At 31.6% G+C, this 57,671-nt stretch carries 63 protein-coding genes and 1 pseudogene (1 of these 64 only partly in view); 56 read left to right on the top strand and 8 right to left on the bottom strand.

Annotated elements, in window-relative coordinates; translation table 11 throughout:
- Positions 1 to 64: 64 nt before the first annotated feature.
- The 7 genes from rsmD to BQ4446_RS06740 all read left to right on the top strand — a co-directional run bounded on the left by rsmD (position 65) and on the right by BQ4446_RS06740 (position 4,234).
- The gene (gene rsmD / locus BQ4446_RS06775; RefSeq protein ID WP_071027793.1) at positions 65 to 610 is read left to right on the top strand and encodes a 16S rRNA (guanine(966)-N(2))-methyltransferase RsmD; all 546 of its coding nucleotides are present in this window, start codon (positions 65 to 67) and stop codon (positions 608 to 610) included.
- The gene (gene coaD, locus BQ4446_RS06770; RefSeq protein ID WP_071027790.1) at positions 607 to 1,086 is read left to right on the top strand and encodes a pantetheine-phosphate adenylyltransferase; all 480 of its coding nucleotides are present in this window, start codon (positions 607 to 609) and stop codon (positions 1,084 to 1,086) included. The genes rsmD and coaD overlap by 4 nt, the downstream gene beginning before the upstream one ends.
- A 4-nt stretch (positions 1,087 to 1,090) precedes the next feature.
- On the top strand, positions 1,091 to 1,531 hold the full coding sequence (locus BQ4446_RS06765) for an ATP synthase subunit B family protein (protein WP_071027788.1): 441 nt from the start codon (positions 1,091 to 1,093) through the stop codon (positions 1,529 to 1,531).
- 123 nt (positions 1,532 to 1,654) lie between these two features.
- Positions 1,655 to 1,975 (top strand): ArsR/SmtB family transcription factor, encoded by a 321-nt coding sequence (locus tag BQ4446_RS06760; RefSeq protein ID WP_083329054.1) that lies wholly within the window; start codon positions 1,655 to 1,657, stop codon positions 1,973 to 1,975.
- A 246-nt stretch (positions 1,976 to 2,221) separates the two neighbouring features.
- Positions 2,222 to 2,458: an NAD(P)/FAD-dependent oxidoreductase gene (locus BQ4446_RS08760; protein ID WP_083329053.1), complete on the top strand. Its 237-nt coding sequence runs from the start codon at positions 2,222 to 2,224 to the stop codon at positions 2,456 to 2,458.
- A gap of 7 nt (positions 2,459 to 2,465) precedes the next feature.
- The gene (locus BQ4446_RS06745; protein WP_071027784.1) at positions 2,466 to 3,566 is read left to right on the top strand and encodes a rhodanese-like domain-containing protein; all 1,101 of its coding nucleotides are present in this window, start codon (positions 2,466 to 2,468) and stop codon (positions 3,564 to 3,566) included.
- Complete coding sequence (locus BQ4446_RS06740; RefSeq protein ID WP_071027782.1) at positions 3,563 to 4,234, top strand: DsrE/DsrF/DrsH-like family protein; 672 nt, start codon at positions 3,563 to 3,565, stop codon at positions 4,232 to 4,234. The genes BQ4446_RS06745 and BQ4446_RS06740 overlap by 4 nt, the downstream gene beginning before the upstream one ends.
- A gap of 98 nt (positions 4,235 to 4,332) precedes the next feature.
- On the opposite strand, the gene BQ4446_RS06735 is transcribed toward BQ4446_RS06740, so the two are convergent.
- A complete protein-coding gene (locus BQ4446_RS06735) occupies positions 4,333 to 5,472 on the bottom strand; it encodes a tRNA(Met) cytidine acetate ligase (RefSeq protein WP_071027780.1) in 1,140 nt (379 codons plus the stop codon).
- 97 nt (positions 5,473 to 5,569) lie between these two features.
- Here BQ4446_RS06735 and BQ4446_RS06730 point away from each other — a divergent pair, with 97 nt between their 5' ends.
- The 5 genes from BQ4446_RS06730 (at position 5,570) to BQ4446_RS06710 (ending at position 12,489) form a co-directional block, all read left to right on the top strand.
- Positions 5,570 to 6,763 (top strand): acetate/propionate family kinase, encoded by a 1,194-nt coding sequence (locus tag BQ4446_RS06730; RefSeq protein WP_071027778.1) that lies wholly within the window; start codon positions 5,570 to 5,572, stop codon positions 6,761 to 6,763.
- A gap of 81 nt (positions 6,764 to 6,844) precedes the next feature.
- The gene (locus BQ4446_RS06725; RefSeq protein WP_071027774.1) at positions 6,845 to 7,369 is read left to right on the top strand and encodes a YceD family protein; all 525 of its coding nucleotides are present in this window, start codon (positions 6,845 to 6,847) and stop codon (positions 7,367 to 7,369) included.
- Positions 7,370 to 7,381: 12 nt separating this feature from the next.
- A complete protein-coding gene (rpmF, locus tag BQ4446_RS06720) occupies positions 7,382 to 7,564 on the top strand; it encodes a 50S ribosomal protein L32 (protein WP_071027772.1) in 183 nt (60 codons plus the stop codon).
- Positions 7,565 to 7,804: 240 nt separating this feature from the next.
- A complete protein-coding gene (locus BQ4446_RS06715) occupies positions 7,805 to 7,975 on the top strand; it encodes a DUF362 domain-containing protein (protein ID WP_071027769.1) in 171 nt (56 codons plus the stop codon).
- Positions 7,976 to 8,208: 233 nt separating this feature from the next.
- On the top strand, positions 8,209 to 12,489 hold the full coding sequence (locus tag BQ4446_RS06710) for a 2-hydroxyacyl-CoA dehydratase (RefSeq protein ID WP_071027768.1): 4,281 nt from the start codon (positions 8,209 to 8,211) through the stop codon (positions 12,487 to 12,489).
- Positions 12,490 to 12,690: 201 nt separating this feature from the next.
- On the opposite strand, the gene BQ4446_RS06705 is transcribed toward BQ4446_RS06710, so the two are convergent.
- The 6 genes and pseudogenes from BQ4446_RS06705 to BQ4446_RS06685 form a co-directional block, all read right to left on the bottom strand.
- Positions 12,691 to 13,191, bottom strand: a complete 501-nt coding sequence (locus tag BQ4446_RS06705; protein WP_335341265.1) for an ABC transporter permease — start codon at positions 13,189 to 13,191, stop codon at positions 12,691 to 12,693.
- Positions 13,188 to 13,481, bottom strand: coding sequence for a glycine betaine ABC transporter substrate-binding protein (locus tag BQ4446_RS08755; protein WP_071027767.1), 294 nt, complete (start codon positions 13,479 to 13,481; stop codon positions 13,188 to 13,190). The genes BQ4446_RS06705 and BQ4446_RS08755 overlap by 4 nt, the downstream gene beginning before the upstream one ends.
- Before the next feature lie 113 nt (positions 13,482 to 13,594).
- Positions 13,595 to 13,732, bottom strand: a complete 138-nt coding sequence (locus tag BQ4446_RS08750) for a glycine betaine ABC transporter substrate-binding protein (RefSeq protein ID WP_280630414.1) — start codon at positions 13,730 to 13,732, stop codon at positions 13,595 to 13,597.
- A 45-nt stretch (positions 13,733 to 13,777) separates the two neighbouring features.
- A pseudogene (locus BQ4446_RS08745) lies at positions 13,778 to 14,106 on the bottom strand (ATP-binding cassette domain-containing protein); the annotation flags it as partial.
- 259 nt (positions 14,107 to 14,365) lie between these two features.
- Positions 14,366 to 15,283 carry a copper amine oxidase N-terminal domain-containing protein gene (locus tag BQ4446_RS06690; RefSeq protein ID WP_071027766.1) on the bottom strand — a complete coding sequence of 306 codons (918 nt, stop codon included), beginning with the start codon at positions 15,281 to 15,283 and terminating at the stop codon, positions 14,366 to 14,368.
- Positions 15,284 to 15,291: 8 nt separating this feature from the next.
- Positions 15,292 to 15,774 carry a ferlin gene (locus BQ4446_RS06685; RefSeq protein ID WP_071027764.1) on the bottom strand — a complete coding sequence of 161 codons (483 nt, stop codon included), beginning with the start codon at positions 15,772 to 15,774 and terminating at the stop codon, positions 15,292 to 15,294.
- A 163-nt stretch (positions 15,775 to 15,937) separates the two neighbouring features.
- On the opposite strand from BQ4446_RS06685, the gene BQ4446_RS06680 reads away from it, so the two are divergent.
- Genes BQ4446_RS06680 through BQ4446_RS06660 form a run of 5 tightly spaced genes read left to right on the top strand, consistent with a single transcriptional unit; the run spans position 15,938 to position 21,705 of the window.
- Complete coding sequence (locus tag BQ4446_RS06680; RefSeq protein WP_071027761.1) at positions 15,938 to 17,272, top strand: CCA tRNA nucleotidyltransferase; 1,335 nt, start codon at positions 15,938 to 15,940, stop codon at positions 17,270 to 17,272.
- A complete protein-coding gene (glmM, locus tag BQ4446_RS06675; protein ID WP_071027759.1) occupies positions 17,265 to 18,608 on the top strand; it encodes a phosphoglucosamine mutase in 1,344 nt (447 codons plus the stop codon). The genes BQ4446_RS06680 and glmM overlap by 8 nt, the downstream gene beginning before the upstream one ends.
- An 8-nt stretch (positions 18,609 to 18,616) precedes the next feature.
- Complete coding sequence (locus BQ4446_RS06670) at positions 18,617 to 19,453, top strand: DegV family protein (protein ID WP_071027757.1); 837 nt, start codon at positions 18,617 to 18,619, stop codon at positions 19,451 to 19,453.
- Between the two features lie 10 nt (positions 19,454 to 19,463).
- Positions 19,464 to 20,585, top strand: a complete 1,122-nt coding sequence (locus BQ4446_RS06665; protein ID WP_071028350.1) for a 5-bromo-4-chloroindolyl phosphate hydrolysis family protein — start codon at positions 19,464 to 19,466, stop codon at positions 20,583 to 20,585.
- Positions 20,578 to 21,705, top strand: coding sequence for a toxic anion resistance protein (locus BQ4446_RS06660; RefSeq protein WP_071027755.1), 1,128 nt, complete (start codon positions 20,578 to 20,580; stop codon positions 21,703 to 21,705). The genes BQ4446_RS06665 and BQ4446_RS06660 overlap by 8 nt, the downstream gene beginning before the upstream one ends.
- Before the next feature lie 175 nt (positions 21,706 to 21,880).
- Here BQ4446_RS06660 and BQ4446_RS06655 read toward each other — a convergent pair whose 3' ends face one another.
- A complete protein-coding gene (locus tag BQ4446_RS06655) occupies positions 21,881 to 22,897 on the bottom strand; it encodes a PTS sugar transporter subunit IIC (RefSeq protein WP_071027753.1) in 1,017 nt (338 codons plus the stop codon).
- A gap of 366 nt (positions 22,898 to 23,263) precedes the next feature.
- Between BQ4446_RS06655 and BQ4446_RS08165 the strand changes: the two genes are divergently transcribed.
- From BQ4446_RS08165 to guaB, 39 genes are all read left to right on the top strand, one after another.
- Positions 23,264 to 25,192, top strand: coding sequence for an acyl-CoA dehydrogenase family protein (locus tag BQ4446_RS08165; protein WP_083329052.1), 1,929 nt, complete (start codon positions 23,264 to 23,266; stop codon positions 25,190 to 25,192).
- Positions 25,193 to 25,201: 9 nt separating this feature from the next.
- A complete protein-coding gene (locus tag BQ4446_RS06645) occupies positions 25,202 to 26,566 on the top strand; it encodes an FprA family A-type flavoprotein (protein ID WP_245149687.1) in 1,365 nt (454 codons plus the stop codon).
- Between the two features lie 177 nt (positions 26,567 to 26,743).
- A complete protein-coding gene (locus BQ4446_RS06640) occupies positions 26,744 to 27,355 on the top strand; it encodes a class I SAM-dependent methyltransferase (RefSeq protein ID WP_071027752.1) in 612 nt (203 codons plus the stop codon).
- Positions 27,356 to 27,365: 10 nt separating this feature from the next.
- Positions 27,366 to 27,635: a hypothetical protein gene (locus tag BQ4446_RS06635; protein ID WP_245149686.1), complete on the top strand. Its 270-nt coding sequence runs from the start codon at positions 27,366 to 27,368 to the stop codon at positions 27,633 to 27,635.
- 60 nt (positions 27,636 to 27,695) lie between these two features.
- Entirely contained in the window at positions 27,696 to 28,808 is a 1,113-nt protein-coding gene (gene prfB / locus BQ4446_RS06630) for a peptide chain release factor 2 (RefSeq protein WP_071027751.1), read from the top strand.
- Position 28,809: 1 nt separating this feature from the next.
- Positions 28,810 to 29,511: an orotidine-5'-phosphate decarboxylase gene (gene pyrF / locus BQ4446_RS06625; protein ID WP_071027749.1), complete on the top strand. Its 702-nt coding sequence runs from the start codon at positions 28,810 to 28,812 to the stop codon at positions 29,509 to 29,511.
- 1 nt (position 29,512) lies between these two features.
- Positions 29,513 to 30,142, top strand: coding sequence for an orotate phosphoribosyltransferase (gene pyrE, locus BQ4446_RS06620; protein ID WP_071027747.1), 630 nt, complete (start codon positions 29,513 to 29,515; stop codon positions 30,140 to 30,142).
- On the top strand, positions 30,135 to 30,758 hold the full coding sequence (locus tag BQ4446_RS06615; RefSeq protein WP_245149685.1) for a DNA-3-methyladenine glycosylase: 624 nt from the start codon (positions 30,135 to 30,137) through the stop codon (positions 30,756 to 30,758). The genes pyrE and BQ4446_RS06615 overlap by 8 nt, the downstream gene beginning before the upstream one ends.
- 77 nt (positions 30,759 to 30,835) lie before the next feature.
- Positions 30,836 to 31,675: an energy-coupling factor transporter ATPase gene (locus BQ4446_RS06610; protein ID WP_071027746.1), complete on the top strand. Its 840-nt coding sequence runs from the start codon at positions 30,836 to 30,838 to the stop codon at positions 31,673 to 31,675.
- Complete coding sequence (locus BQ4446_RS06605; RefSeq protein WP_071027744.1) at positions 31,657 to 32,520, top strand: energy-coupling factor transporter ATPase; 864 nt, start codon at positions 31,657 to 31,659, stop codon at positions 32,518 to 32,520. Before BQ4446_RS06610 ends, BQ4446_RS06605 begins: the two co-directional genes overlap by 19 nt.
- Positions 32,513 to 33,310, top strand: coding sequence for an energy-coupling factor transporter transmembrane component T family protein (locus BQ4446_RS06600; protein ID WP_071027741.1), 798 nt, complete (start codon positions 32,513 to 32,515; stop codon positions 33,308 to 33,310). The genes BQ4446_RS06605 and BQ4446_RS06600 overlap by 8 nt, the downstream gene beginning before the upstream one ends.
- Positions 33,307 to 34,056, top strand: a complete 750-nt coding sequence (truA, locus tag BQ4446_RS06595; protein WP_071028346.1) for a tRNA pseudouridine(38-40) synthase TruA — start codon at positions 33,307 to 33,309, stop codon at positions 34,054 to 34,056. Before BQ4446_RS06600 ends, truA begins: the two co-directional genes overlap by 4 nt.
- A gap of 209 nt (positions 34,057 to 34,265) precedes the next feature.
- Positions 34,266 to 35,228 carry a 3-hydroxyacyl-CoA dehydrogenase NAD-binding domain-containing protein gene (locus tag BQ4446_RS06590; protein WP_071027738.1) on the top strand — a complete coding sequence of 321 codons (963 nt, stop codon included), beginning with the start codon at positions 34,266 to 34,268 and terminating at the stop codon, positions 35,226 to 35,228.
- Positions 35,229 to 35,553: 325 nt separating this feature from the next.
- A complete protein-coding gene (locus tag BQ4446_RS06585) occupies positions 35,554 to 36,948 on the top strand; it encodes an alanine/glycine:cation symporter family protein (protein WP_071027736.1) in 1,395 nt (464 codons plus the stop codon).
- 39 nt (positions 36,949 to 36,987) lie between these two features.
- Entirely contained in the window at positions 36,988 to 37,509 is a 522-nt protein-coding gene (locus BQ4446_RS06580; protein WP_209019097.1) for a YgjV family protein, read from the top strand.
- A gap of 151 nt (positions 37,510 to 37,660) precedes the next feature.
- Entirely contained in the window at positions 37,661 to 38,038 is a 378-nt protein-coding gene (locus BQ4446_RS06575) for a hypothetical protein (protein WP_071027732.1), read from the top strand.
- Positions 38,039 to 38,088: 50 nt separating this feature from the next.
- A complete protein-coding gene (locus BQ4446_RS06570; protein ID WP_071027728.1) occupies positions 38,089 to 38,517 on the top strand; it encodes a hypothetical protein in 429 nt (142 codons plus the stop codon).
- 136 nt (positions 38,518 to 38,653) lie between these two features.
- Entirely contained in the window at positions 38,654 to 39,037 is a 384-nt protein-coding gene (locus BQ4446_RS06565; protein ID WP_071027726.1) for an Asp23/Gls24 family envelope stress response protein, read from the top strand.
- Position 39,038: 1 nt separating this feature from the next.
- Positions 39,039 to 39,452, top strand: coding sequence for a transcription antitermination factor NusB (gene nusB / locus BQ4446_RS06560; protein ID WP_071027723.1), 414 nt, complete (start codon positions 39,039 to 39,041; stop codon positions 39,450 to 39,452).
- Entirely contained in the window at positions 39,439 to 41,034 is a 1,596-nt protein-coding gene (xseA, locus tag BQ4446_RS06555) for an exodeoxyribonuclease VII large subunit (protein WP_071027721.1), read from the top strand. Before nusB ends, xseA begins: the two co-directional genes overlap by 14 nt.
- A complete protein-coding gene (xseB, locus tag BQ4446_RS06550; RefSeq protein ID WP_071027719.1) occupies positions 41,027 to 41,236 on the top strand; it encodes an exodeoxyribonuclease VII small subunit in 210 nt (69 codons plus the stop codon). The genes xseA and xseB overlap by 8 nt, the downstream gene beginning before the upstream one ends.
- Positions 41,233 to 42,093: a polyprenyl synthetase family protein gene (locus BQ4446_RS06545; protein WP_071027718.1), complete on the top strand. Its 861-nt coding sequence runs from the start codon at positions 41,233 to 41,235 to the stop codon at positions 42,091 to 42,093. The genes xseB and BQ4446_RS06545 overlap by 4 nt, the downstream gene beginning before the upstream one ends.
- Positions 42,093 to 42,893 carry a TlyA family RNA methyltransferase gene (locus BQ4446_RS06540; protein ID WP_071027716.1) on the top strand — a complete coding sequence of 267 codons (801 nt, stop codon included), beginning with the start codon at positions 42,093 to 42,095 and terminating at the stop codon, positions 42,891 to 42,893. Before BQ4446_RS06545 ends, BQ4446_RS06540 begins: the two co-directional genes overlap by 1 nt.
- An 8-nt stretch (positions 42,894 to 42,901) precedes the next feature.
- A complete protein-coding gene (recN, locus tag BQ4446_RS06535) occupies positions 42,902 to 44,581 on the top strand; it encodes a DNA repair protein RecN (RefSeq protein ID WP_071027714.1) in 1,680 nt (559 codons plus the stop codon).
- Entirely contained in the window at positions 44,568 to 45,113 is a 546-nt protein-coding gene (locus tag BQ4446_RS06530; protein WP_071027713.1) for an NUDIX hydrolase, read from the top strand. Before recN ends, BQ4446_RS06530 begins: the two co-directional genes overlap by 14 nt.
- A complete protein-coding gene (locus BQ4446_RS06525; RefSeq protein WP_374042612.1) occupies positions 45,097 to 45,915 on the top strand; it encodes a purine-nucleoside phosphorylase in 819 nt (272 codons plus the stop codon). Before BQ4446_RS06530 ends, BQ4446_RS06525 begins: the two co-directional genes overlap by 17 nt.
- Entirely contained in the window at positions 45,915 to 46,541 is a 627-nt protein-coding gene (locus BQ4446_RS06520; RefSeq protein ID WP_071027710.1) for a site-2 protease family protein, read from the top strand. The genes BQ4446_RS06525 and BQ4446_RS06520 overlap by 1 nt, the downstream gene beginning before the upstream one ends.
- A complete protein-coding gene (locus BQ4446_RS06515) occupies positions 46,526 to 47,251 on the top strand; it encodes a segregation and condensation protein A (RefSeq protein WP_071027708.1) in 726 nt (241 codons plus the stop codon). The genes BQ4446_RS06520 and BQ4446_RS06515 overlap by 16 nt, the downstream gene beginning before the upstream one ends.
- Positions 47,244 to 47,777, top strand: coding sequence for an SMC-Scp complex subunit ScpB (gene scpB, locus BQ4446_RS06510; protein ID WP_071027706.1), 534 nt, complete (start codon positions 47,244 to 47,246; stop codon positions 47,775 to 47,777). The genes BQ4446_RS06515 and scpB overlap by 8 nt, the downstream gene beginning before the upstream one ends.
- Positions 47,778 to 47,790: 13 nt before the next feature.
- Positions 47,791 to 48,498: a pseudouridine synthase gene (locus tag BQ4446_RS06505; protein ID WP_071027704.1), complete on the top strand. Its 708-nt coding sequence runs from the start codon at positions 47,791 to 47,793 to the stop codon at positions 48,496 to 48,498.
- Positions 48,495 to 49,043: a tRNA 5-(aminomethyl)-2-thiouridylate-methyltransferase MnmM gene (gene mnmM / locus BQ4446_RS06500; protein WP_071027702.1), complete on the top strand. Its 549-nt coding sequence runs from the start codon at positions 48,495 to 48,497 to the stop codon at positions 49,041 to 49,043. Before BQ4446_RS06505 ends, mnmM begins: the two co-directional genes overlap by 4 nt.
- Positions 49,040 to 50,227: a BaiN/RdsA family NAD(P)/FAD-dependent oxidoreductase gene (locus BQ4446_RS06495; RefSeq protein ID WP_071027700.1), complete on the top strand. Its 1,188-nt coding sequence runs from the start codon at positions 49,040 to 49,042 to the stop codon at positions 50,225 to 50,227. The genes mnmM and BQ4446_RS06495 overlap by 4 nt, the downstream gene beginning before the upstream one ends.
- Positions 50,228 to 50,306: 79 nt before the next feature.
- Positions 50,307 to 50,945, top strand: coding sequence for a (d)CMP kinase (cmk, locus tag BQ4446_RS06490; protein ID WP_209019096.1), 639 nt, complete (start codon positions 50,307 to 50,309; stop codon positions 50,943 to 50,945).
- Positions 50,938 to 51,525 carry a lysophospholipid acyltransferase family protein gene (locus BQ4446_RS06485; RefSeq protein WP_071027698.1) on the top strand — a complete coding sequence of 196 codons (588 nt, stop codon included), beginning with the start codon at positions 50,938 to 50,940 and terminating at the stop codon, positions 51,523 to 51,525. Before cmk ends, BQ4446_RS06485 begins: the two co-directional genes overlap by 8 nt.
- Positions 51,491 to 53,695, top strand: a complete 2,205-nt coding sequence (locus BQ4446_RS06480) for a bifunctional 4-hydroxy-3-methylbut-2-enyl diphosphate reductase/30S ribosomal protein S1 (protein ID WP_167632542.1) — start codon at positions 51,491 to 51,493, stop codon at positions 53,693 to 53,695. The genes BQ4446_RS06485 and BQ4446_RS06480 overlap by 35 nt, the downstream gene beginning before the upstream one ends.
- A 129-nt stretch (positions 53,696 to 53,824) precedes the next feature.
- Positions 53,825 to 54,373, top strand: coding sequence for a DUF5317 domain-containing protein (locus BQ4446_RS06475; RefSeq protein WP_071027696.1), 549 nt, complete (start codon positions 53,825 to 53,827; stop codon positions 54,371 to 54,373).
- Position 54,374: 1 nt separating this feature from the next.
- Entirely contained in the window at positions 54,375 to 55,208 is an 834-nt protein-coding gene (cdaA, locus tag BQ4446_RS06470; protein WP_071027694.1) for a diadenylate cyclase CdaA, read from the top strand.
- Complete coding sequence (locus tag BQ4446_RS06465; RefSeq protein ID WP_071027692.1) at positions 55,198 to 56,400, top strand: CdaR family protein; 1,203 nt, start codon at positions 55,198 to 55,200, stop codon at positions 56,398 to 56,400. The genes cdaA and BQ4446_RS06465 overlap by 11 nt, the downstream gene beginning before the upstream one ends.
- A 14-nt stretch (positions 56,401 to 56,414) precedes the next feature.
- A protein-coding gene (gene guaB, locus BQ4446_RS06460) for an IMP dehydrogenase (protein ID WP_071027690.1) crosses the window boundary here: on the top strand, positions 56,415 to 57,671 show its 5' portion. Its footprint extends 195 nt past the window's final position; 1,257 of the gene's 1,452 nt are visible here — the first part of the coding sequence; its start codon is at positions 56,415 to 56,417; its stop codon lies beyond the right edge, outside the window.

Here is a 57,671-nt window from a genome sequence, read left to right as displayed (position 1 = left end):
ATAAATCCTTAAACCCTTTCTAAAAGTAAAGTATTATGTTAAAATAATATTAAATGGGGGAAGTATGAGAATTATTGCAGGAGAATTTTCATCCAGAAAACTTTTTGCTCCTAAGGGTCTGCAAACAAGGCCCAGCCTTGATAGGGTTAGGGAAAGTGTCTTTAATACTTTGGGCCAGTATTTTAATGGTGGAGATGTTTTAGATTTATTTTGCGGCAGCGGAATTAACGGCTTTGAATTTTTATCAAGAGGGGCCGATTTTATATATTTTGTTGATAGGGCAAGGGATTCTAAGGAAGCTGTTTTAAGAAATTCTGAGATTTTAAAAGCTCACGACAAGATTAAATTTATTAAAAGTGATTACAAAAAAGCTTTAAATTCTTTTGCTTCCAATAGCTTTCAATATATTTATATGGATCCTCCATTTGCAAATGAGGACTACTATCTTAAAAGCTTTAAAATAATTTCAGAAAGGAAACTTTTAAAAAGTAATGGAAAATTAATTATTGAACATGATTCTGATATGAAAATTTTTAGGGAAGGATTATTTTCTGAAATGCAGAGTAAAAAGTATGGAAAGGTTACTATTTCCATATGGGAGGACAAATGAAGGTAATATATGCAGGGAGTTTTGATCCTGTTACTAATGGTCATCTGGATATAATTAAAAGGGCAAAGGAAATTTTTGGACAGGTTATTGTTGCTGTTCTTGATAATGTTTCAAAAAAATCCCTTTTTACAACAGAAGAAAGACTTGAATTTTTAAGAGCTTTACTTATAGATGATGAAAATATTGAAATTGATTCCTTTAAGGGTCTACTTGTGGACTATGCTAAGAAAAAGGACTGCAAGGTAATTGTTAGGGGCTTAAGATCTGCTAGCGATTATTTTAGTGAATATACTCTAGCAATGGCAAATATGCACTATAAGGATGGGATTGAAACAGTATTTTTATTAGGTTCAAATGAAAAATTATTTGTAAGTTCATCTCTTGCCAAAGAAGTTGCACAATTTGACGGAGATTTAACACTTTTTGTTCCAGAACTTGTGGGAAAAGCAATGAAGGAAAAATTACTTAGGAGGTAAAAAAATGAGTTTAACAGATTTAGTTAATGAAATGGAAGATTTACTTGAAACAGCAAGTCAAATTCCGCTTACAGGTAAAGTTATGATTGATAGAGAAGAATTTATGGATGTTATCAAGGAAATAAAAGCACAAATGCCAGGAGAAATTTCTGATGCAAAGAAGATTTCTGAAGATAAGGAAAATATTATTGCTGGAGCTCATGATGAAGCAGATAAGATTTTATCTCAAGCTAAGGCTCATGCTGAAAAAGTGATTGATGAAAATGAACTTGTTATTGAAGCAAAAAATAGGGCAGATGAAATTTTGAAGAGGGCTCACGAAGAATCTACACAAGTTAGAGAAGGGGCTAGAGATTATGCAGACAATCTTTTAGAAAACACACAAGTTAACCTTTCAGAGATTATCAAAATGCTTAATGAAAATAGACAAGAATTAAGGGGATAGTTTATCCCAAAAGTTAATAAAAAACCTTTTAAAGCTCTTAATTTATATTAGAGCTTTTTTTATTTAGGGTTAATTAGTATATTAGAATATGATAATATGCTAATATAACTTTGCGGAGGTTTTATGGAAAAAGATTATATTATTGATGACAAGCATATTGAGTCTATAAAGAATAAGGCTAAAATTTTAAAGGTCTTATCTCATCCTATAAGACTTTGCGTTTTAGATCAGCTTATAAAAAACGGAGAAAAAAATGTTAGCGAAATTATTTTTTGTATGGGAATTGGGCAATCAAATTTATCTCAACATCTTTCAAAATTAAAGGATTTAGGAATTATTGAAGGAATTAAGGAGGGCAATCAAATTTATTATGGGGCAGCATTGCAAATAGAGAATTGCTATTTGTTTCAAGTGAAGAGGACATTGAAAAGAAATATAATGTAGATATAAGAAGTGAAAATGAAGTTCTTGAAATTGACATAGAAAATAAAAAGTTAAGGTTTTAAATCATAAGAATAATGTAGTTTATGAAGAATCCTATGATAAACTTCTTTTGTCAACTGGTTCAAGTCCCTTTGAGCCTCCAGTTAAAGGTATTGATGAAAAAAATGTCTTTACCCTATGGACTATCGATGATGTATATAAAACTGACGCTTTTATAAAAAAAAAGAAAATCCAAAGAGGGCAGTTATTGTTGGTGGTTGCTTTATTGGTCTTGAAATGGCAGAAAATTTAGTGGAAAGAGGCCTAGATGTTAGTCTTGTTGAAATGGCAAGCCAAGTTATGCCGCCCCTTGATAAGGATATGGCAAAAATTGTTGAAAATCATTTAATACAAAAGGGAGTAAAATTATTTTTAAATGAGGGTTTTGATGGAACTGAAAACAATGGCAAAACTCTTAATTTAAAGCCAGGCAAAAAAAATTGAAACTGATATGACCCTTTTATCTATTGGGGTAAGGCCTAATAATAAGATTGCAAAAGATGAGGGCTTTTCTTTAAATAAAAGAGGAGGAATTGTTGCTGATGATTTATGTCAAACAGATGATAAGGATATTTACGCTGTTGGGGATGTAATTGGTGTAAAAGATTTTATTAATGGAAATGAAACAATGATTCCCTTAGCAGGACCAGCAAATAAGCAAGGAAGAGCAGTAGCTGCAAATATGCTAGGAAAGAAAGAAGAAAAATATAGGAGCACTATAGGAACAAGCGTTGCAAGAATTTTTGACCTAACTGTTTCAGCTGTTGGTTCAAATGAAAAGATTTTGAAAAGAGAAGGCTATGTTTATAAAAAAGATTATTATGTAGTTATTCTTCATCCAATGAGCCATGCAGGATATTTCCCAGGTGCATTACCAATGACAATAAAACTTATTTTTACAAGTGATGGGGAAATTTTAGGGGGACAAATTGTTGGCTATGATGGCGTAGATAAGAGAATAGATACTTTAGTCGCAATCATATATTTTAAGGGAAGTGTTTATGATTTAAGTAAACTTGAACTAGCTTATGCACCTCCATATTCAAGTGCAAAAGATACAATGAATTTTGTAGGTTATCTTGCAACTAATGTTTTGGAAAATCTTACGGATCCAGTTTTAGTTAGTGAATATTTAGAAAATAAGGAAAAATATCAGCTTTTAGATATGAGGGAAAAAGAAGAACCTATTGCAGGTTCAATTCCTTCTTCAATCAATATTCTTTTAACTAAACTTAGAAATAGATTAGGAGAACTTTCTAAGGAAAAACACTATTTAGTTTACTGTGCAGTAGGCCTAAGGGGATACATTTCTGAAAGAATTTTAAAACAAAAGGGATTTAAGGTTTCTAATTTAATTGGTGGATATAGAACTTACATGGATTTAACAGAGGATTCCTTTGCAGATTCCATAAATACATCTCAAGATAAATTTGAAGGGGGAAAAGAAGCTGTAGAAAATTCACAAGCCTACAATATAATTGAGTTATTAAATGTTTGTGGTTTAAGCTGTCATGGATCCATTGTTGGGGTTTCAAAAAAATACAAGAGATGAAAGATGGTGATATCCTTGAAGTTACAGCTACTGATTCTGAATTTATAAGGGATATTGAAAGCTGGTATAAAAATACAGGAAATTCACTACTGGAAAAAGAAGGGGCAGGAGAAAAATATAAGGCAAAAATATTAAAGGGCAACAAAATAATTGCTGAAGAGATTACCTTGCCTAAAAGAGATATTAAGCTTCCATCCAAAAAAGAAAAAACCATGATAATTTTTGACGGTGATTTAGATAAGGCTATTGCATCCTTTATAATTGCAACTGGAGCTCAAGCCATGGGCAATAAGGTTCATATGTTTTTTACCTTATGGGGTCTGAGTATTTTAAGAAAAGACAGGACGGAAAATATTAAAAAAGATTTTATGTCTAAGATGTTTTCAATGATGCTACCCAAGGGAAGTAAAAAGTTAAAATTATCAAAAATGAATTTTTTAGGCATGGGTCCTAAAATGATTAGAAACATTATGAAAAAGAAAGGTGTTAAAAGCCTTGAAGATTTAATTAAAAAAGCAATTGATATGGTAGTAGAAATTACAGACTGCCAAATGTCGATGGATATTATGGGACTAAAAATTGAAGAACTTATTGATGGAGTTAAGGTTGGCGGAGTTGCAACAATGATTGAAGATAATGACAATTCAAATATGAATCTTTTCATATAAGCTTGCCACTAGAAAACTTTAAAAATACTAAAAGCCGTTCAATGCGAAAATCGCAGAAAGCGGCTTTTTTATTGTAGAAAATAATCAGTCAGCATTTATCATTTTACATAGGGGCTTTTTATAAAGTCTTCATTTAAAATATTAAATTTTAGATTGTACAAATTACTTGCCCTTACTTCCATATCCAAGATATTTTTTAAAAATCCAGAAGATTTTTCGTAAGAATCTTTAAATTTAATAATCTTATCACCTTTAATTTCCTTTAGGATTTCTTTTCCTAAATTATCCATGGCAAGAACTCTAAAGTATGGATAGGAAAAAGAATTTTTAACATCTTCCTTTTTTATATCAAGGAGAATTTCATTTATAAGCCTAGAAATTCTTGAAGATGTATATCTTTTAGAATTAACTATATTAACAAATTCGTAAATATTTTTGGCATCTAAATTTTTTAAAAATCTTTTTTCGAGGCCTTCTTCATAGTCCATAAATTTAGAAAAATCTATTTTTTCTAAAAGAATTTTTGCCTTAAAGATTTCAAAATAATCATTGGGTCTATGAATTTTAAAATCCTTAAATTTGTAGGGTAGAAATTCACTTGTATCCATATTTTTGTAAATTAGCTTTCTGAGAGCAGTTGATGATAAAAAATCGCCTTTGCTATCAAGGGATAAGTGGGGATTTCCCCTTCTTAAAATACCTTCATAAGTCATATTTGAGGACAGTTTTTTTATAGAATTTATATATTCAATGGCTAAAATATTATTTGCCCTTGAAAGCATATTTTTTTCATCATTAGTTAAAAAATTCATTGAAAGATTTTTAGCTTCAATAAAAGAATAACCTTCTTTTAAATATTTTTTCAGGGAAATTCCCTCTTCCATATTTAAAATTTTCTCTGAAATAAGGTCAAGTTTAGGGTAATCATCTTCGCAACCAAAAAAAAGTCTATCCACAATTTTTAGGGAATTTAAAATAGAAACTCCACCAAAAGCAAAATTTGAAGCACTTGCAGAGGAAAAGATAACTGGTAGCTCCAAAACAAGACTAGCCCCCATTTCAACGGCAATTTTTGCCCTATCAAATTTTGATATAATTGAAGGAGTACCCCTTTGGGTGAAATTTGAGGACATTAGACAAATTACATAAGGTGAAAATTCTTTTTTTATTTTTTCAAGTTGATATAAGTGGCCCTTGTGAAAGGGATTATATTCGCAAATTACAGCCCCAATTTTCATAAATTACCTCCAATTATTGACTTAATTTTTCAAATGTTATAAACTATTTATGTTAAATTATACACTAAAAAAAGATGATTGGAAATTAGGAGGACGTATGAAGATTTTAGTTATAAATTGCGGTTCTTCATCTTTAAAATATCAATTAATAGATATGAATGATGAATCCCTTTTAGCAAAGGGCCTTGTTGAAAGAATCGGAATTGAAGGTGCTAGAATTAAGCACGAAACTATTGGTAAAGAAAAAAAGGTTATTGAAACAGGAATTGAAGACCATAAAAAAGCCTTAAGTTTAGTTATGGATTCTTTAACAAATAAGGAATATGGAACTATTGATTCCCTTGATGAAATATCAGCAATTGGTCATAGAGTTGTTCATGGCGGTGAATCTTTTGCTGAGTCAGTTATTATTGATGAAGAAGTTATGAAGGCAATTGAAGAAAATGTAGAAATAGCACCTCTACACAATCCACCAAATATTATGGGAATTAGAGCCTGCCAAAAACTTCTTCCTAATGTTAAACAAGTTGTGGTATTTGACACTGCTTTTCACCAATCAATGCCCCCAGTTTCATATATTTATGGATTGCCCTATGAATATTATGAAAAATATAAGGTTAGACGTTATGGCTTCCACGGAACAAGCCACCAATATGTAACAAATAGGGCAGCAGAAATTTTAAATATTGATCCAAATAAGGTAAATTTAGTTACTTGTCATTTGGGAAATGGATCTTCAATAACAGCTGTTGAAAATGGAAAATCAAAAGATACTTCTATGGGCTTTACCCCTCTTGAAGGCCTTGTAATGGGAACAAGATCAGGAGATTTAGACCCGGCAATTCTTTCATTTATAATGGGAAAAGAACATTTAAACCCAGAAGAAATGACAAATATTTTAAATAAAAATTCAGGAGTATTAGGAATTTCTGGTGTTTCTTCAGACTTTAGAGATATTGAAGGAGAGGCTGAAAAGGGAAATGGAAGAGCAAGCCTTGCCCTTGACATTTTTGCCCAAAGAGTTCAAAAATACATTGGAGCATATTTAACAGAACTTGACCACGTTGACGGTATTGTATTTACAGCAGGAGTTGGTGAAAATTCTCCTGAAATGAGAGAAAAAATTTGCCAAGGTCTTAAGATTTTCGGTGCGGAAATTGATAAGGAAGCAAATAAGGTTAGGGGAGAAGACAAAATTATCTCAACTGATAATTCAAAGATAAAACTTATTATTATTCCTACAAATGAAGAATTAATGATAGCAAGAGAAACATTAAAACTTGTTAAATAAATTCCATAGAAAGCAGTTAAAGTCTTGACATTTTAGGAATTATTTTATATAATAATTTGCATGTAATTTTGAGGTGAGAATATGTTATTAAATATAAGAGATTTTTTAAGTAGCGAGGATTCCTCCTTTGACTTTCAAGGATCCTTATATGAACTAAAAAGCCCCTATGAAATAGAGGACTTAAATTTAAACTTTCCCATAAATTACAAAGGAAAAATTATAAATTTAACAAACGGTTATGAGCTTGATTTAGATATTGATTATAGCTTTAAATGCAAGTGTTCAAGATGTTTAAAGGATATTAAACCAAGGGAAAATACTTCTCTTGTGGCCTATAATTATAAGGACAAAAGTTTTTATGATGAAGATTCCATTGATGAATACTTTAAAATTGAACATGAAAGCATTAAGCTTGATGATTTAATTATTTCCACAATTATTAGCACAAAACCATTAAAAAGTCTTTGCAAAGAAGATTGTAAGGGTCTTTGTCCTAAGTGCGGAAAAGATTTAAATCAAGGACCTTGTGACTGTGATAGTGAAAAAACTAATAGAGATAATATAGATCCTAGGTTATCTAAATTACTTGACGTATTTAAAGGATAAGGGGGTGTGAAAATGGCCGTACCAAAGAGAAAAACTTCAAAACAAAGAAAAAATAAAAGGAGAGCATCCTCTTATGTATTAAATAAAACTACTATAGTGGAATGCCCAAACTGCCACGAAATGAAAATGCCTCACAGAATTTGCCCTGAATGTGGTTTTTATGATGGCAAAGAAGTTATAAAAATTAATGAATGAGAAAAAGTATCTGCAATTTAGCAGATATTTTTTTGTTCCTTTTATTAAAAACTTTTAATAATTACAAGTTTTATAAATTTATTTAATTTTTTAGAATACACCTTTCTTCTTAATAATAATTTGTAATTGATAGTTATTTCTATTTTTGAAAAAATCACTATAATTATTTGAAAAAATATATATTCTATGTTATCATTTACTAGTAATATAAGACTGATATGAAATTTACGGAGGTGTAATATGGCTTATAAAATTACTGACGCATGCATCGCTTGTGGTGCTTGCCAAGCAGAATGTCCTGTAGGTTGTATAAGTGATGGAGATATTTATTCAATCGATGCAGACCAATGTATAGACTGTGGTTCATGTGCAGGAGTATGTCCTGTTGGGGCACCTGTACCTGAAGACTAAGATTTAAAAATGACGAGGAGGGGTACCTCGTTATTTTTTTGCTCAAAATTATTTTATCTTCAAATTTATTAATAAATTATAATAAATCTTTTTCCAAAAATCTTTTAAAAATATAAATCTTATATAAATATTTTTTTATTTTTTACAAAATCACTAAAGTTTTTTAAAATCGTGATATAATATAGCTAATATTAAATACTATATATTTGATATTTTACCGAAAGGAGCATAATATGAAGATTCACATGGGATTAGACGTTGGTTCTACAACAGTAAAACTAGTAATCTTAGATGCTGAATTAAATATTTTATATTCCACCTATAGAAGACACTTTTCTGATGTAAAACAAACTGTAAAAGATGTAATCATCGAAGTTTATCCTAAATTTAAATTTGATTCTGTTACTTGTTGCGTAACGGGAAGCGGAGGGCTTTCTGTCCACAAACTTTTGGATATTGAATTTATTCAAGAAGTTATTGCTGGTCAAGTAGCAATTTCTTCCTATATTCCCCAAACCGATGTTGCAATTGAACTTGGCGGGGAAGATTCAAAGATAACTTATTTGCGGGGCAGTGTTGAACAAAGAATGAATTCAATTTGTGCAGGCGGCACAGGTGCTTTTATTGATCAAATGGCAAGTCTTTTGCAAACAAATGCATCAGGCTTAAATGAAATGGCAAAATACTATAAAAAACTTTATCCCATTGCTTCACGCTGCGGAGTTTTTGCCAAGACTGATGTTCAGGCCCTAATAAATCAAGGAGCAGAAAAATCAGATATTGCAATTTCAGTCTTCCAATCTGTAGTCAATCAAACTATTTCAAATCTTGCCTGTGGAAGACCGATTAGGGGAAAAGTTGCCTTTTTAGGCGGTCCTCTTCATTTTCTGCCCATGCTCAAGGATAGATTTGTTAAAACTTTAAATCTTTCGGGGGATTCAATAATTAGCCCCGAAAACTCACAAATTTTTGTAGCCCTTGGTGCTGCAATTGCGTCCATACAAAAAAAACCAATTTCTTTTATCGAACTTTTCACGAGAGTTAATTCAAATGACAATTATATAGAAAAAGAAACAAGTCTTCTTGATCCACTATTTTCTAGTGATGAAGAAGTCTTAGAATTTAAAAAAGCCCACAATACTAAAGACATAAAAGAAGTGGATATAGAAACTTATGAAGGTCCGATTTATTTAGGTATTGACTCAGGTTCTACAACTTCAAAAGTCTTGGCTTTAACTGAAAATAACGAAATTATATATAAATATTATGGTTCAAATAAAGGTAACCCCTTAAATATTGTCATTGATAAATTAAAGGAAATTTATAGCTTAAAAAATAAAAATGCATATATTTCCTGTGCTGGCTGCACTGGATATGGGGAAGATTTCTTAAAGGCTGCTCTTGGTCTTGATCTTGGAGAAGTTGAAACTATTGCCCATTTTACAGCTGCAAAATTCTTTGATCCTGATGTTGATTTTATTTTAGATATTGGTGGTCAAGACATGAAGTCTATGAAAATTAAAGATGGAGTCATAGAATCTATTCTTTTAAATGAAGCCTGTTCATCTGGCTGCGGTTCATTTCTTGAAACTTTTGCCCACAGCGTAAATTTAACGGCTAAAGATTTTGCAAATCTTGCAACAGAATCTCGAAAACCCGTTGATTTAGGTTCAAGATGTACTGTTTTTATGAATTCAAATGTAAAACAGGCTCAAAAGGAAGGAGCAAGCGTTGAAGATATTGCAGCTGGTCTTGCTTATTCAGTAATTAAAAATGCAATTCAAAAGGTTATAAAAATTAGGGACCCCAAGGATTTGGGGAAACACATAGTTGTTCAGGGAGGTACGTTTCTTTCAGATGCAGTTTTAAAGGCCTTTGAAAATTTAACTGGAGTTTCAGTTACAAGGCCAAATATTGCTGGGCTTATGGGAGCTCTTGGCATGGCTTTAATTTGCAAGGAAAAGGCAAAGGGAAAATCACAAATTATATCTCAAGAGAAACTCCTGGAGTTCACCTATAAATCAATTTCTACAAATTGCCATCAATGCACGAATAGCTGCGCCCTTTCTGTTAATATTTTTCCAAACGGAAAGAGATATATTACTGGAAATAGATGTGAAAAGGGAGCTGGAATTGTTAAAAAAGATGAAGATGCTCTTCCAAATATGTATAAATATAAGTTAAATAGACTTTTTGACTACGATTCTCTTTCAGAAAAAGAAGCCAAAAGAGGCACAGTTGGCATACCTAGAGTTTTAAATATGTATGAAAACTACCCTTTCTGGCACACTTTCTTTACAAAACTTGGCTATAGGGTAGTTTTATCGAAAGAATCATCAAGAGAAGTTTATGAAAAGGGAATAGAAACCATAACTTCGGAAACTGCATGCTATCCTGCAAAACTTACCCATGGTCATATAATGGATTTAATTGAAAAGGGAATAGACTTTATATTTTATCCATCAGTCTTTTATGAAGAAAAGCAATTTGACCATGCAAATAATACCTTAAACTGTCCAGTCGTTGCTGGTTATTCAGAAGTTATTAAAAATAATGTAGATGAAATTGCAAGTGGAAAAATAAAATTTATGAATCCTTTCATTTCATTTGATGATAGAAATAAACTTGAAAATAGACTGGCAGATGTTTTTAAAAACATAGCAAAATCAGAAGTTAAAAGGGCTGTGAGAGCAGCTTATGAAGAAGAAGATAGATATAGGGATGATGTATTAAATGAAGGAACAAAAATCTTAGACTATTTAGATGAAAAACATTTAAAAGGTATTGTTTTATCAGGAAGACCCTATCACATTGACCCAGAAATAAATCACGGCATTCCAGAACTTATAAACTCTTTGGGACTTGCAGTTTTATCTGAAGATTCAATTGCAAGGGAAGTTGAAATTGATTCAAAACTAAGAGTTCTAGACCAATGGAACTACCATTCAAGACTTTATAGGGCGGCAAAATTTGTAGGAACCAAGGAAAATTTAGAACTAATACAATTAAATTCTTTTGGGTGCGGAATAGATGCCGTAACAACAGATCAAGTTCAAGAAATTATGACTGCCTATGACAAAATTTATACAGTTTTAAAAATTGATGAAATTTCAAATTTAGGGGCAGTAAAAATTAGAATAAGGTCATTAATTGAAGCCTGTGAAAAACGTGACTTTATAAAAAGAGAAGCAGATGAGTTAAGACAAATTAATGACGAGCCTATACTTTTTACAGAAGAAATGAGAAAATCTTACACAATCTTAATGCCTCAAATGGCTCCCCTACACTTTAGTATTTTTGAATCAATTCTGCAAAATGAAGGAATAAATATAAAAGTATTGAAGGATTCAGGGCATAAAGTTGTCAACGAAGGTTTGAAATATGTTAATAACGATGCCTGCTATCCATCAATGTTTGTTGTAGGACAGTTTATTGATGCAGTTAAATCTGGTGAATATGATGTAGATCATTTGGCCCTATTAATGAGCCAAACAGGAGGAGCATGTAGGGCATCTAACTATGTTGCCTTTATTAGGAAAGCCTTAAAAGACGCAGGATACGGAAAGGTCCCTGTAATTGGAATTTCCTTCCAAGAAATTGAATCTCATCCGGGTTTTAAATTTTCAAAAACACAGATGATAACATTAGGCAGGAAACTTGTTCAAGCCCTCTTATATGGAGATTTAATTTCAAGGCTGACACTTGCAACAAGGCCCTACGAAATAATTAGAGGTTCAACAAATATATTAAGGGATAGATGGATTGGGATTGTAACAGATAAAAATCTATCCTATTCCAAGGAAAGGTTTATTAAAAATATCCATAAAATGGTTGGAGAATTTGCAAGACTTGAAATTTCTAAAGATAAAAAGCCAAAAGTCGGCATAGTTGGAGAAATCCTTGTAAAATATGATCCTGCTGCCAATAATCATATAGCTGAACTTTTAGAAAAAGAAGGAACAGAAGTTGTAATTCCTGACTTAACAGATTTTATGATGTATTCCTTTAAAAATGCAAGAGCAAAGGCAGATTTATTATCAAAATCCTATTTAAATGCTTTTGTTTGTGATCTTGCTATAAAATATATCGAATATTATAGAAGAGAAGTAAGAATTGCCTTAAAGAATACAAGATATACAGCTCCAGAAAAGATTGAAGAAATTATAGACTATGCAAAAAAATATGTAAGTCTTGGAAATCAATATGGAGAAGGCTGGCTTTTAACAGGCGAAATGGTAGAATTAATTGAAAGCGGATGCGAAAATATAGTTTGTGTACAACCCTTTGGATGCTTGCCAAATCACATAACAGGAAAGGGAGTTATAAAAGCCTTAAGAAATACCTATGAAAAGGCAAATATTATTCCCATAGATTTTGATGCATCAGCTTCAGAAGTAAATCAATATAATAGAATAAAATTAATGCTTTCACAAGCACGCAAAAACATGGAAGAACCCAAGCAAAATTATAAGAGGGGACATCTTAGAACAAGGGCACTTAAAAAATTAAGTTAAAATATAGTTGAAGAACGGAGGTCAATTCAATTGACCTCCACTTTTTTTGTCTTAGAATTTAAATTTTTGTAAAGGTTCTTGGTGTAAGTTTATTTTAAAGAATGCCAAGTAGAAAATCTGCTATTATTGCCATAAAGGCTGTTGGTATTGCTCTCGCAATTATTATTGTACCACCATTTGCAACATTTATTCCTCTTGTTATTATATCTCCAAGGCCTCCTGCACCAATAAATGTGTCGACAGCTGTAACGCCAATGGCAACGACAAGAGCGTTTCTAATTTCCCCATAATTATTGAAAGGGAAAGAGGTAGTTCAATTTTTGCCATTATTTGGTATCTTGTCATTCCCATGCCCTTTGAAGCATCAATTAAATTTTTGGAAATTGAAATAATGCCGGCAACTGTATTTTTTAAAATGGGCAGTATGAAATAGAGAAAAACTACAAAGACAACTGTTGTAGGTCCTATTCCCATAACGAACATTAGAATTGCTAGCATGACGAGGGAAGGGACTGTTTGTAAAACATTGGCTATAGAAATTAAAAAATTTGAAAGTTTTTTATTTCTTGCTATTAAAAATCCTAGGGGTATTGATATTATACTTGCCAGTAGGGCTCCATATATTGAAATTAAAAAGTGTCTTACAAATTGTGAAAAAACATAGGAAAAATTTTGATTGTAATATAAAATTAAATTTTTCATAGGTCACCTTCTTCAAAATAATTATGGTCTTCTAAAAATTCTTTTGCCAAAGTTTGAGCTTCTATTAAGTCTTCATCACTTTTTCTATTTAATTCTTGCATTGTTTTAGAATCAATAACTCCTTCTAGTTTTAGCATAGCTTCATTTAGCTTTGGATATTTGTCAATTATTTCCTTTTGAGCAACTGGCGAGCAGTCATAGGGCGGAAATAATCTTTTGTCATCTTCTAGTAATTTTAAATTATATGAAGCAACTCTTCCGTCAGTTGAATATCCTAAAACGACATACATATTTTTTGAAGCTACTGAGAATATACTAAACCGATTTGCATAAGATAAATTATGTAAAAGGTAAAGCCATAAATACTTTTAAATCCTTCATAGCTATCTCCAGGTCTATTTATCTATCCTGTATCAACTCCAACGCTAACCTCATCTTTTAATTTTTCAAAGTCAGATATTTTTTCAAGTTTATGTTCATTTGCAAAATATTCTCTAACCATAAAGGCATAGGTATTTGAAAAACCAAAGGGATCATCCATGAGTATTATATTTTGGTGGGCTGCAAGTGCACGTATAACACTAATTCTTTGCTGCCGACCACTTGAAAGTTCAGAAGGATATTTATCAAAGTAAGATTTAGGAAGGTCCGCTTTTTCAATAAGATCCTCTGCAATTTTTCTCATTTTATCCTTGTCCCATTTTAAAAGTTTGGGAACTAAAACCACATTTTTATATATGGTTATATGGGGAAAAGTCCAATTTGCTGTATCACATATCCTATTTTTCTTCTTAAATTGACAGGATCCATTTTTGAAATGTCTTTACCGTCAATTAAAAACTCCTCCTGACTGGGCTGGTTCATTCTATTTATCATTCTCATACGAGTAGTTTTCACTGAGCCTGAAGTTCCAATAAAACAAATAAATTCTCCACTTTCAAATTTTAAATTTATATCCTCTACAGTAACATGACCACCAGGATAAATTTTTTTACATTTTCAAATTCAAACACTTTCCTATCACCATCCTGTATTGAATTATTTCTTACTTTTATTTCATAACCAAGAAATGGCTTAAATAGGACATTTTTTTAAAAATAAATAAAAAATCAAGTAAGAAATAAACTAAAAAAGATCCCAAAATATTGGGATCTTTAAAGAATTTTAAATTTTATTATTTGCCTATTTTATTCATCAAATTGTCAATAATTTTATTTTCTTTTTCATTAAAAGCTTTTATATCTTCTCTTGCCTTGTAGGATTCTCCCTTAAGATTTGCTTTATAGGCATCCTTAAGTTCAGTCATTTTTATTTGATATTCAGTAAAGGAATTTACAAGAACTTTTGCCTTGTCTTCATTTTTTTCTAGGATTGAATCTTTAAGCTGTGGTACAATTTTTAAGGCCTTTTCAGCTGCATCCTTAGCAATTTCATAAGTGTCCTTAAATTTATCGGGGGCCTTTAGATTTATAAGCCTATTTAAAATATTTGTTATATCAGCATTTGCCCTTGTATAGGCATTTTCTAATTCTTCTTGGGAAAGAGAATCAGCCTTTTCAAAATAAGATGATTTTAAAGTAGACATTGTATTTGAAAGGTCATTTTGAATTTCATCAAAATCCTTTAAAAAAATATTTTCATCAACTTCTAAATCTTTTCTTTCTTCCTTACGAGGATCAAGTTCTTTAGTAATTTTTACAATTTTATTTTTTGTATCCCAGTCAACCCTGCACTTAAAATTTTCTGCAATGAATCTTATGGGGACGAAAGTTCTATTTTCTTTAATTAATGGAGCTACATCCATTTCAAAATGTTTACTACCAGCATTGGCAGTAGTTTTTCCAATCCAAAGCTGAAGCATATTATTTTCGTTATCATTAATTAAAATAGTTTTTTCTTCCTTACTCCATCCAACTGTATAGCCAAGGGATTCGGAAATAAGTCTTAAAGGCACCAGGGTCCTATTATTTTGGATAAATGGGCTGACATCACTTTCCACATTTTTTCCATTAACTTCAATTTTTATTTCCTCTGCAAAAACGCTAAGGAAAAGCATTAAAAAAACTAAGCTTATAGGAAATAATTTTTTCATTTTTCCACCTAATTTGTTCCTTCCTTAATATATTTTTCTTCAAGATAAACTAAATTTCCGTCATTTTCATCTTGAATTTCAATAAAAGAATCGCCGCCACGAGTTGGTTCTATTTTTCCTTCTTCTCCATCCTTATAAAACACTATATATTCTTTATTGGGAGATAGGCTTTTGGGAAGCTCAACTTCAATATTTGAAAGGTCGCCAAGATAGTCAGTTAAAAAATTTGCTTCAACACCATTTGTTGATGAAGATTGAATTCTAACTTTTGAAATGTAAGTTGAATTTTCAATTAAATTATCTATATATTCCTTGTCAAAAGATGAAGTCATTGGCATATTTTCTTCAGAATTTTCTGAGCCTTCGTTTTTAATTACTACAGTATTTTTTGAATTTACATTTGCTTCGGCCTCTCCTGGATTTTTATTTTTTCCACAGGCCATTAAAAATATAGGTAAAATTAAAGTTATTATAAGTAATTTAGATTTCATACAAACCTCCTTAAGTTATTTTACCATATTTGTCTTTTTTATTAAATAATCATTTGCCTTATAACTTTTCTTTAATAAAGTTTTAGGAATATTTAATTTTTAAGCCTTGGGCCTTTGTTTAATTTATGAGATATTAATGATATAATTAATTTGGTGAAGTAAAATTAAAGACGTCTTTAAACTTTTAGAAAAATTAAATGAAAAGGGATTTGAAGCCTATATTGTTGGCGGTTGCGTTAGGGATTATATTTTGGGAATTATTCCAAAGGACTATGACATTACAACAAATGCTTTGCCAGATGAAATAGCTAATGTTTTTAAAGATTATGGAATTTTAAGACATGGTGAAAAATACGGGACAATTGGGGTAGGCTTTGAAAATAAATTTTACGAAATAACAACTTTTAGATCTGAAGGATCTTATAATGACAATAGGCATCCAGGACAAGTAAAATTTTTAAATAATCTTGATGATGATTTAAAAAGAAGGGATCTTACAATTAATGCCATGGCCATGGATAGGTTTTTAAAAATTTATGATCCCTTTGGTGGCAAAGATGACTTAAAAAATAAAATAATTAGGTCTTGTGGTAATGCAAATGAAAGAATAAAGGAAGATGCTCTAAGGATTTTAAGGGCAGTCCGTTTTGCGAATAGATTTAAATTTTATATAGATGAAGACCTTTTCGATGCCATATCCTTAAATAGAGATCTTTTAAGAAACATATCAAAGGAGAGGATTTTTTCTGAGTTTTCTTCTATGCTTTTAGATGAAAGGCCTTCCTATGCTTTAAGACTTATGGCTGAAAGTGGAGTATTAAAAGTTTTATTTCCAGATCTTCAAAAGACAGTAAATTATGATCAAAAAACTCCTTATCATGACAAAACTTTATTTGATCATTTAATTTGTGTTATGGATAATTGCCCACCAAAACTTCATGTAAGACTTGCAGGTTTATTTCACGATATTTCAAAACCTGACACTTTTTCCTTTGGAGAAGACGGGAGGGGACATTTTTTTGACCACGACCTTTTAGGAGCTAAAAGGGCCGGAGAAATATTAAGGGACTATAGGGCTTCAAATGAACTAATAAAAAAAGTAGAAATTCTTATAAGGGAGCATATGAAAGTCCATAGCGAAATGACAGATAAGGCCCTAAGAAGGCAAATAAAAAGGATTGGTAGAGAAAATATTTTAGATTTATATGATTTAATGTATGCCGACTGTGTGTGTACAAGAATTGATAGAGACGGGTCTTTTATTCTAAAGAGAAAAAATAGGATTCTTGTGCTTTTAGATGAAAGGGATATGCAAAAGGAAAAGTTTTTAGAAATTAATGGAAATGATTTACTTGCTCTCAATTTTAAGGGGAGAGAAATTGGCCAAATACTTTCAGATTTAGAGGCGGAAGTTTTAGATAATCCTTCATTAAATACTAGAGAAAAATTACTTGAAATAGTTAAAAATAAATATAAAAGTGGTGATGATATTGGGTAGACTTTTTGGGACTGACGGAGTTAGGGGAGTTGCAAATAAATTTTTAAGCCCCCATCTTTCCTATGAACTTGCAAGAGCAGCAGGTTATGTATTAAGCAAAAATTCTCGGGGAAAGGTAATTGTTGGACGTGATACAAGATATTCTGGAGATTTAATTGAAGCAAGTCTTGTTGCAGGATTTTTAAGCATAGGGCTTGATGTTGACATAGCAGGAGTTATTCCAACCCCTGGTATAGCTTATTTAACAAAAAATGGAGACTATTTAATGGGAGCAGTTATTTCAGCTTCTCATAATCCTTTTGAATATAATGGCATAAAATTCTTTTCCCATGATGGTTTTAAATTGCCTGATGAAGTTGAAGACAAAATTGAACAAATTATTTATGATGACCTAAAAATTTATAAAGATTTAACAGGTGATGCCATTGGAAGAGTTAATAGGAATAATGAATTTTTGGAAAAATATAAGATCTACTTAAAAACACTTGCAACAAAAGATTTTAAGGGAATGAAAATTGGACTTGACCTTGGAAATGGAGCTTTATCATCTATTGCTGGAGACCTTCTAAAATCACTTGGAGCAGATGTTATTGAAATAAATAGAAATCCTGACGGCAAAAATATAAATAATAAATGCGGATCAACAAATCCTGGCCTTATAAAAAAACTTGTATTAGAAAATTCCTGCGACATGGGAATGTCCTTTGATGGAGATGCAGATAGGATTATTGCCGTTGATGAGAAGGGAGAAATTGTTGACGGAGACCATATCCTTGCCATTTGTGCTTCTTATTTAAAAAAGAATGGAAAGTTAAAAAATAATACAGCCGTAGGCACAATAATGTCAAATATGGGTCTTGAAAAGTTTTTATCATCAATTGATGTTTCCTTTAAGGCGACAAAAGTTGGGGATAGATATATCATTGAAGAAATGCTTAAAAATGACTATATAATTGGAGCTGAGCAGTCAGGCCACGTTATATTTTTAAATCATAATACAACTGGGGACGGACTTGCAACGGGAATTAATCTTTTAAATATAATGAAAGATGAAGGGAAAAAACTTTCAGACCTAAATGGTCTAATGATTTCCTATCCCCAAGTTCTTCAAAATGCAAAAGTCCCTGAAGAAATAAAAAGAAATATTGTAGATATGCCTCAAATCCAAGAAAAAATAAAAAAACTTGATGAAAAATATTCTGGAAGGGGTAGAGTTATTATAAGACCTTCTGGGACTGAACCCCTCGTTAGAGTAATGATTGAGGGTGAAGACCTAAATTTAATTGAAGAAGATGCAGTAAATTTAAAAAATTATATAGAAAAAGAATTTAATTAGGAGAAAATATGTATAAGATAATAAGTGATTCAAGCTGTGACCTCAAAAAAGATGAAATTGTGGACTTAAATGTGTCCTATGTACCCTTTAAAATTACTATAGACGGTAAGGAATATGTGGATGATAATGACTTTGAAATTGGAGACTTTTTAAAAAATATGCAGGCTTCACTAAATCCAATAAAAACATCATGTCCTGCTCCCTACGAATTTATGGAAGAAATTGAAAAAAATAAGGACAGGGACATTTATATAGTAACTATAACTTCAAAACTTTCTGGCTCCTATAATGCTGCCCAAGTTGCAGTTGAAGATGCAAGGCAGAAATTTCCAGGCATTAAAATCGGCCTAATTGATTCAAAAACTGCATCAGGTGGTCAAACTGGCGTTGTATTAAAGCTTCTTGACCTTTTAAAGGAAACAGAAGATTTTGATACAGTAATGAAGGGAATTACAGATTTTGTTAATGAGCAGACAACACTTTTTGTATTGGAATCAATGCAAAATTTAATAAAAAATGGAAGAATTAAAAAAAGTGCTGGCCTAATTGCAAATGTACTAAATATTAGGCCAATAATGGGGACAAAAGACGGAGAAATTGAGCTTTATGAAATGAATAGGGGAATGAAAAAATCTTTGGAAAAACTTGCCCTTGCCCTAGAGAAAATTACTAATAAAAAATCCTTTGACAGAATTTGCATTTCACATGTAAATGCCAAGGAAAGAGCAGAAAAACTTGCTAAAAGATTTAAAGATTTGTATGAGGTTAATGAAATTGTAATTCGCCATACAAATGGACTTTCAGCCGGCTATGCCGATATTGGAGGAATTGTTATTGGATTTTAAGGAGAGATTTATGGAAAAAAATGGAAAAAAATCTGAAGAGGATTTCAATAAAATTGTTGATCACGCTATAAAAGATGAAAATTTTAAGGACCTTAATAAATTTATTAATGAATCTATTGATGCGGCCCTTAATTTTACCAAATCTTCCATAGATAAACTTGTAAGTAAAAGAGATAACGGAATTTATAGTGTTAATAAGGATGACAACATAATAAATCAAAAACCAAAAATGGAAAAAAGGATAAAAACATGGTCAGGTCTTTCTAAATTTTCACTTGTGGGCCACAGTTTTCTATTTGTTGTGTTTTTAATTAATCTCTTTACTAGATTTGAATCTGATATTTTTTTAATGATAATATTTTGGCTTTTGCCTGGTATTGGCTTATCCTTTTATGGTTTGAAAAAAACTGATAGTATAAAAAAGCAAATTGTTAGATTTAGAAAATATAAAAGAGAAATTGGAAATAACACTGTAATTCCAGTAATGGACCTTGCAGTTGCCGTTGCAAAATCAAAAGAATTTACTATAAAAGACCTTTTAGATTTAATTGATAAGGACTTTTTTAGACAGGCTAGAATTGTTGAAAATGGAGAGCTTTTTATCCTAGATTCAAAGACCTATAAATTATACAAAAAAGAAAAATTAAATGAAATTTCTAAAGAAGATTTAAAGCAAATTGAAGAAGAAAATATTTCTGCTGGTGAGCTTATAGATAGGGCAAAGGCTGACATTACACAAATTGCAAATTCAGTTGATAATCTAAAAGAGCCTATGAAAAGTAAGATTACTAATTTACTGGGGACAGTTAGAAAAATATTTAAAATGGCAAGGGAAGATTCCGATACAGCTAAAGATTTAACAAGATTTGTGGACTATTATTTGCCAACGACAACAAAACTTGTAGATTCTTATAAAAATTTACAGGACAGCCCCACACGAACAATGAAGGCATCACTTACAGAAATTGAAAAGGCAGTTGATACAATAAATAATGCCTTACTAAAGCTACTGGATAAGATTTTTGAAGACAAGGCCATTGACATTTCATCAGATATTTCTGTTTTAAAAACAATGTTAAGGCAAGAAGGACTTTTAAACGATGAAGTTAATTTAGGAGGAAAAAATGGATAGAGAAATAAAACTTTCCCTAGACGGCACAAATGATGTGGAAGAAGAAAAAATTGAATTAAATTTAAATGATAGCCTTCCCCAAAGGGAGCCACATTTAAGCCCAGATGAAGAAAAACAGGTTAGTGAATTTTCAAAACAAATAGATATTTCAAACCCTAATGTCATTCTTCAATATGGTGCTGGTATCCAAAGAAAAATTGCAAACTTTTCTGAAAAAACCTTAAATCAAGTGAAGACAAAAGATCTTGGAGAAGTTGGTGAGCTTTTAGGAAATGTTGTTACAGAACTAAAAAATTTTGAAATAAATGAAGAAGACAATAAAATTGTTGGCTTTTTTAAAAAGCAAATAAATAAATCAAATGGAATAAAAAGCAAATATGAAAGTGTTGAAAAAAATATAGATAATATTATTAAGGGGTTAGAAAAACACCAAGTAACACTAATGAAAGATATTGCCACTCTTGACCAAATGTATGATTTAAACGAATCTTATTACAAGGAGCTTTCCATGTATATTTTGGCTGGAGAAAAAAAGCTGGCCGAGGCAAAAAATCTTGAGCTACCAAAACTTGAAGAAGCTGCCAAAACTTCAAATCTTCCCGTTGATGCTCAAAAAACTAATGATTATGTTAATTTTATAAATTCTTTTGAAAAAAAACTTCACGATTTAGACTTAACAAGAACTGTGTCCCTGCAAATGGCACCGCAAATTAGAATGGTTCAGTCTTCAAATACAGTTATGGTTGAAAAAATTCAGTCAACTATTGTAAATACCATACCTCTTTGGAAGTCGCAAATGGTTATAGCTATGGGGGCAAATCATTCAAGAGAAGCTGCCAAGACAACAAAAGAAGTAACGGATCTAACAAATAAGCTGCTTAGGAAAAATGCAGAAAGCTTAAAACAAACTACTGTTGACACAGCAAGACTTTCAGAAAGAGGAATTGTTGACATTGACACAATTAAATATACTAATGAAAAATTAATTGAATCCTTAAATGAAGTTCGCGACATTCAAAGAGATGGTCAAAGAAAGAGAATGGAAGCAAGCGAAGAATTAAAACAAATTGAAGAAAACTTAAAATCTTCTCTATTACAAATTGCTAATAGGGAGGACTAAATATGAAAATCAATTATAAGAAGTTGTGCTTTCATTGGTTGGTTATGAAAATCTTATTTTTACAATAATACAAAAAGGTGCTTGCCTAAATAGTTTAACTATTTAGGCAAGCACCTTTTTTGATTGCATTTGATTTGTTTAAAAAAGTTATATTCTTACTAAAATATAATATGATTTATAAATCTAAAACCATATCTCCATCTTTAATCCATGAAATTTTCCTCATAGGAATATAAAATAGATAGGAAACTAGAGCAGGTAATAATATATGCAAAACTATAATTATCATAAGAAGTTTCATAAAAGGAACCTCAGGCATTGAAGTAAAAGTTGCAATTTGTCCTACAAGTCCACAAGTTCCCATACCTGATCCTATTGGAATATTAGTCATCTTAAAAATCATTGTTGAAATTGGGCCCAAAACTGCTGAGGCAAGAGTTGGGGGCAAAGCAATTTTTGGATTTTTTACAATATTAGGCATTTGCAACATACTTGTGCCTAATCCTTGGGCAATTAAGCCTTCAAAACCGTTATCCCTAAAGGAAATAACTGCAAATCCAACCATTTGGCAGCAGCAACCAACTGTTGCAGCACCGCCGGCTAGACCTGATAGGGAAAGCATCATACAAAGGGCAGCCGAAGAAATAGGAAGCGTTAAAACAATGCCAACAATAACTGAAACGATAATTCCCATAATAAAAGGTTGTTGTTCAGTTGCAATTATAATAATATTACCAATTGCAGTCATAAGAGCGTTAATAGAAGGGCCTACAAGATTAGCCACACTTACACCAACAAGAACTGTTACTACAGGAGTTATAACAATATCAATTTTTGTTTCTTTTGAAACAAGCTTACCAAATTCAACGGCAAGTAAGGTTGCAATATAAACTCCCATTGGTCCGCCTAGCTCATTACCAGCAATTCCCACAACCGTTGAAGCAAAAATAACAAGGTTAGGTGCTCCAAGAGCATATGCTATTGAAACGGCAATAGCTGGGCCGGTGGCTTCTTTTGCTAGTGGCCAAATTGTTTCTGAAAGGAATTTAATGTTTAAAGACTGACCAAGTGAATTTAAAATTGTGCCTACTAATAAAGTGGCAAAAAGTCCGAATGCCATAGCACCTAAGGCATCTACAAAATAAATTTTTGGGGAAAGCATAATATTCTTTCTCCTCAAAAAAGATTTCATTCTCAATCCTCCTTCAAATGTAATCCTAATAATTATAACACTTAATTACTAATAATTGTAATATTTAATAGCAGAAAATATAATTTTACAAATTATATGCATTGAGATAAATATTTATTTAAATTAAAGAGTGGAAAAAGTATAAAGTTAAAATATTTTAAAAAATTTAAATAATGTTTTTAAATAATTAATATTGTATGTTTTATTTGTCTTTATTGGGTATATACCTATGTGTATATATTTTTAAGAAATCACACTAAGAATTTATAATAATTTGCAAAAACATCTTTACTAACTTGGCAAAGTGTGGTAAGCTAAAAACATAATACACCAAATCGGTACAGATTATATTTAAGGAGGCAAATAATGTATAAGACGACTGATGAACATGAAGCCCTTCGTAAATCTATTAGAGAATTTGCTGAAGCGGAAATTAAGCCTATAGCCTTTGCACTTGATCAGGCAAATGAATTTCCTGATGAAATTGTAAAGAAGATGGGCGAAAATGGTTGGATGGGTATTCCCTATAGCAAAGAATATGGTGGAGCCGGACTTGACGCACTTTCATATGCAATTGCTGTTGAAGAACTTTCAAGAGTAGATGCTGGATGTGGTGTTATTTTATCTGCTCACACTTCTTTAGGTTCTTATCCTATTGAAGCTTTTGGTACTGAAGAACAAAAGAGAAAATATCTTGTTCCTCTTGCTAAGGGAGAAAAACTTGGAGCATTTGGTTTAACAGAACCTAATGCCGGTAGTGACGCTGGTGGAACTGAAACAACAGCTGAACTTGATGGAGACTATTATATTTTAAATGGTGGCAAAGTATTTATTACTAATGCACCAAAGGCTGATACTTATGTAGTTTTTGCTGTTACAACTCCAGGAATTGGAACACGTGGTATTTCAGCTTTCATTGTTGAAAAAGGCTGGGAAGGCTTTACTTTTGGTGACCACTATGACAAAATGGGCATTAGATCCTCTTCAACTGCTGAATTAACTTTCAACAAAGTTAAGGTACCCAAGGAAAACTTACTTGGACAAGAAGGTCAAGGATTTAGAATTGCAATGCAAACACTTGACGGAGGAAGAATTGGTATTGCTTCTCAAGCACTTGGTATTGCTCAAGGAGCTTATGAAGTAGCACTTAAATATGCAAAAGAAAGAGTACAATTTGGAAGACCGATAGCACAACAACAAGCAGTAGCTTTTAAAATAGCAGACATGGCAACACAAATTCGTGCTGCAAGATTTATGATTTATTCTGCGGCAGAAATGAAGACTAATCACGAAAAGTATTCAATGGAAGCTGCTATGGCTAAAACTTTTGCCTCTGAAACAGCTATGTTTTGTGTAAATGAAGCTCTTCAAATCCATGGTGGTAATGGATTTATGAAAGGTATGGAAGTTGAAAGATTTTTCAGAGATGCTAAGATAACAACTATTTATGAAGGTACAAGTGAAATTCAAAGAGTTGTAGTTGCAAATAATTTAATTGGTAAGGCACCTAAGAAAAAGAGAAAAGCAGCAGTAGTTCAAAAAGCCCAAGAACCTATTACAGGTCAAAGAAAAAGAGAAATGATTCAAGCTGACACCCCACAAGAACAAGTTGACATTTTAGTTAAAAACTTAAAGAAAGATGGATATGATTTTTCAGTTGGTATTTCAATAGACACACCAATTTATGAAGCTGAAAGAGTTGTTTCAATTGGTAAGGGAATTGGATCTAAAGAAAATCTTCCAATGGCTGAAGCTCTAGCAAAAGCTGCAGGTGCTGCTATTGGATGTTCAAGGCCAACAGCTGAAACCTTAAAAGTACTTCCACTTGAAAGATACGTTGGTATGTCTGGACAAAAATTTAATGGCAATCTTTATATAGCATGTGGTATTTCAGGAGCTGTTCAACACTTAAAGGGTATTAAAAATGCTTCAACAATTGTTGCAATTAATACAAATCCTGGTTCTGCAATTTTCAAGAACTGTGATTACGGTATTGTTGGAGATATGTTTGAAATAATACCACTTTTAACTAAAGCTCTAGGAACAGAAGAAAAGAAACCAGCTCCTCCAATGAAAAAAGTTAGAAGATCTAAACCAAGAAAACTTGCTCCTAACTATTCAGTAAAGGTATGCCCAGGATGTGGATATGAATATGATCCTGATCTTGGAGATCCAGAAGGAGAAATCGACCCAGGTACAGAATTTGAAAGACTTCCAGATGATTGGAGCTGTCCTGATTGTCAGGAACCGAAAGCTAATTTCATTAAAGTGGAATTTACTGATGATAGAAAATAAGGAGGAACCATGTATACAGTAAGAAAAGTTGTAGATGATCTATATTATGTAGGTGGAAGCGATAGAAGACTTGAACTATTTGAGAATCTATTCCCAATACCTAGAGGAGTTGCCTACAATTCATATCTATTAATGGATGAAAAAACTGTGCTAGTAGATGCCGTTGACTGGTCTATTGCACGTAACTATATAAATAATGTTGAACAAGTATTGGATGGTCGTCCACTAGATTATTTAATAATCCACCACATGGAACCTGACCACTGCGGTACCATTGATGAAATGATTTTAAGATACCCTAACTTAAAAATTATTTCATCAGAGCAAGGTTTCCAAATAATGAGACAAATTGGATACCATGTAAAAGACGAACAAACAATTATTGTTGAAGAAGGAGATCAAATTTCCTTTGGTAAACATAATCTTTTCTTTATAGAAGCACCTATGGTCCACTGGCCAGAAGTTATTATGTCACTGGATACAACAAATGGCGTATTATTCTCTGCTGATGCCTTTGGTTCATTTGGTGCCCTAGATGGACAGATCTTTGCTGATGAAGTAGATTTTGAAAGAGATTGGCTTGACGATGCAAGGAGATATTTAACAAATATTGTAGGCAAATATGGCCCATTTATTACAAATGTTTTAAAGAAAGCTGCTACTGTTGATATTAAAGTTATCTGTCCACTACACGGTCTTATTTGGAGAAAAGATTTAGGATGGTTTATAAATAAATATGCAACATGGGCATCCTACACACCAGAAGTTGAAGGAGTTTTAATTTGCTACGGTTCAATGTATGGTAATACAGAATTTGCAGCTCAAACACTTGCAACAGCTCTTTGCGAAAAGGGAATGACAAATGTAAGATGCTATGATGTATCAAAAACCCACTATTCATATTTAATTTCTGAAGCCTTTAAATATTCTCACATAGTTTTAGCTAGCCCAACCTACAATTTAGGAATTTATCCTAATATGAAGAACTTCATTATGGATATGGCTGCTCTTAACTTACAAAACAGAACTATTGGAATTATTGAAAATGGTTCTTGGGCTTGTACAGTTGGAGATAAAATTGAAGACTTCTTTGAAGAAAATTGTAAATTAATGGACATTCTTCCCGAAAGAATTACTCTTAACACTTCTTTAAATGATATTCAATTAAATGACGTTAATGCTATGGCTGATGCAATTCTTGAATCTATGAAAAATATTAGAGAATTACATGCAAAAATAGACCAAAAATCAGATTCTACTTCTGAAGAAAAAGCAGAAGAAAAGGAAGAAGCTGAAGAAGAAGTACATGAAGAAGAAAATCACGAAAATCATGACAAACGTGATAATCATGATAATAAAAATAAAAGAAGATAATAATTTAGCATAAAATAATACAAATTTATTAAAGACTCTAGCTTAAAGTTAGGGTCTTTTTTTAAGCTATAAATTATTGTAGCTTAATATAAATAAACATTTTATTTATTATTAATAATTGTTATTAATTAAAAGAAATGATAAAATTTCCTTAATAAAAGAAATTAGGAGAATTTTATGTTTAAAGAATTTTTTAAAAATGTTATAAAACCTAAGGAAAATTTTGGCGGAAGATTTATGGTTAAAGGAATGAATGTAGGCCATGAAAAATTGGCAAGTTGGGGCAGATCATTTTTAAATATTGAAAAGGACCATAATATTTTAGACCTAGGCTGCGGTGGAGGAAGAAATATTGAATACTTTTTAACAAAATCTAATAAAGTTTATGGAATGGACTATTCTAAAACAAGTGTTGAAATTGCAAGAAAATTAAACAGAGAAGCAATTAAAAGGGGCAGGTGTAAAATTATTGAAGGAGATGTTTCAAGCCTTCCCTTTGAAGATAATTCATTTGATATAGTTACTGCCTTTGAAACAATTTATTTTTGGAAGGAATTAGAAAAAACTTTTAAGGAAATCCATAGGGTCTTAAAAAAGAGAGGACAATTTTTAATTTGCAATGAAGGAGCCTACAGAGACCATAAAAATATTAAAAAATGGGCAGATATGTTGGAATTTGAAGTTTATGATCCAGATTATTTGAAGGGTCTTTTAGAAGAAATTGGATTTTCCTGCGAATATCATTTTGATAACAAAGAACATATTGCCTTTATAAGCATTAAAAAATAGGAGAATTTATGTGGTTAATAAGTGGTTTATTGGCAATAATTTTTGCCTTTTTAAATATTTTTTACTTTTCAAAGGGAAAAGACCCAAATTTTTTAGATTTTTATCCTTGGCCTTAACGGCTATAACCCTTTGTTTTTTTTATAGGGATGCATATATACATCTTAATAATAAAGATTGGTCTGGTCTTATGGATATAGTACCTACCATGTCAAAAGCCTTATTTATTTTAACCTTTGCATCAATAATAATTAATGGCTTAAGTCTTTTTAAGGCAAAATAATAGGAAGTCTTAAATTTTTATTTGCATTGTCTTATGGTATAATTAAAAAAAGGAGTTTTTATGGAACAGAATATATATTTAGATAAGGAAAAACTTGAAAAAGCAAACGCCCTAAATGATGCTCTTGGCTTATCAATTGATATAGAGGGTCTGAGAGGAAAAATTAAAGATTTAAATAAAAAACAATTGGAAAGTGATTTTTGGGACGATAACGAAAGGGCTCAAAAAATTATAAGGGAAACAAATTCCTACCAACAAAAAGTTGATGCCTATGACGAAATTTCATCTTTAATCGAAGATGCCAATGACATTATTACCCTAATGGAAATTGAAGATGACTATTCAGCCTATGATGACTTAAAAAAATGTATAGAAAATATAGAAGAAAAGGTTTCAGATTTTAAGCTGCAAACTCTATTAAATGGAGAATATGACGGCAACAATGCCATACTTTCTATTCACGCTGGAGCAGGAGGAACTGAAGCCCAAGACTGGGCAAGTATGCTTTTAAGAATGTACACAAGATATGCTCAAAATAAAAATTTTAAGGTTGAAACTTTAGATATTTTAAAGGAAGATGAAGCTGGAATAAAATCCGTAACCTTAAAAATTTCTGGTGAAAATGCCTATGGATATTTAAAGGGAGAAAAGGGAGTTCACAGACTTGTAAGAATTTCGCCCTTTGATGCTAACAAGAGAAGGCATACATCTTTTTCATCTGTGGATGTATTTCCTGATATTGAAGGGGATGTTGAAGTTGAAATTAAAGATGAAGATTTAAAAATTGACACCTATAGATCATCAGGAGCAGGCGGTCAACACGTTAATACTACAGATTCTGCAGTAAGAATTACCCACCTTCCAACTGGAATTGTGGTGCAGTGTCAAAATGAAAGAAGTCAAATACAAAATAGAGAAAAGGCTATGCACACTTTGAAGTCAAAATTAATAGCTTTGGCTGAAGAAGAAAGAAAGGAAAAAATTGAAGACCTTCAAGGAAATTATTCACAAATTGCTTGGGGATCACAAATAAGATCCTATGTTTTTCAGCCCTACACCCTTGTTAAAGACCATAGAACAAATGCCGAAGTTGGTGATGTGAATAGGGTTATGGATGGAGATTTAGACCCTTTCATTAACGCATATTTAAGAGAAAATGCTAAGGAAGGATAAAATGAAAGATGTAATAATTGCTATGGATTTTCCTTCAAGGGAAAAATCTGACGAATTTTTAAAAAATTTTAAGGATCAAAGCCTATTTTTAAAAATAGGAATGGAACTTTTTTATAAGGAAGGACCAGAAATAGTAAGGGCCTATAAAAAAATGGGTCACAAAATTTTCCTAGACTTAAAACTTCATGATATAGAAAATACTGTGAGAAAGGCTACCTTATCCCTTCTTGATTTAGATATAGATATGATTAATTACCATGCACAAGGCGGCTATAATATGTTAAAAGCTGCATCAGAAGAAATAGAGAATAATCATAAAAATATAATTTCCCTAGGAGTTACAATTTTAACTTCTCTTGATGAAGAATCAATCCATAGGGACTTAAAAATTGAGAGGGACTTATCTTTAAAAGATACAGTTTTATCTTATGCTGGTCTTGTAAAAAAAGCTCATTTAAGTGGAGTTGTATGCTCCGCCTTAGAGGTAAAAGAAATAAAGGAAAAATTCGGAGAAAATTTTATAACTGTAACACCAGGCATTAGGCCTAAGTCTTTTCAAAAGGATGATCAAAAAAGAGTCGTAACTCCGGAGATGGCAAGAGAATTTGGTTCAGATTTTATTGTTGTTGGTAGGCCCATAACTAAGGCAGAAAATCCCTTAGAGGTCTATAGGGAAATAAAAAGAGAATTTTTAGGAGAATAAATTGAAAGAAATTGCAAAAATATTACTTAAAATAAAAGCCGTAAGTTTAAGTCCAAATGATCCTTACACTTGGGCATCAGGTATAAAAAGTCCGATTTACTGTGACAATAGGTTAATTTTATCTTATCCAGAGGAAAGAGAAATAGTTGAAAATGCCTTTGTAGACCTTATAAAAAATAAATTTCCGGATGCAGAATACATTATGGGAACAGCAACAGCAGGCATTAGCCATGCAGCTATTATTGCTCAAAAAATGAAACTCCCCATGGGCTATGTAAGAAGTAAGGGGAAGGACCACGGCAAAAAAAATCAAATTGAAGGGAAAATTTTAAAGGGAGCAAAAACTGTCTTAATTGAAGATTTATTTTCAACAGGAGGAAGCTCCATAGATGCTGGAAAGGCACTAAAAGAAGAAAATTTTGACCTTCTTGGCATAGTTTCAGTATTTACCTACAACCTACAAGAAGGACTTGATAATTTTAAAAATTCAAATTTCAGCCACTATTCCTTAACAGGTTTAGATGAACTTTTAGATTTGGCAAAGGAAAATGGCGAGATAGATTCTAGGGAATACGCTAAACTTTTAAAATTTAGGGAAAATCCTAAGGATGAATCTTGGATTAATGATTAATATGGAAAAAAATTTTTTAAATAGTAATTTTTTTAATAGGAACACGTTGGATGTTGCAAGAGATTTACTGGGGAAAAATATTGTAAGAAATTTCTCCGGTAATTTTTTTAGGGGAAAAATTGTGGAAGTTGAAGCCTATACAGGAATCAATGACAAGGCCTGCCATTCCTATGGCAACAAAAAAACAAATAGAAATAAAATAATGTATGAAGGGCCGGGGACAATATATGTATATTTAACTTATGGCATGCACTATATGTTTAATATTGTGACAAGAGATGTAGATATTCCTGAAGCTGTTTTAGTAAGAGCTATTGAACCCATAGATTCTTTTGATATAATAAGCCAAAATAGGTATGGAAAAAATTTTGAGGACCTTAGAAATAGTGAAAAATTATCTTTGACAAGTGGACCAGGAAAACTTACTAAGGCATTAAAAATTGACAAATCCTTAAATGGCAAGAGAATTTTTGGACCTGATATTTTTATTGAAGATACAAATTTCAAGGGGGAAATATTTGCCAGCAAAAGAATTGGTATAGATTTTTCGGAACAGGCCAAGGACTACCCTTATAGATTTTGCCTTCAAAGCCCCTATCTTTCAAAAAAATTGTAAACAAAATTTTAAAAAATGTAGATAATTAATAAGTTTTATTTTATAATAGGAACTTAGAGTAAAGGAAAGGACAAGCCATGATTGAAATAAAGGATTTATACTTTTCTTATGATAGCGAAGGTAATAAGGAAAATCCGAGAAATGTAATTAACGGAATTAATTTAAATATAAAAGAGGGTGAATTTGTTGCCCTTTTGGGTCATAACGGTAGTGGAAAATCAACACTTGCAAAACTTATTAATGCACTTTTTATACCAAAGTCAGGCGAAGTTATTGTTGATGGTTACAATACAAAAGACGAAAAAGACGTTTGGAATATTAGGTCAAGGGCAGGAATGGTTTTTCAAAATCCAGACAATCAATTAGTAGCAACAGTTGTGGAAGATGATGTGGCCTTTGGACCTGAAAATTTAGGTCTGCCCCAAGCTGAAATTAGAAAAAGGGTAGATGAGTCTTTAAAGTCTGTTAATATGGCAGAATTCAAAAAAAACGCACCCCACCTTTTGTCTGGTGGACAAAAACAGAGAGTTGCCATTGCAGGTATTCTTGCCATGAGTCCCACCTATATTATTTTAGATGAACCAACAGCAATGCTTGATCCCAGTGGTAGAAAAGAAGTTATGGATACAGTCATTAAACTTAATAAAGACCAGGGCAAGACCATAATTTTAATCACCCATTATATGGATGAAGCTGCCCTTGCTGATAGAATTGTTGTAATGGAAGAAGGCAATATAATTTTAGAAGGAGAGCCGAAAAAAGTTTTTTCTCATGTAGAGGAAATTAAAAATATCGGCCTAGATGTTCCGCAGGTTACAGAACTTGCCTATGATTTAAATAAGGATGGAATTAAAATAAATAATGAAATTTTAAGTATTGAGGAGTTAGTAGAAGAGATATGTCATTTATTGAAGTAAGAAATTTAAAACACATATATTCTCCCAATACGCCCTTTGAGAGATTGGCAATTGAAAATATTAATTTAGATATAGAGCTTGGGGAATTTATTGGACTTATTGGTCACACAGGCAGTGGAAAATCAACTTTAATTCAGCACTTAAACGGTCTTCTTCTCCCAAGTGGCGGCTTTATTAAAGTTGGTGACATTTCAATTACAAGTAAGTCCCAAAATTTAACTGAATTAAGAAGAAGAATAGGCCTTGTTTTTCAATATCCAGAATACCAACTTTTTGAAGAAACTGTTGTTAAAGATATTGAATTTGGTCCAAAAAATTTAGGCCTTGATGAAAAGGAAGTTAATAACCGTGTGAGAAAAGCCATGGAAGCTGTGGGCCTTGATTATGAAAAATATAAAAACAGATCACCCTTTGAACTTTCAGGAGGTCTTAAAAGGAGAGTTGCCATTGCCGGAGTTCTTTCCATGGAACCAGAAGTATTAATTTTAGACGAACCAACAGCAGGCCTTGACCCAAGAGGTCGTGACGAAATTTTAAGTGAAATAAAAACCATCCATGAAAGCAGGGAAATAACCATAATTTTAGTTTCCCATTCCATGGAAGATGTGGCAAAAATTGCAACAAGACTTATTGTTATGGACAAGGGAAAAGTCTTAATGGATGATAAGCCAAGAAAAATTTTTGCAAGGGAAGAAGAATTGAAAAATGCAGGCCTTGGAGTTCCTCAAATAAAATCTTTTATGAATTCCTTAAAGGCAAGGGGATTTGATGTCAATACAGACTGCATTACAGTAAAAGAAGCAAAAAATTTTTTAGAGGAATTTTTAAGGAGTAGAAATGTTTAAGGATATTACAATCGGTCAATACTTTCCAGGCGAATCTATTGTTCATAAATTTGACCCCAGACTAAAAATAATTACTATGATTTTTTTCATAGTAACACTTTTTTTCATAAAAACTTTTCCACCTTATGCCTTAGTTGTAGCTTATTTACTACTTATAATTCAGCTGGCAAAGCTGCCTTTAAAAATAGTTTTAAGGGGACTAAGACCTCTAAGATGGATAATATTAATCACTTTTGTTATTAATGTATTCTTTTTGCCTGGCGAGATGCTTTTTAAATTTTGGATATTTACAATTACAAAAGAAGGTCTAAGACAAGCACTTTTAATGGCAATAAGACTTATATTTTTAGTTTTGGGAACAAGCTTATTAACTTATACAACTTCACCAATAGAACTTACAGATGGAATCGAAAGCCTACTTTCACCCTTTAAAAAATTTGGTATGCCAAGTCATGAAATTGCCATGATGATGACAATTGCCCTAAGATTTATCCCAACTCTTATAGAAGAAACAGATAAAATAATGAAAGCTCAAATGGCAAGGGGGGCAGATTTTGAATCAGGAAACTTATTTTCAAGGGCAAAAAATTTAGTGCCACTATTAGTCCCCCTTTTCATTAACTCCTTCAGAAGAGCAGATGAACTGGCAACAGCCATGGAAGCAAGATGCTATAGGGGAGGAGTTGGCAGAACAAAACTTAAAGTTTTGGTCTTAGATTCATCTGACTATGTAATTTTTATAGGAAATGTAATTTTCTTTGGACTTTTAATTGCATGGTCCCTAATATGAATATTTTAATAAAAATAACCTATGATGGAACAGCATATCATGGCTATCAAATGCAAAAAAATTTAAAGACAGTGGAACTAGAATTGACAAAGGCCATTTCAAATACCCTAAAGAAAAAGACGAAAATCTATTCTGCAGGCAGGACTGACAGAGGAGTACATGCCCTTGGACAATATGCCAATTTTTTTGCAGATACCACAATAAATATAGGAAATTTGCCAAGAGTTATAAATTTTCATTTGCCTTCTGACATTTCAGTTGTGAAAGCTCAGATAGTAGATGAGAATTTTCATGCAAGATTTTCTGCTAAAGCAAAAAAATACCGTTATATACTATATAACTCAATTTATAGAAACGCTCTTTATTATAATAGGGCCTACCAATTTCCCTTTAAATTGAATTTACATGCCATGGAAAAATCCTTTGAATGCCTAATAGGAGAGCATGATTTTAATGCCTTTATGGGACGAGATGCAGTAGTAAAAGATACAATTAGAAATATTTATTCCATTGACATAAAAAAAGATGGAGAATTTATATATTTTGATTTCTATGGTAAGTCTTTTTTGAAAAATATGATAAGAATAATTATGGGAACGGCCTTAGAAATTGCTAGAGGGAAATTTGAACCATCATATATGGAGGAGCTTTTAAATTCAAAAAAAAGAGCCGTGGCAGGGCCAACAGCCCCAGCTTCCGGTTTATATTTAATGGACGTTATATATTTGGAGGACTGTCTTAAATAAAACAAGGAGGACAGCCTTAGATTCATTCGCTAACGCTCATTCATTAAAGACAGCCCTCCAATAAAAAAAATAGTAATAAAAAAGCAGGGACTGTTCATTGTGGACTGTCCCTATTTATAAGATGCTGGCTGTTTTGCTTGAAAAAATTACTAGGCTTTATAGTTCCAATTTTATATTATTGATTTATAATAATTTTAAAGGAGGGAAGTATGGAAGTTAAAAATATAAAGCACATTGGTCTTGTTGGGGGAGGCCTTATTGGTGCAAGTTTTGCCCTTGCCTTTTCCCTTGGTGGACTTAATGCACATATCTACACTAGAAGTAAAAAAACTCTTGAGGCTTCAAAGGAGATTATTGAAAATTCTTTAGATGAGTTAATAAAATATAGTGTTAAAAAAGAAGATGATAAATATGAAATTTTAAATAGAATTTCTTATACAAATGATTTGTATGAAGCAATAAAAGATTCAGATTATATTCAAGAATCTTTAAAGGAAGATTATGATATTAAGAGAAAAGTTTTAGCAGATGTTGAAAAAATTGTATCTTCTGAAATTCCTATTGGTTCTTCAACTTCTGGATTAAAGGCTAGTGAAATTTCACGTGATATGAAGTATCCGGAAAGATTTTTTGTGGCTCATCCTTGGAATCCACCGCATTTAATTCCACTAATTGAACTATGTAAAGGTGAAAAAACTGAAGATAAATATCTTTGTATTGCCAAGGAACTTTTTGAAAAAATTAATAAGACTCCCATAATTTTAGAAAAAGAAGTCTTTGGTTTTGTTGGAAATAGAATCCAGGCGGCAGTTTTTAGGGAAGTTTTAAATCTAGTTATTAATGGGGTTGTATCAATGGAAGATGCAGATAAGGCTGTTACCTTTGGGCCGGGAATCCGTTGGGGAATAATGGGTCCATCATTGATTCTTGAACTTGGTGGGGGAAGCGAAGGCATAGAAGGATTTATGAAAAATATTGGTTCTTCAATGGAACTTTGGCTAGAAGATTTAGCTGATTGGAATAAACTTCCTATAAGTCCAGAGGAAATAGGAAAGTTAACAGCCCAAGAATTAAAGGATAGAAATAAAGAAATTGGAAATGACAGAAAATCTTTAGGGAAATATAGGACAAAAATGCTTATTGAGTTTTTAAGACTTCATAAAAAAATATAGAATAATAAATTATTTTAGGCAGCTTTCGTGGCTGCCTTATTCATTAAAAAAATATTATAACTTAATTTTAAAGGTTAGATATATTTAAATTTAAAAAATAAAAAAGTTAAAGTTATATTATTTATTTTCCTTTTATATTATAGACTAATTATGTTATACTAATCTAAAATATATTCTAATTAGTATATATTAATTATAAATAATATCTAAAATTATTAAAAAATATAGATAAAAAAGCTTGATTTTTGGAAAAATAAAATCTATACTAATAAAAAGAATATTAATCTAATAAACCATTAAATTATTTCTTAAGGGGGGAGTAATTATGATCAAAGAAGTAAATAGTTTTATTAACGGTATTGTTTGGGGCTGGCCTATGTTATTTTTCTTAGTCGGCTGCGGAATTTATCTAACTTTTGAACTCAAATTTTTACAGGTGAGAGAATTTGCCTACACTATGAAGAACACTTTATTTAAAGTTTTTAAAAAGGATTCTTCAGCCAAGGAAGGTGAGCTTACTGCCTTTCAAGCAGTTTCTACAGCCTTAGCTGCAACTGTTGGCACAGGAAATATTGCTGGGGTTGCCTTAGCAATTGCAACTGGTGGACCAGGTGCTGTTTTTTGGATGTGGCTTTCTGCAATATTTGGTATGTGTACAAAATTTTCAGAAGTTGTCCTTGCGGTAACTTATAGGGAAAGAAATTCTAAGGGCGAATATATTGGCGGTCCTATGTATTATATTAAAAACGGTTTAAAATTAAACTGGCTTGCCTATATGTTTGCATTCTTTGGTGCTTTTGCTTCCTTTGGAATTGGAAATATGACTCAGTCAAATGCCATTTCTCAAACCTTAAATACAAATTTTAATATTGACCAAAAAATAACTGGGGTTATATTAATTCTTATGACAGGTATAGTTGTTATTGGCGGCGTTAAGAGAATTGGTCAAGTTACTGAAAAGATTGTGCCCTTTATGTCATTATTTTATATCTTAGGTGGATTAATAATTTTAGTAATAAATGCAGGTAAAATCCCTGGTGCTTTTGCCTTAATTTTTTCATCTGCTTTTAATCCAAAGGCTGCCTTTGGCGGAGCAGTTGGTGTTTCACTTAAATTAACAATGAAGATGGGGATTGCAAGAGGTGTATTTACAAATGAAGCAGGTCTTGGTTCAGCACCTATTGCTCACGCTGCATCTAATACAGACCACCCTGTTAGACAAGGGCTTTGGGGGATATTTGAAGTTTTTACAGATACAATTGTGGTATGTTCAATTACTGCCCTTACAATTTTAACATCAGGTCTATGGAATAGTGGACTTGAAGGTGCTGACCTTACAGTAGCTGCTTTTGACAGTGCCTTTTCTGGTGGAAGATATATAGTTGCTATTGGACTTTTATTTTTTGCTTTTTCAACAGTTTTGGGCTGGGCCTATTATGGAGAAAAATGTTTCAGCTTTTTAGTTGGAGAAAAAATCGGATCTTTTTATAAGTATTTGTATGTTTTAGCTTGTTATGTTGGAGCAACTGGATCTTTACAATTAGTGTGGAATATTTCAGATACCTTAAACGGCCTTATGGCAATACCAAACTTAATTGGTCTTGCAATGCTTAGTAAAATTGTTATAATAATGACAAAGGACTTTTTTAAAAATCCGGACTATATTAGACAGAGCCCTGACGAATATTTAAGTGCTCTTCCAGAAAAATTTAAATTTTAATTAAATATAAATTAATTTTGTACCCTAATAGGAGGAATTATGACTAATAATTTATTGATACAAATAATAGGATTTATAGGAACTGCGTTATTTTTTGTGTCATTTCAATGTAAGTCAAATAAAAATCTTTTTAGGGTACAGTTTTTATCTTATCTTCTCTATACAGTTCATTTAATTTTTCTTGGGGCGACAACTGGAGGTATTTCTTATTTAATTAATACCCTTAGGTCCTTTTGCCTAGGAAGCCAAAATAAATTTTTAAGGTCTTGGACTATGTGTATTTTTATATGTTTTCTTCAAATTGTTACCTTGTTTTTAACTTGGTCGGGATGGATTTCGCTACTTCCAATTACGGCAAATATTGCAGCAACAATTGGTGGTTTTAGCTATAGTGGCAAAAAAATAAGATTAGTGGGGATTTTTATAAATTCTCCCCTTTGGATAATTCATAATGTTATTGTGGGTTCATGGGCTGGAATTTTAGACGAAATAGTTTCAGAACTTTCTATGATTATTTCAATTATACGTTATGGATGGAATAATCTTGACACAGGTGAGTAATCTTTTAAGATTATGTATTGTCTTATAAGATTTCTAAAAAAATAATTATTAGGGACCGTCTATTGCTTTGATCGAGAAGCAGGGACGTCCTTTTTTTATAAATTTATAAGTTTTTATTTATTTGTTCTATGGTATAATTGAATAAATAGAAATGGAGATTTTTATTAGAAAAATTTTTAAAAAATATCTAACGCTTTTGATTTTCTTATCCGTAGTTTTATTTTCAGCAAATGTTTTTGGAGAAAATCTTGCTAAGGTATCAAGCCAAAAAATTAAGCTTGATGGAGAAAATGTTTCAATGGCTGCCTACAATATAAATGGCAATAATTATTTTAAGTTAAGAGATTTGGCAGCAATTTTAGATGGCAAGGCCTGTACTTTTAATATTGCCTTTGACGAAGGCTCAGCGAGTGTTTTGATCAAAAAAAATGAAAGTTATAAAAAAAGTGAAGATGACCTAAAAAATCTTGGTTATAATAAGGCATATATAGAGTCAGGTAAAAAATTCTTCTTGATGGAGAAAAAATAAATACTAAGGCTTATTTAATAGGAGTTAATAACTTTTTTAAGCTAAGAGATTTGGGAAAAGCCATCGGTTTTTATGTTGGCTATGACCAAGGGGAAAATTCAATTATAATTGATACATCAAAAGCCTATGTTGAGGAAAAGTCTGGAAAAGAGGAAAAGACTACAAAGGAAGAGGAGACTTTTGGAAACTTAGCAAACCAATCCGGTGAAAATGAAAAAATTTCTTTTGAAAATAAAAAGGCTGCTGGACTTTCACTTAAGGTTCTTACAATTCCAAATGCGGCAAATATTAAATATTCGGTAGTGAAGGCAAATGATGGCTTAATTGGCAATGAAAGTTTTTCATCAATGATAAATAGATATAATCCCAAAGCTGCAACTAATTTAGATGGTGGTGCATCTCCTGCCATGTATTTTAATGGAAAAACTTATACAAGTCCTGGCAGAAAATTAAATACTGTTCTTATGGTTTTTGAATAATATATTATGGCTCTTATTTAAGGGCCGTTTTTTTACTGACAAAAATTGCAAGAAAATATCCAATCTTTTTAATCCCAAGCCCTAAAATTGATATTAAAAGGCTTTTTTGTTATAATAAAAAAATGGAGGTGTTACTATGGATAATGATTATTTAATTAATGATAGCAATACAGAATCAAGTGTAAAAATTTCAAATGATGTTATTGCAACCATAGCACAAGTGGCTTGTGAACAAGTTGAAGGTGTGGCAAAAGCCCCCATAAATTTAAAGACACAAGTAACTGATATTTTTTCTGCAAAAAATCCTTCAAGAGGAGCTAAAGTTAATGTTGGAGAAAGGGAAGCTATTGTTGACTTATATATAAGTGTTGAATATGGAAGAAAAATTATAGACATATGTAAGGAAGTCCAAGAAGTTGCCAAGGAAGCTATTGAAAATATGACAGACCTAAGTGTTGTGGAAATTAATTGTCATGTAACAGGAATTGTAACCCCAAAAGAGGATAAATTAAGAGCATAAAATGAGTAGGAAGAAAGCTAGAATTGGAGCAATGCAGCTTCTTTATTCCATGGAAATAAATAAGGAATTTGATGCCAAAAATATTCATGAATTTTTAGAATCCTATGATTTTTTAGAAGATGAAAAGTCTTATATTAAGGATTTGACTGAAGATTTACTTAGTAAATTAGGGGATATAGATAAAATTCTTTCTGAAAATTTAGAGGGCTGGACTTTAGAAAGGCTGGCAAAAGTTGATAGGGAGATTTTAAGAATAGCTGTCTATGAATTTTTATATAGGGATGACATACCAAATGAGGTCTCTATAAATGAAGCAGTAGCCATAGCTAAAAAATTTTCTACAAATGACTCACCAAAATTTGTCAACGGAATTTTGGCATCTATTTTTAAGAAACTAAAAGATGAAAGCAATTAGAGTAAGCCAATTAAATTCATATATTAAAAAAATTATATCAATGGACTATCTTCTTTCGAATGTTACAGTTGAGGGTGAAATTTCAAATTTTAAAAGTCACCAAAATGGGAACTTTTATTTTTCCCTAAAGGATGAATCCTCCCGAATAAATGCTATAGTTTTTTATAAGGAGGCAGAAAATCTTTCCTTTAAACTTGAAGACGGCTTAAAAATTGTTGCCAAGGGCAATGTATCTTATTATGAGAAAGATGGTCAGGCAAATTTTTATATTTCTGAAATTATTTCATCAGCAAGCGGGAATTTATATGAAAAGTTTTTAAAACTTAGGGAAAAGCTTGACAAGGAAGGGCTCTTTGACCAGGACCATAAAAAAGCCATACCCTATTTTCCCAGGACAATTGGGATTATAACCTCTTCAAGTGGGGCCGCAGTAAAAGATATGGTAAATATGCTAAGGCTTAGAAATAGTCTTGTGGATATTATAATTTATCCATCACTTGTTCAGGGGCCAGAAGCACCAAGTGATTTAATTTCAGGGATTGAATACTTTAATAGAGAGAGGTCCTGCGACCTAATAATTTTAGGTAGGGGAGGAGGATCTTTTGAAGACCTATTTGCTTTTAATGATGAAAAACTTGCAAGGGCAATTTATGCAAGTAATATCCCAATAATCTCTGCTGTTGGTCATGAAGTGGATTTTTCCATTTCAGATTTTGTAAGTGATAAAAGAGCTGCCACCCCTACAAAGGCAGCTGAAATTGCTACAGTTTCAAAGGTTGACCTAGAAAAGAATTTAAGGGACCTTTTTATTAGGCTTAATCTTTTTATGGATAGGGGCTTAGAAGATAGGGAGAAAAACCTAAGGTCCTTTAGGGCCTATATAAATTTTTTTACACCAGCTAATAAAATTTTAGGAGAAAAGAAAAATCTTAAAGACCTATCTTATAGGGGAGAAGTTTTAATAGCTAGAATTATTAATGTTAATAGACATAAAATAAATATATTGGGAGAAAAACTAAGGGGTAAAATTAGGGATATAAGTTATAAAAAAACTGTCTTATATGGTATTAAGACAAAGCTTGAATATCTTATGACCAATGATTTTTACCTAAGGCATAAGGATTTAAAATATTATCTTAAATACTTAAATTATAATATTAGGAAAAATTATTTATCTTATAAATCTATTCAAAATATTTTAGGGAGAAGGCTTAAAAGTTATAATCCGAATCTTTCCCTGAACATAAGAGCAAGGGAAGTTGAAACTTTTAAGGATAATCTTGTTAAGAAGGATTTTTTTAAAAAACTTTATGAAGAAAGGGAAAATCTTTCAAGGCTTAAAAAGATTGGAGATAAAGATTTTATAAATTCCCTAAAAGATATAAGGGGAAATTTGCAAATGCTGAATTATAAGTTAAAGGATTTATTCCAAAATATAAATAAAATTGACATCAGGCTTCAAAATGGTGAAATTTTGAAGGATATTTCCCAAATCTTGCCTGGTGATAATATAGATTTAATTTTTAAAAATGCAATAGCCAAGGCTAACATTAAGGAAATTGAGGAGAAAAGCTATGAATAATGATTATGAAAGTTCCCTAAAAGAACTTGAATCTATAATAAGTGAGCTGGAATCAAAGGACATCAGTCTTGAAGAATCTATAAATAAATACGAAAAAGCCATAAAATTATATAGATATTTAGATAATACTTTAAATGAATACGAAGCAAGGGTTAAAACAATTGTCAAAGAAAATAGAGATATTTTAGAGGAAAATAAATGAAAGATTACGAAGATTTAATAAACAAATTTGATTCATATTTAAGTAACATCTTTACTTATGTGGACGAAAATTTAGAAAAACTTTACGAATCTATGAGATACTCCCTATTTTCAGGTGGCAAAAGAATAAGACCCCTTCTTGCCCTTTTGACTTATAGGGAATTTTCTAATGATGAAAGTTTAGAGAGTATTATGCCCTTTGCTGTTGCTATTGAAATGATCCATACATATTCATTAATTCACGATGATTTGCCGGCTATGGATAATGATGACTTAAGAAGGGGCAAGCCTACAAACCATAAGGTATTTAACGATGCCTGTGCTATTCTCGCTGGTGACTGTCTTTTAAATATGTCCATGGAAATTATTAATAAGTATATGGAAGGACTTGAGGATATTGAGGACCTTAAAAAAGCTATAAGGGCCTCAAAATATTTATATACTTCAACAGGTGCATCAGGAATGATTGGAGGCCAGCTTCTTGATATTGAGCTTCTAGCTGAAAATTATACAAAAGATTTGTGTGAAAATATGTATAATCTAAAAACGGGAGCTTTAATTAAGGCATCAATTGTTATTGGCGGAGTTTTGGCAGGTTGCGACTCACAAGCTCTTACAAAATTAAAAGAATTTGGTTCTTGCATTGGTTTATCCTACCAATATGAAGATGATTTAATAGACTGTATAGGAGATTCAAATAAGGATGAAGTCAATATCCTAATGTTTATGACTGAAGAAGAAGTAAGAGAGGAAATAGAAAAACTTTCATCAAAGGCAGCTAGCATTTTAGGAGAAATGGAAACAAAATCAGATGATCTTAAAAATTTTTGTTTCTCCTTAATTAAGAGGAATTTTTAATGACAAAGCTTAGGGCTGACATATTAATTCATAATAGAGGGCTTGCCGAATCAAGAGAAAAGGCAAAAATAATAATTATGGAAGGCAGGGCCTTTACAAAAAGTGGCAGAATAGAAAAAGCTGGAGAATTAATTGACGAAGATGAAGAAATTAAGGTCAAGGGAAAGGACCTTGAATTTGTTTCAAGGGGCGGCTATAAATTAAAAAAAATTTTAGAAGATTATAAGCTATCACTTGAGGGTAAAATTTGCATGGATATTGGTGCTTCAACAGGTGGGTTTACAGATTGTATGCTAAAATATGGTGCAAAAAAAGTCTATGCAGTAGATGTTGGATATAATCAGCTTGACTATAGAATTAGAAAAGATTCAAGAGTTATTGTCTTGGAAAGGCAAAATATAAGATATTTAGATGATAATTTAATAGAAGATGAAATTGATTTTATTTCAATTGACGTTTCTTTTATTTCTCTTGAACTTGTCATCCCAAAGGCAGTGACTTTTGGAGGAGATAATTTACAAATAGTTGCCTTAATTAAACCCCAATTTGAAGCTGGAAAAGATAAAGTTGGCAAGGGCGGAATAGTTAAAGATACAAAAGTTCACGTTGAAGTTTTGGAAAAAATTTTAAATCTGGCAGGGTCCTTAAATCTATTTGTTAAAGATATTACCTATTCACCAATTAAGGGAACAAAGGGAAATATTGAATTTTTAATTTATATGGATACCAATGCAAATATTTCTAGGGACTTTGACCTTAAAAAAATTGCCCTAGAAGCCAAGGATAATTTAAAAAAATAAGGTGCAAAATGTTACTTGAATTAAATATTGAAAATTTCGCTATTATAGAAAATATGAATATTGAATTTGAAGGAGGACTTAATGTTATAACTGGGGAAACAGGTAGCGGTAAGTCCATAATTATTGATGGCCTTGGTATGCTCTTAGGAGATAGGGCTAGCAAAGATGTTATTAATACGGGAAAGGATTTTTGTCATATTGAGGGAATTTTTTCTTCCAATGATGAAAATTTATTTAATCTTTTAAAGGGAATGGGCCTTGAAATTTCTGATCCTATAATTATTTCAAAGGACATAAAAACAAAGGGGCCGGCAATTACTAGAATTAATTCAAAGGCAGTAACTGCTCAGTCCCTAAATAAAATTAGGCCCTATTTAATAGATATATTTGCTCAGCATGAGTCCATGGATTTAATGAGAAATGAAAGCCAAAAAAGGCTTTTAGATTCCTTTGGTGACAAGAGCCATAGGGAAAATTTAATTAAATTAAAATCCCTGGTAGAAGAAATAAATCTTTTAAAAAGTGATTATGAAAAAAATAATAGGGATTCACAAAATAAAAATCGTGAAATTGACCTTTTAAATTATCAGATTGATGAGATTGAAAAGGCAGAGCTTACTGATTATGATGAAGAAAATTTGGAAGAAGATTTTTTAAAAGAAGATAATAAAACTAATACAATTTCTTCCCTAGCAAGGGCCTTAGAAATTTTAAAATCTTCCTATTCTGACTTTAATGTTGAAGACGGAATAGATAAGGCTATAGGCGAAATTTCTGATGTAATAAAATTTGATGGAGAATTAAAGGTTTATGAAGAAGAACTTGAAGATATAAAATATAGGCTAAAGGATTTGACTGGAGAGCTTGAGTCCTATAACAACAGTCTTGAAATAGATGGAGAAAGGCTTGGATTTTTAAGGGATAGGCTTAATCTGGTGAACAGTCTTAAATCAAAATATGGAAAAAATCTTAATGAAATAAATTTATTTTTAGAAAATTCTCAGCAAAGGCTTGATTTTTTAGTAAATTCTGAAAAATATTTAATAAATTTAAAAAAAGAAATAGATGAAAAGGAAAGTTTGGCTCAAAAAATTTCTGAAAAAATTTCTGAAAATAGAAAAAAATTTGCAGAAAGTTTGACAGAAAAATTAAACGAAGAAATAAAGGAATTAAATATTAAAAATGCGGCTTTTAGGATTGACTTTAAAAAGAAAGACCTTTCTTTTGACGGTTTTGATCATGTAGAATTTATGATTTCATCAAATTTGGGCCAGGCCTTTGCTCCCCTTGCAAAAATTGCATCAGGAGGGGAAATGTCAAGAATAATGCTTGCCTTCAAAAGTATTATTGCAAGTAAGGATAATATACCAACTCTTATATTTGATGAAATTGATGCAGGCATTAGTGGAAAGACAGCACAAATTGTGGGTAATAAAATTAAAAGGCTTGCTAAGGATAGGCAGATAATTGTAATTTCACACCTTCCTCAAATTGTCGCCCTTTCAGACTGCCATTTCATAATTGAAAAGGAAGTTGTAGATAATAAAACAAGATCAAAAATTAAAAAATTATCAATAGACGAAAAAGTTGTGGAATTAGCAAAGTTAATAGCGGGCGATAATATTGGTGGTGCAACTCTTGATGCAGCCAAAGAAATGATTGGGGTGAATAAAAATGTCACAGATTGAAAGGACTATGAAGTCTGACAAAATTTATGAGGGAAGAATTTTAACTTTAAAAGTAGATACAGTTGAAATGGAAGGTAAAAAATATACTAAGAGAGAGATTATTGAACACCCTCCTGTTGTATGTGTTATAGCCATAACTGATGAAGGAAATATTTTGCTAGTTAAACAATATAGAAAGGCCGTTGACAGAGAACTTATTGAACTTCCTGCCGGCTTTATAGAAATTGATGAGGAACCAAAAAGTGCAGCCATAAGAGAAACTTGTGAAGAAACAGGATTTTATCCTCATAAATGTGAATATGTTAGTGAATTTTATACTTCACCTGGTTTTTCAAATGAAAAGGTCTATTTTTTTATGGCTCGTGATTTGGAAAAAAGAGAGCAAAACTTAGACGAATTTGAAGATATTAGTTTTGAAGAGGTGTCTCTTGAAAGGGCCCTTGAACTTATTGACCTTGGAGATATTATTGATGCCAAAACAATTAGCGGTATATTGTTATATGAAAGGATAAAAAATAGAAGTGGAAAATAAAGTTATTGAAGCGGTAAAACACCTTGAAGAAAAAATTAAAAATGTTCCTGAAATAGGAATAATTTTAGGGTCAGGTCTTGGAAATTTTGCAGAAGTAATTGAAGAAAAAATTGAAATCCCGTATGGAGATATTCCGAATTTCCAGAGCTCAACAGTGAAAGGCCATGACGGAAAATTAATTTTTGGAAAAATTGCAGGAAAATATCTTGTGGCCATGAAGGGAAGGATTCATTATTATGAAGGTAAGGGAATAGAAGCTAGCGTCTTTCCAATTAAAGTTTTATGTGCCTTAAAAATAAAAAAATTAATTGTAACAAATGCAGCAGGGGGAGTTAATAAAGACTTTAAGGCGGGAGATTTAATGATTATAAGAGATCATGTTAACTTTGCCCAAATAAATCCACTAATAGGGCCAAATGATGAGGAAATTGGACCAAGATTTCCTGATATGACCTATAGCTATTCAAAAGAATTAATAAAAAAAGCTGAAGAAGTGGGAGAAAAATTAAATATAAATCTTCAAAAGGGAGTATATTTTTATTTTACAGGTCCAACTTATGAAACGCCTGCAGAAGTAAAAATGGCAGGAATTTTAGGAGCAGATGCTGTTGGGATGTCAACTGTTCCTGAAGTTATTGTTGCAAGACATAGGGGCCTTGAAGTTTTGGGAATTTCAGCTATTACAAATATGGCAGCAGGAATCTTAGATAAACCCCTTGACCATAAGGAAGTAATGGAAAGCGGAAAATTAATTGAAGGTAAATTTCAAAAACTTGTAAAGGGAGTTATAGAAAATATTTAATGGCAAATTTAGATATAAAATCTTTAGTAATTAATATAATTGCTCTATTAATTGTAATTATTCCCCACGAAATTGCCCATGGTTATGTGGCATATTGGTGTGGAGATACAACTGCAAAAGAAGACGGAAGGCTTTCTCTAAACCCTTTAAATCACATTGATCCCATTGGCCTACTTTGTATGGTTATTTTAAGATTTGGTTGGGCAAAGGCCGTTCCTATAAATCCAGCTAATTTCACAAAGAATAGGAAGCTATCCTCTTTTTTAGTTTCCATAGCTGGAGTTACAGTTAATTTTATAATGGGCCTTGTGGCAGGGATTTTGCTTGTGCCTGCTTATTATAATTTATGGAAGATTACTCCAATAATTGAAAGTATTTTTTGGTATTCAATTATGCTTGGTGTATTTAATTTAGTTCCTCTTCCACCACTTGATGGTTCAAAGGTTCTTGCCACTTTTTTACCAGCCAAATATGAATACTATTTCTACAAATATGAAAGATATTTTTATATAGTTCTTGTTATTTTACTTGTAACAGGTCAAGTTTCCAGATATATTGCTCCAATTATTAATGTTATGATGCAGGGTATTTTGCAAATAGGAATCTATATATGGAATATAATATAGTTTTAGAAAGATTTGAAGGTCCCATGGACCTTCTCCTTGATTTAATAAAAAAAGCTGAAATTGACATTTATGATATACCAATTTTTGAAATTACAAATCAGTTTTTAGAATACATTGAAAATGCAAAAAAAATAAATTTGGAATTAACAAGCGATTTTTTAGTAATGGCATCAACTTTATTAGAAATAAAATCAAAAATGCTTTTGCCAAAAGTTAAAGTTCTTAATGAAGATGAGGAAGCGGAAGAAGAGGACCCAAGAAAAGAACTTGTGGAAAAACTTTTGGAATATCAGAAATTTAAAAATATTTCCGAAATTTTAAGACAAAGTGAAGAGTATGAAAAAAAAGCCATCTATAGGCTAAGAACAGAAATTGACTTTTGCAGGTCCCTAGATTTAATTGATGACTTAAGTTTAGATGATCTTTCCAAGGCCTTTATAAATATTTTAGCAAGGGAAAAGGATGATCCATCCTTAAATATTATTAGGGAAAGCTTTTCTGTGGAGGAAGCTCAAGGCCTTTTAAGGGAAAATTCTTTAAAGAATACTTCTTTTTATTTTACGGAACTTTTGGAAGAGGATTATAGGAAGGCAGAAGTTATTACTTTTTTTCTTGCCATGCTTGAACTTATAAAGATGGAGATAATTAAGGCGAGGCAAAAAAATGACTTTTCAGATATTTTAATTGAATCAAGGATAAAAGATGAATAGAGATAAAATAAAATCAATTATTGAATCCCTTTTATTTCTTTGGGGAGATTCAGTTTCCTTTAAGGATATAAAAAAAACTCTTGACTTAGAAGATGAAGTCCTAAAAGAAATTTTAGAAGAGATGAAAAGAGAATATGAGGAAGATTCTAGGGGCATAAGACTAGTTGAAACCAAGGGTTCTTATCAGCTTTCCACAAAACCTGAAAATTATGAATTTATTAAAGAATTTGTGGAAGAAAAAAATAAAAAAAATATTTCAAGACCATCTCTTGAGACCCTTTCAATTATTGCCTATAAACAGCCCGTAACAAAAATAGAAATTGAAGATTTAAGAGGAGTAAACTGCGATTCAACTATAAAGGCTCTAATGGATTTAAATTTAATTGAAATTTCAGGTATTTTAGATAGGATTGGTCACCCAAAACTTTATAAGACAACAGATTATTTCTTAAAAAAATTTGGCATAAAAGATTTAAGTGAGCTTCCAAATTTAGAAGAATTTGATCAGTTTGAAAATATTGAATAATTAAGGAGAAAATTTGAGATTACAAAAATATTTAGCCCATGCTGGCCTAGCATCTCGAAGAAAATCAGAAGAGCTTATTAAAGAAGGTAAAGTAAAAGTAAATAATAAGGTTATAGATCAAATGGGTTTTGAAGTTGACCCTCAAAAGGATAAGATATATTTTGAGGGAAAACTTTTAAAAATTGATAATGAAATGGTCTATATCATATTGAATAAGCCAATGGGAGTTGTGACAACGGCAAGTGATGAAAAGGGAAGAGTCAATGTTTGTGATTTAATTGATACGGACAAGAGAATTTATCCCGTTGGCAGACTTGACATTGACACTACAGGTCTTGTTATTTTGACAAATGACGGTAGTCTTGCAAATGTTTTAATGCATCCAAAACATAAAATTGGCAAAACCTATATTGTTACTGTAGAGGGAAGACCAAATGGAAAACAGCTTAATAAATTAAGAGAAGGTCTTAATATTAGAGACCTTAAAACCCAGAAAGCCGATGTTAAAATTTTAAAAAATTTTGACAAGGATTCAATAATAAAGATTACAATTTATGAGGGTCAAAACCATCAGATAAAAAGGATGTTTTCCTATATTGGCCACAAGGTCAAAAAATTAAAGCGAATTTCCATGGGGGAAATTTCTTTAGAGGGACTTGAAATTGGCAATTATAGGTATTTAAACAAGGAAGAAATAAAATATTTAAGAGGCTTAAAATGATAGTTAAGGAAAAATATTATGAAATTGTGGACGAGGTTTTAGCAAATGATTTTAAGGGCAAAATTGCTGTTGATGCAACTCTAGGCAAGGGAAATGACACGGAAAAACTTTTAAAAGCCGTTGGTGAAAATGGAAAGGTCTATGCCTTTGACATTCAAGATGATGCAATAGATTTTTGCCAGGAAAAATTTAAAGATGTTAATAATCTCGAAATTTTTAAAACCAGTCACGAATATATTGATATTTTAGAATCTTATGACCTAGTAATTTATAATTTAGGATACCTTCCCGGTTCTGATAAAAAAATAAGAACAAATGCCATGTCAACAGTAATTTCCCTGTCAAAGGCTACAAAAGACATAAATCCCTGTGGGATTTTAATTATTGTATCCTATATGGGTCACGAAGGTTCAGAGGAAGAAAGGACAGGGGTTGAAAGATTTTTAAAATCGCTTGACCAAAAATTATTTAAGGTGGAAAAAAGAGAATTTTTTAATGAGATTAACAATCCGCCGATTGTTTATTTAGTGGAGAAAAAATTATGAAAGTTGCCGTAATTGGAGGAGGGCCATCAGGAATGATGGCATCTTTTGTTGGAGGAAAAAATCATGAAGTTACCCTCTTTGAAAAAAATGAAAAACTTGGCAAGAAATTATATATAACTGGCAAGGGCAGATGTAATTTAACAAATTATCTTGAAGCTAGTGAATTTTTTCCTAATATAGTTAGAAATGCAAAGTTTGCCTATTCTGCAATTTATTCTTTTGATCCCTTTATGACCATAGATTTATTTGAATCTTACGGCCTAAAATTAAAAGTTGAAAGGGGAAATAGAGTTTTTCCAAAATCAGATAAGGCTTCTGATGTGATTAATACCTATGAAAAAATGCTTAAGGATAGAAATGTAGAAATTAAACTTAACACAGAAGTGTTTTCTCTTGAAAAAAATGAGGACTTTATAATAAATAAAAAATTTCATTTTGATAAAATTGTCCTTGCAACTGGTGGCCTTTCTTATAGGGAAACTGGTTCAAAGGGAGATGGCTATAAATTTGCAAAAAATTTTAGTCATAAGATAATTGAAACGCTGCCAGCCCTATGTGGAGTGGAAAGTGAAAACCTCCTTGACCTTGCCGGTCTATCCCTAAAAAATGTGGAAGTTTCTGCCTATGAGGGAGAAAAATTAATTGCTAAAGAATTTGGAGAAATGATTTTTACCCACAAAGGGGTTTCCGGACCAATAATTTTAAGTCTGTCATCAAAAATAAATAGGCGAAAAAATATAAAATTATTTTTAGACCTAAAACCAGCTCTGGACCATAATAAATTAGATGCAAGACTTTTAAGGGATTTTGAAAATAATCCCAACAAGAAAATAAAAAACGTTTTAATAAATCTTCTGCCAAAGGATTTAATAAAATATATTTTAGAGGCGTCAAAAATTCAGGAAGACAAAAGAATTAATCAAATTTCAAAAGAGGATAGGGAAAATTTAAGAAATAGTTTAAAATTCTTTGACTTAAAATTTAAAAATTTAGAAGATATAAATAGGGCAATAGTAACAAGTGGTGGAATTTCAACGAAAGAAATTGATCCCAGCACCATGGAGTCAAAAAAAGTTAAGGGACTTTATTTTGCAGGAGAAATAATTGACATTGATGCCCTTACAGGAGGATTTAATATTCAGCTTGCAAATGCAACAGGATATTTGGCAGGTCTAAATCTCTAGCTTTTCCCTTGTTTATATCAAAATTTTATAATATAATTTAATTAAACACTTTAAGTAGTGTTTTTTTATTGGAGGAAATATGATTCATATTGCAATAGACGGTCCTGCCGGAAGCGGTAAGTCAACAGTGGCAAAAATTTTATCTCGTAAATTAAACATATCTTATATTGATACGGGAGCCATGTATAGGGCTGTAACTTTAAAATTAAAAGATTTTGATCCTAAGGATTTTAATAGAATTTTAAGCGAAACTTCCATTGATTTTATAGGCCAAGACATATTTTTAGACGGAAAAAATGTATCTTCTGAGATACGCAGTGAAGAAATTTCAAGGCTTACTTCTGACTTTTCAAAAATTGATTTTATTAGAGAAAAGCTTGTTGACCTTCAAAGAAAAATTGCTGAAAAAAAATCATGCGTAATGGAGGGAAGGGATATTACAACTGTTGTTCTTCCCCATGCAAAATATAAATTTTTCCTTTCAGCAGCACCTGAAGTTAGGGCAAAGAGAAGGTATGACCAGCTTTTAGAAAAAAATATGCTAGCTGATTACAATAAAATATTAGAAGACCTTAAAAAGAGAGATGAAAATGATATGAATAGGAAAAATTCTCCACTCAAAGTTGGCGATGACGTTACATTTATAGATTCTTCAGATTTAAATGGAGAAGAAACAGCTGATTTAATTATTTCAAAAATAGGTGAGGGACATGTATAGATTTTTACAAGTTCTCTTCTACTTTTTATTTAGAATTTTTTATAGGATTGAAATTTTGGGAGAAGAAAACATTCCCGATACTGACAAATTAATAGTGGTTGGAAATCATAGATCAAATTTAGATCCAGTTGTGATTTCAGTTTTCTTTAAAAGGCAAATTTTTTGGATGGCAAAAAAAGAGCTTTATGAAAATAAATTATTTGGGAAATTTATAGGTGCTTTAGGGGCTTTCCCCGTAGATAGATTTAGTATTGATGTTAAGGCTATTAAAACTGCCCTAAGACACATAAAAGATGGAGAAGTTTTGGGAATTTTTCCTGAAGGGACAAGAGTCAAGGAAAAAAATTACGCTTTAGTAAAACAGGGAACAGCAATTATTGCCTATAGGGCAAGAGCTACAGTTTTGCCAGTTAAACTTGAAGGGACTTACAGAATTTTTGGGAAATTTAGGATAATTTTTAAAAAACCAATTGATATGTCTAAGATTGCAAGGCCTGAAAATGAAGAATATGAACTTATATCACAAGATATTATGAGAAGGGTTTATGGTGATAAAGAAATTGGAAATTTACCTAGCTGATCATTCGGGTTTTTGTGGCGGTGTAAAAAGAGCCGTTAAAATGGCTTTTGATGCAGCTGATAATCTGACCTACTCCTATGGAGATCTTGTGCACAATGAAATAGTTGTAAATTCTTTAAAGGACAGGGGAGTTAAAGATTTAGAAAATTTAAATGTCCATAACTCAAAAATTATTGTTAGGAGTCATGGAGCACCAAGAGAAAATCTTGAAATTTTAAAAAATAATAATAACCAAATAATTAACTGTGTCTGTCCAAAGGTAGAAAAAATATACAAGATTGTAGATAATTTTTATAAAAAGGGTTATAATATTATAATTATTGGTGATAAAAATCATCCTGAAGTTCAGGGCATAAATTCTTATTGCGACAATAAAGCCTTTATTTTTTCAAGAGAAGAAGATTTAATTGTGCCTAGCGGAAAAATTTGTATAGTTTCTCAATCAACAGGAATTGAAAAAAATTTTGAAAAATTAACAAATCTTATAAAAAACATTTCAAAAGACGAAGTTTTAGTTTATAATACTATATGTAACGCAACTTTTGAAAGGCAGGAAAGCGTAAAAAAACTTTCAGAAAAAGTTGATGCACTTATAGTTTTAGGTGGTAAAAAATCCTCTAATACTAAAAAACTTGCTGAAGTTGCAAGCGAAAAATGCAAAAATGTGTTTTTAATTGGATCAATAAAGGATATTGATATAAATATTTTTAAGAAATTTAATAAAATAGGTATTACCGCTGGTGCATCCACGCCAGATTCGGTAATCAAGGAGGCTGTTAGTAGTATGGAAAATTTTGACAAAGGTGAGATGATGGAAGCCATTGATAATTCTTTTAAAAGAATTAAAAAAGGCGAAATTGTAACAGGAGAAGTTCTTTATGTTACAGACAATGAAGTTATGGTTAATTTAGGTTACAGATCTGATGGAATTATTTCCAAAGAAGAACTGTCAAATGATCCTAATGTTAATCCTTCAGATTTATTTAAACAAGGCGATGAAATTAATGTCTATGTTTTAAAGATGGATGACGGAGATGGAAATGTTGTTCTATCAACAAAAAGAGTAGAAGACATGAAAGTATGGGATGAACTTGAAGAAGCTTTTAATAATCATGAAACTGTAACTGCAAAAGTAATGAGCCAAGTAAAAGGTGGATTAACTGCAAGCCTAAAGGGCATTTCTGCTTTTATTCCAGCATCCCATGTTACAATTAAATTCCAAAGAGATTTAAGTAAATTTGTTGGTGATGATTTCGTTTGTGAAATTATTGACTTCGATAAAAAGAAAAGAAGGATTGTTCTTTCTAGAAAGAATTTACTTTTAAAGGAACTTGAAGAAAAGAAAGCTGCCATCTATGGAAATCTTCATGTTGGAGATATTATAGAAGGAACAGTACAAAGACTTACAAATTTTGGTGCATTTGTTGACATTGGAGGAGTTGACGGACTTATTCATATTTCTGAACTTTCTTGGTCAAGAGTAAAACACCCACAAGAAGTAGTTTCTCCAGGAGATGTAGTTAAAGTTCAAGTTCTTAATTTAGATGAAGAAAGAAATAGAATTGCTATTGGATTAAAACAAACTACTGAAAAGCCATGGGATAAATTTACAAGCTCAGTTAAAGTTGGCGATGTAATTACAGGTAAGGTTGTAAATCTTTTAGACTTTGGTGCTTTTGTTAGACTTCAAGAAGGAATTGACGGACTTCTACATGTTTCTCAAATTTCAAGAGAACACATTGATAAACCACAAGACAAACTATCAATTGGCGAAGAAGTTGAAGTTAAGGTAACTGAAATTGATGAAGAAAATAAGAAAATTTCTTTATCAATTAAGGAACTTTTAGAACCAATTGAAAAAGAAGAAAAGCCGAAGGAAAAGAGAGAAAGACCCAGAAGACAAAGAGAACAAAAACCAAAGAAACAAATTCAAGAACCTAAAGCTGATGAATTTAATACAACAATTGGTGATCTTTTAGGATTTTCACTAGACTCCTCTAAACTAGAAGGAGTAGGCGAAGAAGAAAAAGAAGAAAACCATTCTGAAAATGCAGAAGAAGTTGAAGAAAAAGTAGAAGCTTCTTCAGAAGAAACAGCTGAAACTGAAGAAAATGAAGAAGCTCAAGAAAGAGAAGAAAAGGCCGAAGAAGCTGAAAAAGAAGAAAACTAAAAATTTGGCTACTAATAGGCTTTGAATTATATTAAAAAGATGCTACATTTTGTGGCATCTTTTTTATAAAAATTTTTCATACTATAAAAAATTTACAATTTTTATGATATTATTAATTTAGGTGGTAAAATGATTTTAGAAGCTCTTATAATTTCTTTACTTATAATTTACTTTGCTAGGGGATCTTTTGAAAAAATTTGGAATATGAAATTTAAAGGAATAGGTCTTGCCTTTGGAGGCGTCTTTATTTTACTTGCCATAAATTTTTTTACGGCAAGAGATTTTGGCAGTCCATCTTATTTTTTAGTAGAAACTTATTTTTATTTCCACCTTTTGGGACTAGCTTTAGTATTTTTATTTTTCATAGTAAATTACAAAAAAAGAGGAATGACTTTTATAGGATTTGGACTTTTACTTAATATGCTGGCAATTCTTTTTAATGGAAAAATGCCCGTATCCTTAAGGGCTCTTGAAAGGATAGGAAATTTAAGGACCCTTCAAATTATTGAAGGCGGAAAATCCTTAAGCCATGGAATTTTCCAAAATCCAAAATTATTTTTTCTTGGAGATATTATTCCCCTGGCAAAACCATATATCATGCCCAAGGTCATAAGCCTTGGTGATATAATTATTAGTATAGGTATTATAATAACTTTAGTGATGATTTCGAGGAGGTAAAATGCACGATTTAACCCATTATCTATCATTTATAAATTTAAGAGATATAATTGACATAGCAATTGTTGCAATTTTAATTTACTTCATTTTAAATTTAATAAGAAACACAAGAGCCGAGCAGGTTTTTAAAGGTATTATTATTCTTTTGGCTTTTATGCTAATTTCACAATTTTTCCAACTATATACAATTAACTGGATATTTTCTAAATTAATAACTGGTGGACTTCTTGCCCTCATAATTGTTTTTCAGCCTGAATTGCGTCGTGGTCTTGAATTTTTAGGAAGGACTTCTTCCATAAAAAATAATTTTGGAAGTGACCAAGAAAAAATCCCTGCTGTTGTTATAGAGATTTGCAATGCTGTTGGATCTCTTTCAAGGCAAAAAATTGGTGCTTTAATAATTATTGAGAGAAAAGTTGGACTTACAGAAATTATTGAAACGGGAACAAAAATAAATGGCAATGTATCAAGTGGCCTATTAATAAATATATTCATACCAAACACACCTCTTCATGACGGAGCTGTTATTATAAAGGGGCCTGTCGTTTTGGCGGCGGCTTGTTTTCTTCCCTTAAGCGATAGCAAGGCTATTTCTAAAGAACTTGGAACAAGACACAGGGCAGGAATTGGAATTTCTGAAAGAAGCGACTGTCTTTCAATTATGGTTTCTGAAGAAACTGGTCAAATTTCAACAGCTTCTGATGGTGTTATTTCAAGGTATTTAGATTTAGAAACCTTAGAACAGCTTTTACTTGAAATCTATAGACCTGATATAAATGACGGCTCTTCAATTTTAAATAAGCTAAAAAAATGGAGTGAAGGTAATGAAAAGTAATAGTAGAAAAGAATGGATGCTTAGGATTTTATCTCTGGTCTTCGCAGTCCTTTTATGGGCCTATGTTAGAGGAGAAACTAATATTTTACAGACTAAGACCCTAAGAAATATAAATGTTGTATATGAAGGAATGGATGATTTAAAGCAAAGGGGTTTTGTTATAATTTCTCCCAAAGAAGCAAAGGTAAATGTTACAGTTGAAGCTTATTCTAATACTATGCCTTATGCCAAAGATTCAATTTCTGCAAAAATTGATTTGTCAGACTATTCAGCAGGGGAATTTTCTCTCCCAATTGATGTATCTTCAATTCAGTCAGACATAAAAATCAAGGCATTTGATCCTGCAACAATCCCCATTAAAATCGACAAGAGGGCAAGCCAAGCTTTTATGGCAAATATTGTAGTTAAGGGAAAACCAGCCACAAATTTCTCTCTCGGAGATATAAAGAAACAAGAAAGAGTTTCAGTAAGCGGGCCATCAACTTTCATAAATCAAGTTGAAAAAGTTGAGGCGTCAATTGATGTAACAAACCTTAAAAAGACAGATTATTTAAAGGCAGAGATGATTGCCTATGATTCAAAGGGTGAGCAAGTAGAAAATCTTACAATTGAACCCTCAACAGTTCAAATTGAAGTTCCCATATTAAAGGTTAAAACTGTTCCCATTAAATTAAATATTATTGGAGATATACCGGAAAATATTAATACAGAATACTTTTCAGTAGAACCAAAAACTGTTACAATAAGAGGAAATTCTGATGTGATAGATAGTGTTGATTATATTAATGCTAAGGAAATTACCCTTGATAACATAAGACAAGGCACTAATGATTTATCCTTAAACTTACCTGAAAATGTGTCTTTAGTGGATCCAAAAGTTAAATTTAAGGTTAATGACAATTTAGGTCAGCTTATAAGCAATGGAAAAATTTTAAGAATAGACGATCCAAAAGTTAATTTATTAAATGAAGATGAAAAATATTCCTATAAAATGAATTATGATGGACCTATTTTAATTAAATATAAGGGACAAACGGATCGAGAACTTGAAGCAAGCGAAGTTTTATTGAACATTAATTTAAATGAAGTTACAGAATCAGGCGAATTTCCAATTGAAGTTTCATTACCTCTGGGTTTTGAACTCCTATCACTCTCACCTGAAACTATTGATATTGAAGTTAAAGAAAAGTAAAAAGAGGAGGATTTATGCAATATTTTGGAGAAGGATTAACTTTTGATGACATTTTACTTATGCCAAATAGGTCAAGTGTCTTACCAAATCAAGTAGATTTAAAAACAAATCTTACAAGAAAAATTAAATTAAATGTACCCCTAATGTCAGCAGGAATGGATACAGTAACTGAACATAGGATGTCAATTGCCATGGCAAGAGAAGGTGGAATTGGTATTATCCACAAGAATATGTCCATTGAGAAGCAGGCTTTTGAAGTTGATAAGGTAAAGAGAAGTGAACACGGCGTTATTACTGACCCCTTTTCTCTTTCAAAAGACCATACCATTGGTGATGCATCAGACCTTATGGAAAGATATAGGATTAGCGGAGTTCCAATAGTTGATGAAAAAAATCATCTTGAAGGCATAATAACAAACAGGGATGTAAGATTTGAAACTGATGACAAAAGAAAAATAAAAGAGGTTATGACATCCCAAAATTTAATTACAGGTCATCCGGGAATTTCCCTTGAAGAAGCCCTTAAAATTTTAAAAAGGCATAAAATTGAAAAACTTCCTTTAGTTGACGAAAATAATATTTTAAAGGGACTTATTACAATTAAAGATATAGAAAAACATGAACAATATCCAAATTCAGCAAGAGATGAATCAGGTAGGCTTTTGGCAGGAGCAGCAGTTGGAGTTACTAAAGATGTTCTTGAAAGAGTTGACGCACTTTTAAAGGCAAAAGTGGATGCAGTTGTAATAGATACTGCCCATGGTCAGTCAGAAGGAGTTTTTAAGACAATAAAAGAAATTAAATCATCCTTCCCTGATATCCAATTAATTGCAGGTAATGTTGCAACTTATGAAGGGACTGTAGATTTAATTAAAGCTGGTGCTGACTGCGTAAAAATTGGTATTGGTCCTGGATCAATATGTACGACAAGAGTTGTAACAGGTGTTGGCGTTCCTCAAGTTACAGCAATTATGGAAGCCGCAAGAGCAGCAAAAGAATATGACATACCAATTATTGCCGATGGCGGTATAAAATATTCAGGAGATTTGACCAAGGCCCTAGCCGCTGGTGGAAATGTAGTAATGATGGGATCACTTTTTGCAGGAACTGAAGAATCACCAGGCGAAGAACTTTATGTTGAAGGCAGAAAATTTAAAACATACAGAGGAATGGGATCACTTGGAGCAATGAGTTCAGGATCAAGCGATAGATATTTCCAAACTGAAACAAAAAAATATGTGCCTGAGGGAGTTGAAGGAAGAGTTCCATTT

The sequence above is a fragment of the Peptoniphilus raoultii genome (genome assembly GCF_900099555.1).
Classification (GTDB): Bacteria; Bacillota; Clostridia; order Tissierellales; family Peptoniphilaceae; genus Peptoniphilus_A; species Peptoniphilus_A raoultii.
This window is presented reverse-complemented; position numbering and strand designations above follow the sequence as displayed.

Bases quoted from the DNA above. Each gene is read 5' to 3' on its own strand.
- BQ4446_RS06580 (WP_209019097.1), top strand. From the start codon at position 36,988: ATGACTAATAATTTATTGATACAAATAATAGGATTTATAGGAACTGCG.
- BQ4446_RS06530 (WP_071027713.1), top strand. From the start codon at position 44,568: ATGTCACAGATTGAAAGGACTATGAAGTCTGACAAAATTTATGAGGGA.
- rsmD (WP_071027793.1), top strand. From the start codon at position 65: ATGAGAATTATTGCAGGAGAATTTTCATCCAGAAAACTTTTTGCTCCT.
- BQ4446_RS06495 (WP_071027700.1), top strand. From the start codon at position 49,040: ATGAAAGTTGCCGTAATTGGAGGAGGGCCATCAGGAATGATGGCATCT.
- recN (WP_071027714.1), top strand. From the start codon at position 42,902: ATGTTACTTGAATTAAATATTGAAAATTTCGCTATTATAGAAAATATG.
- truA (WP_071028346.1), top strand. From the start codon at position 33,307: ATGAATATTTTAATAAAAATAACCTATGATGGAACAGCATATCATGGC.
- mnmM (WP_071027702.1), top strand. From the start codon at position 48,495: ATGATAGTTAAGGAAAAATATTATGAAATTGTGGACGAGGTTTTAGCA.
- rpmF (WP_071027772.1), top strand. From the start codon at position 7,382: ATGGCCGTACCAAAGAGAAAAACTTCAAAACAAAGAAAAAATAAAAGG.
- BQ4446_RS06655 (WP_071027753.1), bottom strand. From the start codon at position 22,897: ATGAAATCTTTTTTGAGGAGAAAGAATATTATGCTTTCCCCAAAAATT.
- prfB (WP_071027751.1), top strand. From the start codon at position 27,696: ATGGAACAGAATATATATTTAGATAAGGAAAAACTTGAAAAAGCAAAC.
- BQ4446_RS06725 (WP_071027774.1), top strand. From the start codon at position 6,845: ATGTTATTAAATATAAGAGATTTTTTAAGTAGCGAGGATTCCTCCTTT.
- BQ4446_RS06575 (WP_071027732.1), top strand. From the start codon at position 37,661: ATGGAGATTTTTATTAGAAAAATTTTTAAAAAATATCTAACGCTTTTG.
- scpB (WP_071027706.1), top strand. From the start codon at position 47,244: ATGAATAGAGATAAAATAAAATCAATTATTGAATCCCTTTTATTTCTT.
- BQ4446_RS08165 (WP_083329052.1), top strand. From the start codon at position 23,264: ATGTATAAGACGACTGATGAACATGAAGCCCTTCGTAAATCTATTAGA.
- BQ4446_RS06585 (WP_071027736.1), top strand. From the start codon at position 35,554: ATGATCAAAGAAGTAAATAGTTTTATTAACGGTATTGTTTGGGGCTGG.
- BQ4446_RS06640 (WP_071027752.1), top strand. From the start codon at position 26,744: ATGTTTAAAGAATTTTTTAAAAATGTTATAAAACCTAAGGAAAATTTT.
- pyrF (WP_071027749.1), top strand. From the start codon at position 28,810: ATGAAAGATGTAATAATTGCTATGGATTTTCCTTCAAGGGAAAAATCT.
- BQ4446_RS06485 (WP_071027698.1), top strand. From the start codon at position 50,938: ATGTATAGATTTTTACAAGTTCTCTTCTACTTTTTATTTAGAATTTTT.
- BQ4446_RS06710 (WP_071027768.1), top strand. From the start codon at position 8,209: ATGAAGATTCACATGGGATTAGACGTTGGTTCTACAACAGTAAAACTA.
- BQ4446_RS06670 (WP_071027757.1), top strand. From the start codon at position 18,617: ATGTATAAGATAATAAGTGATTCAAGCTGTGACCTCAAAAAAGATGAA.
- BQ4446_RS06765 (WP_071027788.1), top strand. From the start codon at position 1,091: ATGAGTTTAACAGATTTAGTTAATGAAATGGAAGATTTACTTGAAACA.
- BQ4446_RS06660 (WP_071027755.1), top strand. From the start codon at position 20,578: ATGGATAGAGAAATAAAACTTTCCCTAGACGGCACAAATGATGTGGAA.
- BQ4446_RS06545 (WP_071027718.1), top strand. From the start codon at position 41,233: ATGAAAGATTACGAAGATTTAATAAACAAATTTGATTCATATTTAAGT.
- BQ4446_RS06480 (WP_167632542.1), top strand. From the start codon at position 51,491: ATGGTGATAAAGAAATTGGAAATTTACCTAGCTGATCATTCGGGTTTT.
- xseA (WP_071027721.1), top strand. From the start codon at position 39,439: ATGAAAGCAATTAGAGTAAGCCAATTAAATTCATATATTAAAAAAATT.
- BQ4446_RS06665 (WP_071028350.1), top strand. From the start codon at position 19,464: ATGGAAAAAAATGGAAAAAAATCTGAAGAGGATTTCAATAAAATTGTT.
- BQ4446_RS08750 (WP_280630414.1), bottom strand. From the start codon at position 13,732: ATGGATGATCCCTTTGGTTTTTCAAATACCTATGCCTTTATGGTTAGA.
- BQ4446_RS06760 (WP_083329054.1), top strand. From the start codon at position 1,655: ATGGAAAAAGATTATATTATTGATGACAAGCATATTGAGTCTATAAAG.
- BQ4446_RS06565 (WP_071027726.1), top strand. From the start codon at position 38,654: ATGGATAATGATTATTTAATTAATGATAGCAATACAGAATCAAGTGTA.
- BQ4446_RS06745 (WP_071027784.1), top strand. From the start codon at position 2,466: ATGACCCTTTTATCTATTGGGGTAAGGCCTAATAATAAGATTGCAAAA.
- coaD (WP_071027790.1), top strand. From the start codon at position 607: ATGAAGGTAATATATGCAGGGAGTTTTGATCCTGTTACTAATGGTCAT.
- BQ4446_RS06515 (WP_071027708.1), top strand. From the start codon at position 46,526: ATGGAATATAATATAGTTTTAGAAAGATTTGAAGGTCCCATGGACCTT.
- cmk (WP_209019096.1), top strand. From the start codon at position 50,307: ATGATTCATATTGCAATAGACGGTCCTGCCGGAAGCGGTAAGTCAACA.
- BQ4446_RS06685 (WP_071027764.1), bottom strand. From the start codon at position 15,774: ATGAAATCTAAATTACTTATAATAACTTTAATTTTACCTATATTTTTA.
- BQ4446_RS06735 (WP_071027780.1), bottom strand. From the start codon at position 5,472: ATGAAAATTGGGGCTGTAATTTGCGAATATAATCCCTTTCACAAGGGC.
- nusB (WP_071027723.1), top strand. From the start codon at position 39,039: ATGAGTAGGAAGAAAGCTAGAATTGGAGCAATGCAGCTTCTTTATTCC.
- BQ4446_RS06540 (WP_071027716.1), top strand. From the start codon at position 42,093: ATGACAAAGCTTAGGGCTGACATATTAATTCATAATAGAGGGCTTGCC.
- BQ4446_RS06590 (WP_071027738.1), top strand. From the start codon at position 34,266: ATGGAAGTTAAAAATATAAAGCACATTGGTCTTGTTGGGGGAGGCCTT.
- BQ4446_RS06605 (WP_071027744.1), top strand. From the start codon at position 31,657: ATGTCATTTATTGAAGTAAGAAATTTAAAACACATATATTCTCCCAAT.
- BQ4446_RS06705 (WP_335341265.1), bottom strand. From the start codon at position 13,191: ATGAAAAATTTAATTTTATATTACAATCAAAATTTTTCCTATGTTTTT.
- BQ4446_RS06740 (WP_071027782.1), top strand. From the start codon at position 3,563: ATGAAAGATGGTGATATCCTTGAAGTTACAGCTACTGATTCTGAATTT.
- cdaA (WP_071027694.1), top strand. From the start codon at position 54,375: ATGCACGATTTAACCCATTATCTATCATTTATAAATTTAAGAGATATA.
- BQ4446_RS06715 (WP_071027769.1), top strand. From the start codon at position 7,805: ATGGCTTATAAAATTACTGACGCATGCATCGCTTGTGGTGCTTGCCAA.
- BQ4446_RS06610 (WP_071027746.1), top strand. From the start codon at position 30,836: ATGATTGAAATAAAGGATTTATACTTTTCTTATGATAGCGAAGGTAAT.
- BQ4446_RS06690 (WP_071027766.1), bottom strand. From the start codon at position 15,283: ATGAAAAAATTATTTCCTATAAGCTTAGTTTTTTTAATGCTTTTCCTT.
- xseB (WP_071027719.1), top strand. From the start codon at position 41,027: ATGAATAATGATTATGAAAGTTCCCTAAAAGAACTTGAATCTATAATA.
- BQ4446_RS08755 (WP_071027767.1), bottom strand. From the start codon at position 13,481: ATGTATGTCGTTTTAGGATATTCAACTGACGGAAGAGTTGCTTCATAT.
- BQ4446_RS06730 (WP_071027778.1), top strand. From the start codon at position 5,570: ATGAAGATTTTAGTTATAAATTGCGGTTCTTCATCTTTAAAATATCAA.
- BQ4446_RS06465 (WP_071027692.1), top strand. From the start codon at position 55,198: ATGAAAAGTAATAGTAGAAAAGAATGGATGCTTAGGATTTTATCTCTG.
- BQ4446_RS06475 (WP_071027696.1), top strand. From the start codon at position 53,825: ATGATTTTAGAAGCTCTTATAATTTCTTTACTTATAATTTACTTTGCT.
- BQ4446_RS06645 (WP_245149687.1), top strand. From the start codon at position 25,202: ATGTATACAGTAAGAAAAGTTGTAGATGATCTATATTATGTAGGTGGA.
- BQ4446_RS06600 (WP_071027741.1), top strand. From the start codon at position 32,513: ATGTTTAAGGATATTACAATCGGTCAATACTTTCCAGGCGAATCTATT.
- BQ4446_RS06615 (WP_245149685.1), top strand. From the start codon at position 30,135: ATGATTAATATGGAAAAAAATTTTTTAAATAGTAATTTTTTTAATAGG.
- BQ4446_RS06520 (WP_071027710.1), top strand. From the start codon at position 45,915: ATGGCAAATTTAGATATAAAATCTTTAGTAATTAATATAATTGCTCTA.